Here is a 50,448-nt window from a genome sequence, read left to right as displayed (position 1 = left end):
TGGCAGTTTTGCGGATACAGGAAAAAAAAACACCGCAGGGACTGATAGCCCTGAGCATATCGGAACTGCGTAACCTGCTGTCAAAACTGATGAAAAAGACCAGAGAAACCGTCGAACAGATTTTATTTTGGTCAAACTGGCGACGACGACATCAGTACCGCGCACAACAATGTCATTATCGGCGCCGGGATACCCCTCTTATTCCACAGCCATTACGGCTGTAGTACTAAGCGCCTAAGGCGTGTTTTGATACACTTTGAAATCGATTGAGTATACATCTTATGAATAGAAATGCATCGAGTATATATAATATTCTTTTATGCATGAAAGAGCAGATAAAAAGAAATGTGAATTGATGTAAGTCTCGTGAGATTATATCTTCCTATAAGGCTGTTTATTATGGCCTGTAAGAACGACCATCATGGAAAACGTTATGGAAAAAAAACATCTGCATATTGCGGCAGGCATTATTAAAAACAGCAATAATGAAATTTTTATTACCCAACGTCGCGCCGATTCACATATGGGCGGATTTTGGGAGTTTCCGGGAGGTAAGCTTGAACAGGGAGAAACACCAGAACAAGCTTTAATAAGAGAGCTAAAAGAAGAGGTTGGTATCACGGTAACTCATTGTGAACTGACGGAAACTATCACTCATGAATTTACGGATAGGAATATCACTCTTTACTTTTTTATGGTTGATCAATGGGAAGATGAACCATTTGGAAAAGAAGGGCAGCCTTCCCGCTGGCTCCTGCAAACTGAATTAGTTGCTGATGAATTCCCGCCAGCAAACCGTAGTATCGTTGGTTTATTGACTAAATCTGCGGGCTAACTCGAGCAAAGATAGCGTCGAACTTATCCGACGCTATCTACACTTCGTCTTACAAGTTGCCTCTTTGCTGGCTACACTCGCTCACCCTAGTCACCGTTTTTATAAAAAGACGGTTATCTATACCTCTGGGGATTACTGAGAAGCTCCTGCCTTTCACCGGAGGCCAGCCTTTGGCTGGGCAAATTCGTTCCCGACGAATTTGTTACTCCCTTGCCGCCGCGAAGCATCTTGAAATCCATCAAGTGATTTTACTGTTCAGGCAGTTCACTCCATTCATCGTTTTCTGTGCTGTCGCCCTGACTTGGTATTTTCTTTTCTTCATTAGCCCATTCACCTAAGTCGATTAATTGACAACGCTTACTGCAAAACGGTCGGTGTGGGCTAATTTCTCCCCAGATTACGGCCTGACTACATGTAGGACATGCGACAGTCAATATTTCAGACATGCTGTTTTCTCCTGCTTAGTTTGAGGGTATGTTAACAGCAGGCCAATTCAAATGACAAATGTGCAGGTACCGTACCATTTTCACTGTCCATTGGCAGAAACCGGATAGCAAAGCGGGTTTTGTGACCAGAAACTTGCGGATAAATTAATTGGTTTTCCGAAATATCTAGTTTTAACCTTAGCAGATCGGCATCACCAGCATTCCCCTGAAAAAAACCGTTATGGCTTACCTGAGAAGAGAACATTGTTGACTGTCGTATCAGCTCCAGAATGCTTTCTAATGCCTGCTTTAGTGGTAGGAGGCTGTTTAGCCAAGAGCTGACGGTTTCATCCCGGGTAGACTGTGGCAGATGAAGCCACAGATACAATGTCGGCAGATCAAAACTACAACATCCGCCCGGAATACTGAGCCGTTGGCGAACCATGCTGATGATTCGATCTTCTTTAATCTGTTGGCTAAGGCGGGGAGCATGGTGTAATGCAAGGCTCCGTTCTTTCAGTTGCTCTACCAGACTGTGAACCATAGTCGTATCTACATTGGGAGCATTGAGCCATTGCCTTAATTTTATTTGTTGGCGTTCCAGTTCCTTTAATAACTCAGAACGTACTTCACCACGTTCCAGTATCTCAATTAACTCGGCGATTGTGCGAAAAAATGCCAAGCTGTTTGCTTGTGAATCCAGATGAGACTGTGTTTCGAGTTGTTGCAGTGAAGATTCAATCCTCAACCATGAACGCATCTTTTCATTTAGCGGGTGTTCAAAAATAATAGTAGAGGTTGCATCATTCATTGCGTTCTTCCTGTCTGACTGATTCTGCTTGTTTCAAATATTGTTGATGTAATTCGGCTATACGTACAGTGAGATCTTGCTCTTTTTGATCGTTTAATATGACATCATCTGCTTTTTCCAGACGTTCATTGCGGTCAGCCTGTGCAGCCAGAATATTTTCAACCTGTTCCCGACTAACGCCATCACGCGTGATTGTCCGGCTGATTTGTACTTCAGGGGAGACATCAACTACTAAGATTCGGTCAGCTAAATGCATTAAATTATTTTCTATTAGCAGAGGTACGACCCAAATAGCATAAGGGGCGTTGATTTGGTTCAGTTGTCGTTGTGTTTCTGTGTGTATTAGTGGATGAAGAAGTGAGTTGAGCCACTGTTTTTCTTCTGGCGCAGCAAAAATTTTCTGGCGTAGCACGGCGCGGTTTAAACTACCATCCGATAATAGGATATCCGAACCAAAGTGTTCAGCGATTGTCTGTAATGCGGGAGAACCAGAGGCAACAACTTCTCTGGCAATAATATCTGCATCAACAAGCGGGACACCAAGGGATGAAAATACATTAGAGATAGTTGTTTTACCACTACCAATTCCACCTGTGAGTGCAACAATATAAGTCATTCTATCCTTCAAATATTCTGATAGCCTATATAAATAAATTGTAACTCAAGGGAGGCATATGGGCTATAAACAAACATATATAAATCTTGTTATTACAATCATGTTCCACTTACATAGTTATCGCTCCCTTGGATGGTTCGTATCAGTGCCGCCGCTACATAACTTAGAAATTCAGTGTATATAATACGTTACGTCAAAATAGTACCCAATTGAAAAATTGGCAAATACATAGCGAGTAGTAACAGGCCTACAATTATTGCAATGAACAGCATTAATACAGGTTCAAGTAAGTTAGCTAAATTATCAGCACAGTTTATAAATTGCTCTTGATACCATATTGCTAGATTACCTAAAAATAACTCAAGTTCACCTGATTCTTCACCAATTATGACAAATTGTTTACATAATGGGGGGAAACAATACTCTTTTTTCAAGGCATGACTCATTGGTACACCTTGCTGTATTTTTCGATGGAGGTTTTTGATTCCAGCTATAAATAAAGGATGATGGGTTGCATTCATTGCACATTCCAAACCAATGGTCAACGTTAATCCTGCTTTTTGAGTCATAAATAGAATATGAAATATCTGGCTGGTATGCCGATATGTTATGAGTTTTTTGAAAAGTGGTAGTCGGGTGAAAAGTATTTTTTCTTTTTCGTGTAATGTAGGAAATCTAGAGCGTAATCCTAAATAACTAGTTGTCATTGTTAATGTTGTTATAAAAATAAAAAAACCATGATTAATAAAAAAGTTAGAGGCAGATAAGAGTAGCTGCGTTAATAAAGGTAGTGAGGCCCCAAATGCAGAATAAACCTGTTTGAATTCAGGTAGAACGAAAATCAGCATTAATAAGATAACGATTATAGCAACAAGAGAAATTATTAATGGATAACGATACGCTTTTTGGAACTTTTTATGCAATATATTTTGCTGCTCTAGTCTATTAATAAGTAACTGACAGCAAGATTCAAGTTGGCCGGTTTGTTCTCCTACTGCAATAAACTGGCAGAATAAAGGAGAAAACAGTTGTGGATAATTCTGTAAAGCGGTAGAGAATGATTCTCCCTGACTAATCTTATGAATAATATCAGCTAATATGCATCTCCAGATAACATTTTTACATTCTGGTAAGAGAATGTTAAGAGCTTGTAATAGGGGAATACCTGATGTCAGCAATGTATTTAGTTGTTGGGTGAAATGTAGCCGATAAGCCATTTCTTTTTCACTGTAATAAATAATCTGTCGGCGTTTAATGGTGTAGGGTTGTAGATCAAGCTGACTCAGATGGTTGAAAATCACTTGTCTGTTCTGACCTATATTTTCTCCTGTTATAATATTTCCTTTTTTATTCACAGCTTTCCAGTGATAAATAAATTCTATTTTCATTTTTTGCCTTCTATATGGATATTTATTGATTATGCTTCCTGGCCTAGAGTCTGATAAATCTCTTCCAGCGTTGTTATACCTTGCCCGACCAATGTTAATCCGGCAGATAAAAGCGTGGATTTTTGTTGCTGGATTGGTAAACAGGGTATCTTGTCAGAAGGTTGTGCTGATAAAATCTGTTGAAGTTCAGGTTTTATTTCGAGAAATTCATAGATGGCTGTTCTGCCATAATAGCCAGAAAAGCAGTGCTCACAACCAACAGCTACCCATGTTTTTACTGCTATATTTTGTTTTGTATCGTTATTTTCAGTATGTATGAATTCAGACTTTTCTGCGGGTTGACGACAATGGGGGCAAAGCTTGCGGACTAATCTCTGAGCAATAATTAACTTAACACATGAAGCAGTGGTATAACCTGAAATCCCCAGATGTTGCAGGCGTGATAAGGTATCTATCGTCGAGTTGGTATGTAGGGTGGATAAAACCAAGTGGCCCGTTTGAGCAGACTTCATCGATATTTCAGCAGTTTCGTTATCACGAATCTCACCAACCATGATGATATCGGGATCCTGTCTGAGTAATGCCCGCAAAACTTTGGCAAAATCTAGCCCGATTTTATTATTTACTTGTGTTTGATTAATTCCCTGTAAGGGGATTTCTATAGGATCCTCAACGCTACAGATGTTTTTCTGAGTTTGATTTAAATATTTCAGGCAACTGTATAATGTGACGGTTTTCCCGCTTCCTGTCGGGCCGGTTACTACAATCATTCCTTGCGGTACATGAAGTTTCTGAATTAAAAGTTGTAGCTGAGATTCAGACAGGCCAAGTTGTTCTAATGATAGTTGTTGTATTGTACTGAGAATACGTAGAACAATTTTTTCTCCATACAGGGTGGGTAATGTTGAGATACGTATTGCATAACGGTTCTTATTATCATTCCAGTCAAATTGCCCATCTTGTGGCTGACGTTTTTCCGCAATATTGAGTTTCGCCATAATTTTTAAGCGGGCAGGGATGCCAGTATTCATTTGAGGAGGAGGTGGTGGCATAAAATGTAATGAACCATCAACCCGAATACGTATTTGATAGCTATTTTGTAATGGCTCAAAGTGAATATCTGATGCTCTTTTTTGTATAGAAATAGATATTGTTTGATTAATTAACTGAATAACAGGAGTGTCAATATCTTCATGACTGCTTTCAATCAGTTTTTTTTCATTATAATTGTTATTTGGAGTGGTTAAATTTTCTATCCGATAGGTTTCTGCTTCACCATTTTCTGAGCAATAGTTTTCTGTGTAAGAAGGTAGTATGTGCTTTTGTGTCAACATGGATTCTATTTTGGCTTTTGGCCAAATATTAAAATCAATTATTGCACCAGAAATAAAACGTAATGCAGTAATAAACTCTTCATTGGGTGATTGGCTACAGGCAATAGTGATGGAATAACTATTTCTTTTTATAATGATTGCCTGATGTTTCTGGCATAATTCGTCAATTTCTTTTTCCATTAAATTGCTTTCCATATTTCTCATTTAACGTATTCCTTGGTTTTAAAAATGAATGGCTGTTTTTGTAAATATAAGGCTGTTTACACTTTCAGTGGAGGGCTATATTTACGCTATTTTTAAATGCTAATTTGTTTTTACTTGTTTTTTTAAAGTTTAAATGTTTCCTGACATTTTGTTTTTAACGATTCACTTTCAGAATTGCACATAACTTGCCAATGAGTCATACCATTTTTAGTATCTTGATCTGGTTTTAAGGTGATATTCAGTCCACTGAGGTTTTTCTGGCCAATAATATTTACTTCTCCTTCTTTTACTGTAATTGTATTGATGTAACGGCTATTAAACCCTGATGGAATTGATTTATGCCCAGAGCTGCATTCTTTGTAATTTCCGGTTTCAAAATGACAAATATCAATGCCAGATTTATAAGGAACAATAGCTTGTAGCATATCAGTCAGTGCTGCCTTTTGAATATATCCCTGATAGCTAGGAATACCAATCGCACCGAGGATAGATACTATTGCCATTACCACCATAACTTCCATTAATGTAAATCCTTGTTGATTCATATTATTGCTTCCTCATTTTGTATTTTTTATTCGATCTCTACATGGCTTCGTTATTTTTTAAAATAAAAGCATGATATTTATTATTTGCTGATGCCAGTTAGCATGAATGTTTTCTTAAAAAAGAAAATAAGATAAATGAAATTTATGGAAGCGATTCAAAGAAAAGAATTATTAATTACATTTTATACTGGGAAGTTTTTGAGCTTGCTCGCAAATGAAAACATGAACAACAATACTCCTCGATTGAAAAATCTAACCTGTTACACTTTGGCTGCATCTTGAAATTCATAGGGTATATACTCAATAGGTTTTGAAAGATGGAGGAATCGAGGGTATGAGGTTACATGAAGGGTGGATTGCTGATACCAGAAAGGTGATTTCACCGCATTATGATCTGCGTCCAGCAGGGGAAATCCCATCATTATTGGTTATACATAACATTAGTTTACCGCCCGGTAAGTTTGGCGGGCCGTATATTGATCAGCTATTTATGGGGACGTTGGATCCGAATGAAGACCCTTTCTTTCAGGAAATAAAAGGATTAAGGGTTTCTGCGCATTGTTTGATTCGTCGTGATGGTGAAGTTGTGCAATATGTTCCTTTCGATAAAAGAGCCTGGCATGCAGGGGTTTCCTGTTATTGTGATCGGGAAACGTGCAATGATTTTTCAATAGGTATTGAGTTAGAAGGTACCGATTACGAGCCATTTACTGAAATTCAGTACACTAAGCTGGCGGAATTGACTGAGTTACTTATCAGTCATTATCCTGATATCCGTAATAATATTACAGGTCACAGTGATATCGCTCCGGGCAGGAAAACTGACCCAGGGCCTTATTTTTACTGGGAACAGTATCGGCAGTTATTAAAGGAGCGAGTTGGATGACTCTCTTTATTCTATTGTTAATACTGGCATGGGAACGCATTTTCAAGATGGGAGAGCATTGGCAGTTAGAACATTATCTGTCTCCTTTTTTTGCCAGAGTAAAAGTATATTCATTGTGGGTCAGTTTAGTGATGGCATTTGTAGTTGCTTTTTTGACCTGGAAAATTATTGATGTACTGAGTGTTATTGCTTTTGGTATCCCTGCGATCCTGTTATGCATCATGATTAGCTTGTTATGTATTGGTGCCGGCTCTTTGCGCCATAGTTATCGTGAATATCTCCGTTCTGTACGCACTGGTGATTTAGAGCAACAGAATATTCATCTTACAAATTTACTTATAGGGCAACAGAATCCGCCTGAGATGACAAAAGATGATCGCTTGCGTGAAATACAGAACGCATTGATCTGGATAAATTTCCGCTATTATCTTGCCCCGATTTTCTGGTTAGTTGTTATGGGTGAGTTTGGTCCGTCCATTTTAATGGGATACTGTTTCCTGAGAGCTTATCAGAGATGGTTGGCGCAATGCAGAACTTCTGTGCAGCGAGCGCAATCCGGGGTTGATGCGCTATTAAATTGTTTGGATTGGATACCAGCACGTTTGGCGGGTATTGCTTATGCTTTGCTAGGGCATGGGGAAAAAGCGTTACCAGCCTGGATTGCATCACTTAGTGATTTGCGGACATCACAATATAAGGTGGTCAGTCAATTGGCTCAATTTGCATTGAGCAAGGAACCTCATTTAGATCTTTTGAATAGCCCCCTTGCTGCGGTAAAAATTGCGAAAAAAGCAACATTTACCATTGTGATTATTGTCGCACTGTTGACGATTTATGGGGCGTTAGCATAAAAAACTCCCGCCTGTGTCTATATGTGACATCTGGCGGGAATTACTTTAAAAGGATTTTTATACCGTTCATTTTTTCAGGTTGTAGCTTCCGGCTAGTGATATTGCTAATGGGCATCATTGACCCCAGTTAGACAACTTGAAATATGTTGGTATATATCAAATTAGCCTGAGTATACCCTTAATCTTTAGAGTAGCTTCTGTGTTGGCTGGTTTTTCAGTTACATATATATAGTTCTCTATGTTACTGATAACCCACTCTATTTGCATTTGCCGACGTGACTCAACTCGAAATCTATTGGGTATATATTCATCCTGAAACGTTAGAATATTCCCTGAGTTGGCACTTAAATTAACCACTTAAGAAATGTCCATAACATTTTTGTTATTCCTGAGGGGAGGGGTATTGTATTTAACGTGTTTTATATGTGTTTTTGACTACTTATTGCTGCCACTGCATTGGTTTGCCACTGCTGTCTTGTCTGCAACTGTAATAAAATGATTCAGTATGAAATCTGCACGGTAGATTGGCTATGTGGTAAAACACTTAAATTATTTTTGTGATTAACTATTTTAAATTAAGCTCTGTTAATAATTTAATAATGATGCTGTCATGATAAGTAATAAGCACTATGGCCCTTAATTTGCTCACTATATTGTGTAAGTTAAATAGTAATGTATAAATTTAAATAACAAATAAACAAAAGAATCAATATATTAAATAAATTATAACAATAGATAATGAATTTAATCTGTATCTTTACCACTCCTACCTGTTTTACTATCTGAAAATCCCTTTTGGTTATAATTTTCTGATAAAAATTAAAATAATTTGTTAAAATTTGCAGGTTTTTATGATTTAGCCCAAGGTCTTTATAGACAGCTAGTGAATACTTTGTTACTTTATGGCCTGTATTCTAAATTGGTATTACCAATTGACTAAATCCCGGCTAAACGAGGTTAATTGAATGAGGTCGATCAACTAAAGGTTAGTCTGAATACTCTGTTAAACAGGGTAGAGGGGTATAGTTCACCATAAATTGTTCAAAGTAACACTTACTTACTGAATGGCTTACAGCAGATATGGCTTATAGCAAAATTCGCCAACCAAAATTATCAGATGTGATTGAGCAGCGTCTGGAAAACCTCATTCTCGAAGGCTCGTTGCGCCCCGGGGAAAAGCTGCCGCCTGAGCGTGAGCTGGCAAAGCAGTTCGAGGTATCACGTCCTTCATTGCGCGAAGCCATTCAAAAACTAGAAGCCAAAGGGTTTCTTTTCCGTCGTCAGGGTGGAGGAACTTTTGTACAGAATAATCTCTGGCAAAGTTTCAGTGACCCGCTCGCCCAACTTATTGCAGAGAATCAGGAATCACAGTTTGATCTCCTCGAAGCACGTCATGCGCTGGAAGGTATCGCAGCTTATTATGCGGCGCTCAGAGGAACAGATGAAGATTTTAAACGCATTAAGGAAAGCCATCTCGCGATTCAGGAAGCACAGCAAAGCGGGGATATTGGTGCGGAATCTGATGCAGTTCTGCAATATCAACTTATTGTCACAGAAGCAGCACATAATGTGGTTTTGCTGCATTTACTGCGTTGTATGATCCCGATGCTGGAACAAAATATCCGGCGCAATTTCGAGTTCATTTATACCCGTAAAGAAATGCTGGCGGCAGTGAGTGACCATAGGGCAGCGATTTTTCACGCAATAATGGCGAAAGAACCGGAAAAAGCCCGTGAAGCTTCACATCGTCATTTGTCTTTCATTGAAGAAGTTTTATTGGATCTGACTCGTGAGCATACCCGTCGTGAACGCTCACTGAGACGGCTCCAACAACATCAGGAATAAGAGCCTATCCTCCGGGGCGTCATGGATTAAAACAACTCCCAAATGGGGTAGGTCCTAAATTGACTGTGCAGATCCTGGCTGCTGCGTCTGTACAGTCGTTATGCTCTTTTTGAAGAGTTTTAGCGGCAACATATAGCAGGGCCTATCTTCCGGTCATGACTGACTGAATGTCAAAGGGTATGACCAGAAGATAGGCTCCAAAACAACCATTAGAAATAGATAACAGATAAGGAACACACCATGTCAGATATTTTGAAAAATGACGTGGATCCGATCGAAACTCGCGACTGGTTACAGGCGATCGAATCGGTCATCCGTGAAGAAGGTGTTGAACGCGCTCAATTCCTGATTGATCAGGTTTTGAACGAAGCACGTAAAGGTGGTGTTAGTGTAGCAGCTGGTACTGCAAGCCGTGATTACATCAACACTATTCCGGTTGAGGATGAGCCGGCTTACCCTGGTAATCTGGATTTGGAACGCCGCATTCGTTCCGCAATTCGCTGGAATGCCATCATGACTGTTCTGCGTGCATCCAAGAAAGATTTGGAGCTGGGCGGTCACATGGCTTCATTCCAGTCTTCCGCTACTGTTTATGAAGTTTGCTTTAACCATTTCTTCCGCGCTCGTAATGATAATGATGGCGGCGACTTGGTTTACTTCCAGGGCCATATTTCTCCGGGCGTTTATGCTCGTGCATTCCTTGAAGGTCGTCTGACTGAAGAGCAGATGAACAACTTCCGTCAGGAAATCGGCGGTAACGGTCTGTCTTCTTATCCGCATCCTAAACTGATGCCTGACTTCTGGCAGTTCCCGACTGTTTCAATGGGTCTGGGCCCAATCTCTGCCATTTATCAGGCTAAGTTCCTGAAATATCTGGAAAACCGTGGTCTGAAAGATACGTCTAAACAAACCGTTTATGCTTTCCTGGGCGACGGTGAGATGGATGAGCCAGAATCCAAAGGTGCGATCACTATCGCAACTCGTGAAAAACTGGACAATCTGGTATTTATCATCAACTGTAACTTACAGCGTCTGGATGGCCCAGTAACCGGTAACGGTAAAATTGTTAATGAACTGGAAGGCATTTTCGCAGGCGCTGGCTGGCAGGTACTGAAAGTCCTGTGGGGCGAGCGTTGGGATGCACTGCTGCGTAAAGATACCAGCGGTAAACTGGTTCAGCTGATGAACGAAACTCTGGACGGCGACTATCAGACATTCAAGTCTAAAGATGGTGCTTATGTCCGTAAACACTTCTTCGGTCGTTACCCAGAAACTGTGGAATTGGTCAAAGATATGACTGATGACGAGATTTGGGCTCTGAACCGTGGTGGTCATGATCCTAAGAAAGTTTACGCTGCACTGAATAAAGCGCAGGAAACTAAAGACCAACCAACTGTAATCCTGGCTCAGACCGTTAAAGGTTACGGCATGGGTGATACCGCTGAAGGTAAAAACATTGCTCACCAGGTTAAGAAAATGAACATGGAAGGCGTTCGCCAGTTCCGTGATCGTTTCAATGTGCCTGCATCTGATGAGCAAGTTGAAAACCTGCAATACGTGACTTTCGACAAAGACTCAGAAGAAGCTAAATATCTGCATGAGCGTCGTAATGCACTGGGTGGTTACCTGCCAAGCCGTCGTGTTAACTTCGACGACAAACTGGAAATCCCAGCACTGGAAGAGTTCAACTCTCTGCTGGAAGAACAATCCAAAGAAATTTCTACCACTATCGCTTTCGTTCGTGCCCTGAACGTAATGCTGAAGAACAAGTCTATCAAAGATCGTCTGGTTCCAATCATTGCTGACGAAGCACGTACTTTCGGTATGGAAGGTCTGTTCCGTCAGATCGGTATCTATAGCCCGAATGGTCAGCAGTATACTCCGCAGGACCGTGAGCAGGTTGCATACTATAAAGAAGACGCTAAAGGTCAGATCCTGCAGGAAGGTATCAACGAACTGGGTGCAGCATCATCTTGGCTGGCGGCTGCAACTTCTTACAGCACCAATAACCTGCCGATGATCCCGTTCTACATCTACTACTCCATGTTCGGATTCCAGCGTATCGGTGATCTGTGCTGGGCTGCTGGCGATCAGCAGGCTCGTGGCTTCCTGGTTGGTGGTACTTCCGGTCGTACGACTCTGAATGGTGAAGGTCTGCAACACGAAGATGGTCACAGCCATATTCAGTCTCTGACTATTCCTAACTGTATCTCTTATGATCCAGCGTTTGCTTATGAAGTAGCTGTTATCATGCATGATGGTCTGGAGCGTATGTATGGTGAGAAGCAAGAGAATATCTACTACTACATCACCACTCTGAACGAAAACTACCATATGCCAGCAATGCCGGAAGGTGCTGAAGAAGGTATCCGTAAAGGTATCTATAAACTGGAAAGCATGGAAGGCGCGAAAGGTAAAGTTCAGTTGCTGGGCTCTGGTTCTATCCTGCGTCACGTTCGTGAAGCAGCTAAGATCCTGTCTGACGAGTACGGTGTTGCTTCTGACGTTTATAGCGTAACTTCCTTCACTGAACTGGCTCGTGATGGTCAGGATTGTGAGCGTTGGAACATGCTGCACCCATCAGAAGAACCACGCGTTCCTTATATCGCTCAGATCATGAACGAAGCACCAGCAGTTGCTTCTACCGATTACATGAAGCTGTTTGCTGAGCAGGTTCGTAACTTTGTACCAGCAAGCGAATTCCGCGTACTGGGTACTGACGGCTTCGGTCGTTCTGACAGCCGTGAAAACCTGCGCCACCACTTTGAAGTTGATGCTTCTTACGTGGTTGTTGCTGCTCTGGGTGAATTGGCTAAACGTGGCGAAGTTGATGTGAAAGTGGTTGAAGAAGCCATCAAGAAATACAGCATCAACCCAGAAAAAGTTAACCCACGTCTGGCATAAGAGGTAAAGATTAATGTCTATCGAAATTAACGTGCCTGATATTGGTGCAGATGAAGTTGAAGTTACCGAGATTCTGGTGAAAGTTGGTGACACAGTAGAAGTAGAACAGTCACTGATCACTGTTGAAGGTGACAAGGCTTCTATGGAAGTTCCTTCTCCACAGGCGGGTGTGGTTAAAGAGATCAAAGTTACAGTTGGTGACAAAGTTGAAACCGGCAAACTGATTATGATCTTTGAATCCGCAACTGGTGCAGCAGAAGCAGCACCTGTACAGCAGGAAGCGGCTCCGGCAGCAGCGCCTGTTGCAGCTGAAAGCAAAGAAGTTGCTGTACCGGATATCGGTGGTGATGAAGTTGAAGTTACCGAAATCATGGTAAAAGTGGGTGATACCATCACTGAAGAGCAATCGCTGCTGACTGTTGAGGGTGACAAGGCTTCCATGGAAGTGCCTGCGCCATTCTCAGGTACTGTGAAAGAGATCAAAATCGCGGTTGGCGATAAAGTAAAAACTGGTTCTCTGATCATGGTATTTGAAGTTGCAGGTTCTGGTGCAGCGCCAGCTCCGGCAGCAGCTTCTGCTCCGGCCGCAGCGCCTGCGGCATCTGCGGCAAAAGAAGTTAATGTACCGGATATCGGTGGTGATGAAGTTGAAGTTACCGAAATCATGGTAAAAGTGGGTGACACCATTGCTGAAGAGCAGTCACTGATCACTGTTGAAGGTGACAAGGCTTCCATGGAAGTCCCTGCGCCATTTGCAGGTACTGTGAAAGAGATCAAAATCGCGGTTGGCGATAAAGTAAAAACCGGCTCTCTGATCATGGTATTTGAAGTTGCAGGCTCAGCACCTGTGGCAGCACCTGCAGCGGCTCCGGCTCCTGCGGCTGCACCAGCGAAAGCAGCACCAGCTCCGGCCGCGGCTAAGCCAGCAGAAGGCAAAAATGAGTTTGCAGAAAATGACGCTTACGTTCATGCAACTCCGGTTATCCGCCGTCTGGCTCGTGAATTCGGTGTAAACCTGGCTAAAGTTAAAGGTACTGGTCGTAAAGGTCGTATCCTGCGCGAAGACGTTCAGGCTTACGTGAAAGATGCGATCAAGCGTGCTGAAGCTGCACCTGCGGCTGCGGGTGGTGGCTTGCCTGGTATGCTGCCTTGGCCGAAAGTTGATTTCAGCAAGTTTGGTGAAATCGAAGAAGTTGAAATGAGCCGTATCCAGAAAATCTCCGGTGCAAACCTGAGCCGTAACTGGGTAATGATCCCTCATGTTAACCTGTTCGATGAAGCGGATATAACTGAAGTTGAAGAATTCCGTAAACAGCAAAACAAAGAAGCAGAGAAGAAACAGCTGGGCGTGAAAATCACTCCGCTGGTATTCGTCATGAAAGCGGCTGCAAAAGCACTGGAAGCAATGCCTCGCTTTAACAGCTCTATCTCTGAAGATGGCCAAAAGCTGATCCTGAAAAAATACGTCAACATCGGTATTGCGGTTGATACGCCTAACGGCCTGGTTGTTCCTGTATTCAAAGATGTTAACAAAAAAGGCATCATGGAACTGTCAAGAGAACTGGCTGAAGTATCCAAGAAAGCTCGTGCTGGTAAGCTGACTGCTTCCGACATGCAGGGCGGCTGCTTCACGATCTCCAGCTTGGGTGGTATCGGTACAACCGGCTTTGCACCAATCGTGAACGCGCCAGAAGTGGCTATTATGGGTCTGTCCCGTTCTTCTATGAAGCCGGTCTGGAATGGCAAGGAATTCGTTCCTCGTCTGATCCTGCCAATGTCTCTGTCTTTCGACCACCGTGTGATCGATGGAGCTGATGGTGCTCGTTTCATCACTTATATTAATCAGTTGATGAGCGACATTCGCCGTCTGGTGATGTAATGCAAAGGCCGGTGAATAGCCGGCCTAATAATTACGACAGTGATGGAAATTTTAGACTTGTATCTGACAGGTTGAGATTTCCGTCACGTTAACGCGCTTTTCAGGTTATTTACAATTCTGTAAACTGCTCGCGGTGTGTACGTCCCGGTGGAATATGGTTTTTTTTCGTCTGACCCGCCGGACAAACAATTAAGAGGTCATGATGAGTACTGAAATTAAAGCCCAGGTAGTGGTGCTTGGAGCAGGCCCAGCAGGGTATTCTGCTGCTTTTCGTTGTGCAGACTTAGGTTTGGATACCGTTCTGGTTGAGCGCTACTCTACTCTGGGTGGTGTTTGTCTTAACGTTGGTTGTATCCCATCTAAAGCATTGCTTCACGTTGCTAAAGTCATTGAAGAAGCAAAAGCGCTGGCACAACACGGTATCGTGTTTGGTGAGCCACAAACTGATATCGATAAAATCCGTCTCTGGAAAGAAAAAGTTATTTCCCAGTTGACAGGTGGTCTGGGTGGCATGGCTAAGGGCCGTAAAGTTAACGTTGTTAACGGTGTTGGTAAATTCACAGGTGCTAACACTCTGGTAGTTGAAGGCGAAAATGGCGCAACAACGATTAATTTTGATAATGCCATTATTGCAGCGGGTTCACGCCCAATTCAGCTGCCATTCATTCCGCATGATGACCCTCGCGTATGGGATTCTACTGATGCACTGGAGCTGAAAACAGTTCCGGGACGCATGCTGGTTATGGGCGGCGGTATCATCGGTCTGGAAATGGGCACTGTTTATCACGCTCTGGGTTCTCAGATTGACGTGGTTGAAATGTTCGATCAGGTTATCCCTGCTGCGGACAAAGACGTTGTTAAAGTATTCACTAAACGTGTCAGCAAGAAATTCAACCTGATGCTGGAAACCAAAGTGACTGCTGTAGAAGCCAAAGAAGATGGTATCTACGTGACAATGGAAGGTAAAAAAGCACCGGCAGAACCTCAGCGCTATGACGCGGTTCTGGTTGCTATCGGCCGTGTACCAAACGGTAAACTGATCGATGCTGGTCAGGCAGGTGTTGCTGTTGATGAGCGTGGCTTTATCAATGTTGATAAGCAAATGCGTACTAACGTACCTCATATCTTCGCTATTGGTGATATCGTTGGTCAACCAATGCTGGCACACAAAGGTGTTCATGAAGGCCATGTTGCTGCCGAAGTTATTTCCGGTAAGAAACATTATTTCGATCCAAAAGTGATCCCATCCATTGCTTATACTGAGCCAGAAGTTGCGTGGGTTGGTCTGACTGAGAAAGAAGCGAAAGAGAAAGGCATCAGTTACGAAACTGCAACTTTCCCATGGGCTGCTTCCGGTCGTGCAATTGCATCTGATTGTTCAGATGGTATGACTAAACTGATTTTCGATAAAGAAAGCAACCGTATTATCGGTGGTGCTATTGTTGGTACTAACGGTGGCGAACTGCTGGGTGAAATCGGTCTGGCTATCGAGATGGGTTGTGATGCAGAAGATATCGCTCTGACTGTTCACGCTCACCCGACTCTGTACGAATCAATCGGTATGGCTGCTGAAATGTACGAAGGCAGCATCACTGACTTGCCAAACCCTAAGGCAAAGAAAAAGAAATAATGCATTAGATTTTGCGTTATTTTTGCAGTGAATATAGGCGGCTTCTATTGTAGAAGCCGTTTGTTATTTATTTTTTCGCTAATTGGCTCTTGCATGGAGAGTCTTGCCGTTTTCTCACTTAATTATTTTCATAAATAAAGATAAGAGGTTTTCAGGACAAAACATCAACAAATAGTATTTAAATCCTAAATACACACTTTATGCACCTCTATCCAGAACTTTACTGCACTCCAATGTTGATTTTATGTGAATGAATTAACATGCCATTCAAATTTTGGTATTCTAATTGCCCGAAGCTCGGCATAATTTTGATGTTATGTGAGCAAATCCTCTGACCTGGCATCCCTAATGGTCATTTCATGGTGATCGTTACCGGGTGCAGACAGCCGGGCATATAAAAGACAATGAGAGCGAGGAGTTAGTCGTGCTAGAAGAATACCGCAGGCACGTAGCCGAACGTGCAGAGCAAGGCATCGTCCCTAAGCCATTAGACGCAGCTCAAGCAGCCGCGCTGGTCGAATTACTGAAGAACCCACCTCAAGGTGAAGAAGATTTCCTGCTAGATCTGTTGACTAACCGAGTTCCCCCCGGTGTTGATGAAGCTGCTTATGTAAAAGCTGGCTTTCTTGCTGCAATCTCGAAGAGTGAAACCACTTCACCACTTATTACACCGGAAAAAGCGATTGAATTATTGGGAACCATGCAGGGTGGGTACAATATCCATGCTCTGATTGACGCTCTCGATAATGAAAAACTGGCACCTATTGCCGCTAAGGCTCTGTCTCACACTTTACTGATGTTCGACAGTTTCTATGATGTGGAAGAAAAAGCGAAAGCAGGTAATCCACATGCCAAACAAATTATCCAGTCATGGGCTGATGCAGAATGGTTCCTGCAACGCCCGGCACTGGCTGAAAAAATTACTGTTACGGTCTTCAAAGTCACTGGTGAAACTAATACAGATGACCTTTCCCCTGCACCAGATGCGTGGTCACGCCCCGACATTCCATTACATGCGTTAGCTATGCTGAAAAATGCCCGTGAAGGTATCGTGCCTGATCAGGCTGGCGTTGTTGGTCCAATCAAGCAAATTGAAGCACTCAATGAAAAAGGCCATCCTCTGGCTTATGTAGGGGATGTTGTGGGAACCGGTTCTTCCCGTAAATCTGCTACAAACTCCGTTTTGTGGTTTATGGGGGAAGATATCCCGTTTGTGCCTAATAAACGTGGTGGCGGTGTTGTATTGGGTGGGAAAATTGCTCCAATATTCTTCAACACAATGGAAGATGCTGGTGCATTGCCGGTTGAAGTTGATGTATCCCGACTGAATATGGGGGATGTGATTGACATCTATCCATATAAAGGTGAGATCCGCCTTCATGATACCAATGAAGTATTGTCAACTTTTGAACTGAAAACAGATGTACTGATTGATGAAGTACGTGCCGGAGGCCGAATTCCATTAATTATCGGTCGTGGCCTGACAACCAAAGCCCGTGAATCTTTAGGGTTGCCATACAGTGATGTTTTCCGTCAGGCGAAAGCGATTGAGAAAAGTAACCGGGGTTTCACACTGGCACAGAAAATGGTTGGCCGTGCCTGTGGTACTAGCGGGATCCGTCCGGGAGAATATTGTGAACCGAAGATGACCTCTGTTGGTTCACAGGATACAACCGGGCCAATGACCCGTGATGAGTTGAAAGATTTGGCCTGTCTGGGCTTCTCAGCGGATCTGGTCATGCAGTCGTTCTGCCATACTGCGGCTTATCCAAAACCTGTGGATGTGACGACCCATCATACATTACCTGACTTCATCATGAACCGTGGTGGCGTATCTCTGCGCCCGGGTGATGGCATTATTCACTCATGGCTGAACCGTATGTTACTGCCGGATACCGTAGGTACAGGCGGTGACTCTCACACCCGTTTCCCTATTGGTATTTCTTTCCCAGCGGGTTCTGGTTTGGTCGCATTTGCGGCGGCAACGGGAGTTATGCCGTTGGACATGCCGGAATCTGTATTAGTGCGTTTTAAAGGGAAAATGCAACCGGGTATCACTTTGCGTGATCTGGTTCATGCCATTCCTTACTATGCGATTCAGCAAGGTTTATTAACCGTAGAGAAAAAAGGTAAGAAAAATATTTTCTCCGGTCGTATTCTGGAAATTGAAGGTTTGCCAGAACTCAAAGTTGAGCAGGCATTTGAACTGGCAGATGCATCTGCCGAACGTTCTGCGGCGGGCTGTACGATAAAACTGGATAAGTCACCGATTATTGAATACCTGCAATCCAACATTGTTCTGTTGAAATGGATGATTGCAGAAGGTTACGGCGATCGCCGGACGCTGGAACGCCGTATTATTGGTATGGAAAACTGGTTGAAAGATCCTCAGTTACTGGAGGCGGATGCAGATGCAGAATATGCCGCAGTAATTGAAATTGATCTGGCTGAGATCAAAGAACCTATTTTGTGTGCACCTAATGATCCGGATGATGCCCGCCTGTTATCTGATGTTGCTAACAGCAAAATTGATGAAGTGTTTATCGGCTCCTGTATGACAAACATTGGTCACTTCCGTGCTGCCGGTAAGTTACTCGATCAGCATAAAGGCCAGTTACCTACTCGTCTTTGGGTTGCTCCTCCAACTAAAATGGATGCTGCTCAGTTGACCGAAGAAGGTTATTACAGTGTCTTTGGTAAGAGTGGGGCACGCATCGAAATTCCGGGCTGTTCATTGTGTATGGGTAATCAGGCTCGGGTTGCTGATGGTGCTACGGTGGTTTCTACTTCCACACGTAACTTCCCGAACCGTTTAGGTGCAGGAGCTAATGTTTATCTTGCATCGGCGGAACTGGCGGCTGTGGCTTCATTACTAGGCCGTCTGCCAACGCCGGAAGAGTATCTGCAATTCATGGAGAAAGTTGATGAAACCGCGGCAGATACTTATCGCTACCTCAATTTTGATCAGTTGAACGAGTATACTGAAAAAGCGGATGATGTTATCTTCCAAACTGCCGTGTAAAAAAGTATATTGCTGAATGAATAAGGGAGGCGCATGCCTCCCTTTTTTGTGCCTGATTTTTGCGGCAGATTTTGTGTCAGTTTGTGGGCTGGCTCTGAGGTGGGAGCATCGGAAATGTTTAAAATCCGGATGTGATTGAGATAAGTAAAATGTGGAGGTATGTGATGGAATATGAATTTATGCAGGATATCACTGGTCAGGTTACAGCGCGCTTTTCAATGGATCATGAAGCTATTGGTCATTGGCTTAATGAGGAGGTGAAAGACGATTTGAGCATATTAGATAAGATAACCTCAGCGCTGATAGAAATAAAAGGCAGTGTACGCCAGTGGCAGTTGAACGGTCATGAATACACACTGTTAATGAATGAAGAAGAAATCATGATAAGAGCCAATCAACTCCAGTTTGATACTGAAGAGATGGAAGAGGGAATGAGTTACTACGATAACGAAAGTCTGGCATTTTGCGGTACAGATGATTTTATCGATATGCTGGCAAATTATAGAGACTTTGTTTTGCAAAAAAATAAAGGGTAAGTGGTTATGTTCAATCCATGGCCGCTTTCTGCCATAATTTCTATTCCATCGCTTTCGTGTTCATGTAGATAGGTTCCAACAAAAAAAGGTAGGCTTTTATGGAAGAGATCAATCTGTCCGGTGAGATAGATAAAGCAACACATTGGCTGGTCAATAATCAAGAAATACTGATCCAGTATGCAATGAATATCGTATTTGCCATTTTAATTCTGATAGTCGGTTTGTCCATTGCCAAGCTGGCATGTAAGGCAGTGAAACGCGTTATGTCGTTACGTGGTGTTGATACGACTATTTCTGACTTTTTATCAGCCATAATTCGTTATGCCATTATCGCGTTTACTATCATTGCCGTTCTCGGAAGGTTAGGGATCCAGACTGCATCTGTCATTGCGGTTATTGGTGCTGCCGGTTTAGCTGTTGGTCTGGCATTACAGGGTTCATTATCAAATTTTGCCGCAGGTGTGTTGCTGGTTGTTTTCCGCCCGCTTCGTGTTGGTGAGTATGTCATCATTGGGTCAGTGGAAGGGACTGTTGTACAGGTGCAGATTTTCTCCACAACATTGCGTACGGCGGATGATCGCATCATTGTTATCCCTAATGGAAAGATTATTACAAATAATATAATCAATACCAGCCGTGAACCAAACCGCCGTACTCAGATTATGGTCGGTGTGGCATATGACGCAGATATTGATGAAGTTAAGAAAGTATTGGGTGATGTTATTCAAGCGGATAACCGTATCCAGCATGACAAAGGTGTAACTATTCGTCTACATGAAATGGCACCTTCATCACTTAATTTTATTGTACGTGTATGGACAACCAATGGTGATGCCTGGAGTGTTTATTGGGATCTGATGGAAAACTTCAAGCGAGCTTTAGATAAACATAAGATTGGTATTCCTTTCCCACAAATGGATGTTTATCTTCATCAGCAGCAGATTGCTTTGCAGAAGAATACGGACAATTAACTAAAACTTTTTATGTAAGAAATAATTGATGGGAGAAATACTTGGTGTGAGAAACAGATATACTCACACCAAGTCAGAATTTGCTTAAACGGTATTTAAATTTTTAATCAGAGAAGTCGGTGTTGTTTACTTCATAGGTACGGCTTCAAATACAAGCATTTCCAGCGGTTTTAGTGTCACGGTGACAGCTTTGGTATAGTTTTCCGGTACAGTGGAGTTGTTGCCGTATACGGGGATTAGTCTGAAATGCGAGGTTTCTCCTCGCGGGATTTCGAAGTCTTTTGCCATATCCAGATAATATGTCTGTGCTTTATCTGACGGATTACGGAGACCGAGAATTGCTTTACGTTTATTCCATGATGCCCAGCCGTAAATTTTCAGCGCATGGGGATCGCCGCCTATCCAGTGGCTATCTATCAGTACATCTGAATTGCTCCGTGACCACTTAGCCGCTTTCGCCAGCGTATCCCATTTGGCCTTATTCAGCATAGACGGTGTAATATATAGCTCTTGTAGCTGTGAGCCGGTGGCGAAGTAGCTCCAGACCTGATCGGCGAAATCGCCATCCGTTTGTACCTTCTCCAGCCCATCATAGGCGTTTTTCGCGCTGACGATGCCGTGGTACATCAGTGAATTAAGCGGTAATAACGGACTCTTTTTCACAATCGAGCGATAAGTTTCTGCATCACGATAAGTGACCCACTTCTGAGCTGGTGAACCTTTACCGTCTAAATTGATATCAGAACCCTGACGCCAGATAGAATCAGCGTAGAACAGCCAGGAAGGGCTGGCAGTGGTGCCGGTTGTCAGGTTGATAAACAGATCCTTGTTAGCTGCTCGCATATTATTAATGAGGGCAATTGAAGCATCGAAATCGGAAGCAAACGGGCTACCCTCAATATGAGAATTGGCGTTACCCATACCGTCCAGCTTGAAGGAAGTAATGTGTTCATTTTTGATGAGGTTGAGAACTTGGGCGTTAAAGCTTTTGAAATAATTTGGACCGGAGAGAGCGAGCATTCCATTAGCTGTTTCAAAACCATACTCTTTGGCATGTGAGACGCGGATTTGGCCTGATTCACCATAGCCGCCCCAAGGGGAAAGCCACAAACCTATTGAACTGTGCAGGCTGGTTGCCTTGTTTCTAACGGTATCGAAATGACTGAAAGCTGGGCTAAACAGCCATCTGCCAGTGAGGTCATCCCAGCCATCATCCAGTAGAAAGGCATCAAGCTTCACTCCACGTCCGGTAATGAATTCTTTATTCCACTCATCTATCCGTTTCAATACATCTTGTTCGGTGTAGGCGGAGCCAAAACCTATATCCATCCAGCTATTGTAGTGTAGATAGGGTTTATATGGACGTGGGCGCAGTGTGTTGATCAGTTGGTTAACACTGCGGCGAAGTTGATTGGTTTCCGAAAAGGTGCCAAGGAAGATAGTGTAGCTGAGCGGAATTTTAGGCTGGATAGCCATTTTCAGCTCGACGTTCAGGCTACTGCTTGCTTTATGGACATTGGTGTTAACAAAAGGTTTTTTGGGCAGAATAACAAATGGGTTGGCAATGATTGGTGAACTGTTGATTTCGCCATCAATATAAGGTGTCGGAGATTGCTGCTTAGTTGTCGGGAAGAAGGTGATGTTAGTAATTTCTCTGGGTTTACCTACCGCAGTGATAGTGTAATTAATGCTGGCATATTTCTTTTTCAGCATGCTCAGTACGACGGTGACGTTAAAATCCTTGTGGGAATAATCAATCTTAATTGCGTTATCCAGTTGCTCTATATGTTTAATTTTAAAATCAGAGGTATGAATCACATCTTGATTTGGCAGCGTTAGAAAAAAGAGTTCCTGTGATGTGATCTGGCGGTGGAACGGTTTATCCTGAATCGTAACTACAGACTTCGGTTCTTCAAACGAGATCTTAATATTATCGTTAGTCAGGACATAATTTGCGGCAAAAGCGCTATTCGAAATAAGCAGACTAATTAATGAAACTTTTGTGATATTTTTCATAGGAAGGCTCTTTATTTTTATTTAGAAAAGGAAAACATTTCGGTAATTAAAATAAGAATAAAAAGTGAAAAAATATTTTTTAGCTTGGTAGCTGTGTTCATGTTCAAATAAAAATAAACTGGGAGGAGCAAGTGTCTCTATCCCTCTTTATCAAGGGCTATATGTAGCATGGTGTACTTCAACCGCCCGTCACATGCGGAAGGAAATAATCAGGCGGACTGCTTACTTGCTTAGTGCTTTATTAATTTTATTAATGATGAATAAGAATAATTAATTTTTACTAATGAATGTGTTTGCTTAATATGCAGATAGACCTTATTTTATTGAATAATTATTAGGAATTTCTGCATGTTTTCGACGTTAATTCAGGGCTTTTTTCTTAGTGCTGCAATGATCATCCCACTTGGGCCACAAAATGTTTTTGTGATGCAGCAAGGCAGTAAAAAACAATTTCATCTGATGAGTGCCGCATTATGTGCCATCAGTGACATTATTCTGATTATGGCTGGGATCTTTGGAGGAAGTGCTCTACTTGGTCAATCTACTTTTTTGTTACAGGCGGTGACATGGGGAGGCGTTGCATTCCTCTTATGGTATGGATGGGGGGCTTTTCGGGCCGCATTATCTGCGGATTTTTCACTGTCCAATAAAGATGTGGTTGTTCAAAGCCGCTGGCGGATTATTGTGACATTATTTGCAGTAACTTGGCTGAATCCTCATGTTTATCTGGATACCTTTATTGTATTAGGTAGCATTGGAGGTGGATTATCAACTGAGTTGAGACCGTGGTTTACCATCGGTGCAGTGACTGCCTCTATCAGTTGGTTTTTCGCATTGGCGATACTCGCCGCGTGGTTTTCTCCAATCCTTAATCAACCTCGTTCTCAACGCATCATTAATCTGTTTGTGGGATGCGTAATGTGGTATATCGCATGGAATTTATTGAAGCAGGGATTACAGATTTTTAATTAACTGAAACAATTCTTTATAATTTAAACAATTCTTTATAAATAGTGTGCTAATGTTTCTGAAAATTGCTTGTCTTACTGTCTATTAGGATCTTCTAGCCTATTAGACTGTTACAGGTTATTAGAGTCTGACCAAAATGCTTATTTATTTGCTGTATATCCAGTTTTTTTCGAGTTAACAGTGGCTTGAAAGAGGGTGGGTATATCCGAAAGGAGGTTTTAGTGAAACGTAACTCACTGATATTTGCTGTTATGCTGGCTGTAGGCAGTATGTCAGTTTCAGCGGCGGAATTACCATCTGTCCCACATATATCTACTTCTGGTAGTGCGACAATCAAAGCAGCTCCGGATATGGCAACTCTGATGATTCATGTCAAAGTGAGCCAGAAAAGCGCGACCGAGGCCAAGCATAAAGTTGATGCACGTGTCGCCAAGTATTTTGATTTTTTGAAGGCGAGTGGTATCGATAAAAAGGATATTAATGCGGCCAATATCCGGACCCAGCCAGAATATCAATATGATCAGAAAAATGGTAAATCAACCATTATAGGGTATAGCGCATCTCGCTCAGTTGAAGTCAAAGTACACAAATTGGATCAACTGAATCCGCTGCTGGATGGTGCTTTGAAAGCAGGACTGAATGAAATTAATTCAGTGCAATTCAGTGTTGCTGATCCTCAGCTATATCGTAATGAAGCTAGACAGAAAGCGATCACAAATGCGATTCAACAGGCAACTGAACTGGCAAAAGGCTTTAACAGTAAGTTAGGTGCTGTATATAGTGTCACTTATCGTCCCCCTGAAGCTGTACCTTATCCAATGAACAGACTGCAATTAAGGACGACTCAGATGGCAGCTGCGCCAGCAGGGGATTCAGCAGATGAAACTTATGAACCACAAAGCATCGAGTTTTCTGATCACGTTGATGCAGTTTTTGAATTACAGCGTTAATTAATTTCATCTTCCTGACGTAACATCTGGCGCCCAAGTTTTAACAGGGCGTCAGTAACTTTTCTCATTGCACTGCTTTCTGGGGCAAACCGGTGCCAGTAAAGCATACGGCGCTGGTACAGCCCGGGTGTTAAATCAACTAATTCACCTGCTTTTAGTTCTCTGTCAATTTGTAAATGAGGGATCATACAGCATGTCGTGCCTTGTTTTGCTAATTGAACAAAGGCTTCAGATGAGTTAACGATATGGCAGGGCACACTACCCGGCGATAAATCAAAATACTGTTGTAAAAAGGCCTGATGCATATCATCCAGATGATCAAATGCAACCGCTGGTGCTTTCAATAATGCAGAGCGTGTCACTCCATTAGGGAAAAAGCTATCGGCAAATTTAGGAGAAGCGACGAAGAGATAATCGAGAGCGCCTAATTTATCCACCAGACAGCTTGGCAGTGGTTGTGACTGAATACTTATGGCACCGACAACTTCCCCGCGTCTCAGGCTTTCCTGTGTCCGGGTTTCATCTTCTACCTGAATATTGAGTCTGATGGGTAAATCAGAAAGCACCGGATGGAGTGCGGGTAAAAGCCAGGTAGCCAGACTATCTGCATTGACAGCAAGAGAAAGTAGCAGGGGAGTTTCATTGCCATTCTCATCACCGAGCCATTGTGCTTCGAGCAATTCCACTTGATGTAATAACGCCAGCAATTTTTGTCCCTGCTCTGTAGGACGGGGCGGAACAGTACGCACTAAGAGTGGTTGTCCAAATAAATTTTCTAATTGCTTGATGCGCTGGGATACGGCGGATTGAGTAATACAAAGCTTTTGGGCTGCACGTTCGAAGCCGCGTTCGCGGATCACGGCGTCTAACGCCTGTAAGGATCGGTAATCAGGACGTTTCATTGAAAATCAGGCTCTCCGTTTGTCATTAACTCTTCGATTATTCTGGAATGGTATTTATTCTAGAATGATATTGTGTGCCCAAAATATTTTTCGGTCTAGGTAGCACTATGCCATATTTTTTCACAGGGTAAGATAAAATATTGTTTATACTGGCGGCTGGATTTTTCTTGTAATTGATTATAGGCATTGATTGATATGACACAGGATGAACTGAAAAAAGCGGTAGGCTGGGCAGCGCTGGAATATGTTAAACCGGGAACAGTTGTGGGAGTAGGCACCGGTTCAACGGCATCTCATTTTATTGATGCTCTGGGAACAATGAAAGATCAAATCGAAGGTGCGGTATCCAGCTCGGAAGCATCAACTGAGAAATTGAAAAGTCTTGGTATCCCTGTGTTTGACTGTAATGAAGTTGACTCTCTAGACATTTATGTTGACGGAGCTGACGAAATTAATGCTCAAATGCAGATGATTAAAGGTGGTGGTGCGGCACTGACCAGAGAGAAGATCATTGCTGCGGTAGCAAAAAAATTCATTTGTATTATTGATGAATCCAAACAGGTTGACGTGTTGGGTAAATTCCCGTTACCTGTGGAAGTTATTCCAATGGCTCGTTCTTATGTTGCCCGTGAGCTGGTAAAACTCGGAGGAACGCCGGTTTATCGTCAGAATGTTATCACTGATAATGGTAACGTTATTTTAGATGTTCACAATCTTACCATTCTGAATCCTATCGAGTTAGAAAATAAAATTAATGCTATTGCAGGAGTAGTAACGGTAGGCCTGTTTGCGAATCGTGGCGCAAATGTCGTGCTGGTTGGCAGTTCCAACGGAGTGAAAACGATTACAGAGTAACCGCTTGCGAAGGGCAGAATATTCTGCCCTTAAAAAATTTTCTGACTTTTTCAAAAAATAAAATTCAGATATATATATTGTATTATTGATTAAATCTTCCTCAAAATTCTAATTTTACCTTGTAACGAAACCCTTTACTTTGTGTAACAACTTTTTTACTGTTTCTTATGCTGTTTTACAGGCAAACGATTATATTGCTGTTGACGTTTTTTTTGTTATTTTAGTGAAATCTATCGGCATTATGAAAGTTAGTACAACTAGGGCGGGTAAATGGTTAAGGTATCTTTAGAAAAGGAAAAAATTAAGTTTCTGCTGCTGGAAGGTGTTCATCAAAGCACAGTCGACAATCTGCGGGCAGCAGGGTACAGCAATATTGAATATCATAAAGGGGCATTAGAGCCGGAAGAGCTGAAAGAAGCTATCCGTGATGCCAAATTTGTTGGGATCCGTTCCCGTACTCAGTTAACTGAAGAAATTTTTGCGGCGGCGGAAAAACTGGTGGCAGTCGGATGTTTCTGCATCGGTACTAATCAGGTTGATCTGAACGCCGCAGCAAAACGCGGTATTCCCGTATTCAACGCCCCATTCTCTAATACGCGCTCAGTGGCTGAAATGGTATTAGGGCAGCTGTTGCTGCTGTTACGCCGGGTTCCTGAAGCTAATGCAAAGGCTCACAAAGGCATATGGAATAAACAGGCTGCGGGCTGCTATGAAGCACGTGGTAAAAAACTGGGCATTATTGGTTACGGTCATATCGGCTCACAGCTAAGTGTTTTGGCTGAAAGTATCGGCCTGAATGTTTATTTCTATGATTTGGAACACAAACTACCACTGGGCAACGCTCAGCAGGTTCATCACTTATCTGAATTGCTAAATATGAGTGATGTTATCAGTCTGCATGTTCCTGAAACTCATTCAACTAAAAACATGATTGGCGCGGCAGAATTAGAACTGATGAAACCGGGTTCGATTTTGATCAATGCATCACGTGGTACTGTGATCGATATTCCTGCACTGACTGAAGCGTTGGAAATCGGGCATCTTTCTGGTGCTGCGATTGATGTCTTCCCTGAAGAGCCAGCAACAAACAGCGAACCTTTTGTCTCACCGCTAATCAAATTTGACAACGTATTGCTGACACCTCATATCGGTGGTTCTACGCAAGAAGCACAACAGAACATCGGTTATGAAGTTGCAGGTAAACTGGTTAAATATTCTGATAATGGTTCTACATTATCCGCAGTAAACTTTCCGGAAGTTTCATTGCCTCTGCATGCGAAGGATACCAATCGATTATTGCATATCCACGAAAATCGCCCGGGTATCTTAACCAGCATTAACCAGGTTTTCACCGATCAGGAAATCAATATCGAGGCACAATATCTGCGTACTGAAGGCGATATGGGTTATGTTGTTATCGATATTATGACGCAAAATCCGGCTCAGGCGGAATTAGTCCTGCAACAGCTAAAAGCTTTGCCTGGTACTATTCGCTCTCGTATGCTTTACTAACTTAAATGATATAAGGGCTATAATAATAGCCCTTATGCATTGAAATTTAATAATAAATAATTTTCAGCGGTTATACCCAGCGCCATGTTTTTTCTGGAGTGATTATTTCGGGTAAAGGAATATCCCAACTTGCGCTGGGTAATGAGTCAACCAGTTGAAAATTATGTGCTAACCCAATCGGATAAAAGTTTTGCTGTTGCCATTTAGCAAGCGTCCTGTCGTAGAACCCTCCGCCCATCCCTAAGCGCTGCCCGCTACGATCAAAAGCAACGAGCGGAATAAACATAATATCCAGCTCAGAAACAGGTAAAACCTGCCGGATATCCAGTGGTGGTTCTTCTATCCTGAATTGATTCCGGATGAGAGGAGTGTCAGGCTGATAACGAAGAAACAGCAAATGATTCCGACTGAAAGGGTGTAATACTGGCAAATAGACCTGTTTGTTTTGTTGCCAGAGTTGCTGAATCAACGGGCGTGTATCGAGTTCACCGTCAAAAGAGAGATACAAGGCAATTTTTTTTGCTTGCAGGATTTTAGGGTGTTCCATAACCCGTTCAGCTGCCTGTAGGGCGAATCGCAATTGTTGTTCAGGGGAGAGATTTTTACGTAGTTGACGAATGTCTTGTCTGATGCTTTTTCGAAGAGAGAAAAAGGAATCTGATTGCATAGTACCTGCCTATTAAAGTAGTGCAGAAAAGGATACAAAACAGATAGATAGGGTTCTCCAAGATGCCGCTGCAGGTGGTAACCCTTGAACCCTTGGTTCAAGGTGAACATGGTGTCGCCCCTATTAGGCTTCTTGGACTAGCCAAGCATGCTCACAAGAAACGGAGCACCACATTCTATCAGATATGAAATATCGGCTCAGGGGACATCCCCGCTCACGAACACCTCAGAGAAATTTTTTATTACTTTAAACTAATTAGCCAGGAATCTTCAATCAGAACCTACCCATTTAGTCTTAAGTAATATCATGTGGCCTATTGTATGGAACTAAATGGAGAAAGCAACTGCTTATGTTCATCTATCGTAACTACTGCCTGATTTCTAAACAAGGATAAGCCTACTGACGATATAAAGCTGGCTAATTTCGGACTTTTGTTACTTTGCCCTAACTTTTGTTACTTTGCCCTAACTTTTGTTACTTTGCCCTAACTTTTGTTACTTTGCCCTAACTTTTGTTACCTTGCTCTAACAGTGCCTGCTCAATCGTCTGCTGAAGCATTTTAATTTTTTGTTCCATATTATAGGCGTAATCACGGGTTTTCATTTTCTCCTGTGCCAACTCGTGACAGATATTCAGCGCCACAATAAAAACCAGTTGCTCAGTGTTAGTCACTCTGGTGCGTTCTTTGAGGTTATGCAAACGCTGATCAAGTTCATCCGCAGCAGCCTGCAATGCTTCTATCTGCTCTGGTGGACAATTGACACGTAATGACCGCCCAAAAATCTGAATATCTACTGGTTGTGCAGACATGACACCTTCCTGATTTATTACTGTGCCGATACCTTAATTTTGACATACACCCTTTATACCCTTCGTCTTTCAAGTTGCCTCTTTGTTGGCTGTGCTCACTCACTCCGGTCACCGTTTTTATAAACATACGGTTAGCTATGCTCCCGGGGATGAGTTCCCTTGCCGCCGCGATGCAACTCGAAATCCATTGGGTATATCTTTCTAGATTCCAGAGCGGTAGTAATCTGGAAAAATAAAGGGTGTAAAAACATATTCTGGTATAAAAGTAAGGCCGACACCAATCATTACCGTGCAATACCAAAAAACAACCTGATTATGTTGTCTGGTATAGCGACTCCCCTTGATGGTAGCATAGCATGAACTTATATCGCCAACGATGATCAATATACATGTCTATACAAAACTCATTACCTAATTATCAGTCATTTGATGAAATTTTGCATCAACAGTCCGTCGCTTTAACCGCCGCGGAAATGCACGGTTTAATCAGCGGGTTACTGTGTGGTGGAAATCACGACAGTAGCTGGCAGGCTCTTGTTCATGATCTTGCCAATGACGGTCTGGCATTTTCACAGATCCTCGCGCAGCCAATCAGAGAATTGTATGAAACAACCTTCGAGTTATTGGATGACAGTAATTTTCACTTTAATTTACTGCTTCCTGATGATGAAGAGGGTGTTTTTGCATGTGCCGATGCGTTGGCAGGTTGGGTAAACCACTTCTTGTTAGGGTTAGGCGTAGCTGATCCTAAGCTAACAGAAAGAAAAGAAATTCAGGAAGTTATTACGGATTTACGTAATATAGGGATGCTAGGATACGATGAAAGCGAAGATCAGGAAGAGTTAGCACAGGCACTGGAAGAAGTACTGGAATATGTTCGTGTTGCAGTGCAACTCTGCTACATCGCACTGGCGACACCTAAAAAAGCAGGCAATACCAAAAACGAAAAACCAACGCTGCATTGATTGGTGATTAATTAATAATAATGAGATTGCAGGAGAGGGTATGACCAAACAAGAATATTTGTCCCGTCGTCAGGTATTATTGTCGAAAATGGCACCGGCCAGTGCGGCCATTATTTTTGCAGCCCCGCATGCGACACGCAGTTCAGATAGTGAATATCCTTATCGTCAACATAGTGATTTTCTTTATTTGACTGGATTTAATGAACCAGAGTCGGTTCTTATTCTGATCAAAAGTGATGAAACTCATAATCACAGTGTGTTGTTTAACCGAGTGCGTGATTTGACGGCGGAAATCTGGTTTGGTCGCCGGCTCGGGCAAGAAGCTGCGCCGGAAAAACTGGGCGTTGATCGCGCTTTACCTTTTGATGCTCTTGACGAGCAACTTTACCTACTGCTGAACGGGCTGGACGTGGTTTACCATGCGCAGGGCGAATTTGAATATGCGGACGAGATAGTATTCAGTGCTCTGGATAAATTACGCAAAAACAGCCGTCGTAATCTCACTGTGCCATCAATCATAGCTGACTGGCGCCCGTGGCTACATGAAATGCGTCTGTTTAAATCAGAAGCTGAATTGGAAATCATGCGTAAAGCGGGGAAAATCAGTGCGCAGGCTCATACCAGAGCGATGCAGCATTGCCGCCCGGATATGTTTGAATATCAGCTTGAAGCTGAAATTCACCATGAGTTTACCTATCATGGCGCACGTTATCCCGCTTATAACACCATTGTCGGTTCCGGCGAAAATGCCTGCATTCTGCATTACACAGAAAATGATCGCTGTATGAAATCTGGTGATTTGGTGCTTATCGATGCAGGTTGTGAGTATCAAGGTTATGCGGGCGACATTACGCGAACATTTCCGGTCAATGGTAAATTTACCCGCCCTCAGCGAGAAATTTATGACATTGTGCTGAAATCCATCAATGTCTCTCTGGAACTTTATAAACCGGGTACCTGCATAAGAGAAGTGACGGGGCAGATTGTGCGTATCATGGTTGAAGAGCTGGTTAAGCTGGGTATTCTGCATGGCGAAGTCGAATATTTGATCGAGACCAATGCTTATCGTCAATTTTTCATGCATGGTTTAAGCCACTGGCTGGGTCTGGATGTTCACGATGTAGGGCATTATGGTGTTGATCGTGATCGTATTCTGGAACCGGGCATGGTACTGACTGTTGAGCCGGGGCTGTATATCGCACCGGATGCTGATGTACCGCCGGAATATCGAGGAATTGGGATCCGTATTGAAGACGATATTTTGATTACAGAATCAGGTAATGAAAATTTAACCGAATATGTCGTCAAAGATCCTGATGAAATTGAAGCACTGATGTCACAGGCAAAATAGAGTTAGAGTCATACACCCGATGGATTTCAAACTGTATCGCAGTCAGCAGGCAGTTTGAAAAACGAAGGGGAAAGTAATCAGGAAGTGATAATGAGCGTGATTATCGTAGGAGGAGGAATGGCCGGTGCAACACTGGCGCTTGCCATTTCTGCTTTAAGTCGGGGGCAGTTGCAGGTTTCTTTAATTGAAGCAGCAGAGCCGGCACAGGAACATCCGGGTTTTGATGCAAGGGCAATTGCCTTAGCTTATGGCACATGTCAGCGTTTAAACCAGATAGGCATCTGGTCTGCCCTGAAAGATTGTGTGACGCCAATTACTCACGTTCATGTCAGTGATCGCGGCCATAGCGGTTTTGTGAATATCCGAGCCGATGACTATAACATTCCGGCATTGGGCAATGTGATTGAATTGCACAATGCCGGAAGTCGTTTATTTGGTTTATTAAAACAGGCACCGAATATCCGGCTTTACTGTCCGGCGAAAGTGAGTTCTGTTGAGCGTTTCGACTCTTCTGTCTCCATTACTTTGGATAACGGTGAAAAACTGACGGGAAAACTGCTGGTAGCCGCAGACGGAAGCCAGTCCGCTGTGGCCAGTGCCTGTCATATTCCGTGGCAACGACAAGATTATGGTCAGGCGGCCATTATTGCCAATGTTCTGACATCTGAAAATCCTCAGGGACGGGCGTTTGAGCGGTTTACCAAGCATGGCCCGTTAGCATTGCTGCCAATGTCTGAAGGGCGCAGTTCACTGGTTTGGTGCCATCCATCGGAAAAACTATCGGAAATCAGTCAGTGGGAAGATAGCGAATTTCTTCAACAATTACAGAAAGCGTTTGGCTGGCGACTGGGTAAAATGTTGGCAACAGGCCAGCGACACAGTTATCCGTTGGCTTTATCCACTGCCGGGCAGCAGATTAGTCATCGTCTGGCACTGGTAGGTAACTCATCGCAAACGCTGCATCCGATTGCAGGGCAAGGTTTTAACCTAGGTATGCGTGATGTTATGGCGCTGGCTCAGGTGATTTCTGAAGCTGCGATTGAAGGGCTAGATATTGGTTCTTATAACGTTCTGGCTCGTTATCGGCAGCAACGGGATGTTGATCGAGAAGTAACAATTGGTATTACTGATGGATTGGTCAGGTTGTTTGCCAATGATTATTTTCCGTTGAAGGCCGGGAGAAATCTCGGACTGATGGCGATGGAAATGTTGCCATTGACGAAAGGAACACTGGCTCGCCAGACACTCGGGTGGGTCAACCATCATTCAACGGCAGAGTAAGTCAGATTAAGAGGAAATAAAAACATGCAGTCATTTGATGTGGTGATCGCAGGAGGCGGAATGGTTGGCCTTGCGCTGGCCTGTGGTTTACAGGGTAGCGGCTTGCGTATCGCGATTGTTGAAGAACACCCGCCAACCGGTAAATTTCATACCAATGATGAGCATACGCTGCGTGTTTCTGCCATCAATGCTGCCAGTGAAAGATTATTAACTCATCTTGGCGTCTGGCAGAGGATACTGGCAATGCGCGCCAGCCCTTATCAGGGAATGGAAGTCTGGGATCTGGATAGTTTTGGGCGTATTCAGTTCAGTGCAGCAGAAAATGGTCTGAGTCACCTTGGGCATATCATCGAAAACCGAGTGATCAGGCAAGCGTTGTGGGAACAGGCTGAAAGTTTATCTGACATCACAGTGTACTCTCTTGTTTCGCTGAAAAATGTTGCATGGGGAGAAAATGAAGCCTTTATTACTCTGTCTGATGAAAGCATGCTGACTTCACGGTTGGTGGTTGGTGCAGATGGTGCTCACTCATGGTTGCGTCAGCATGCGGATATTCCACTGACGTTCTGGGATTATGAACATCATGCACTGGTCGCTACCATTCATACAGCGGAACCCCATCAAGGCGTTGCCCGTCAGGTCTTCCACGGGGATGGCATTCTTGCTTTTCTGCCACTGTCTGATCCACATTTATGCTCTATTGTCTGGTCGCTACCCGCTGAAGCAGCAAAACAGCGCAAGGCAATGGATACTGAGTTATTCAACCGACAGTTGAGTGCTACCTTTGATATGCGTCTGGGGCAATGCGAGCTGGTTAGTGAGCGGCAAACCATTCCTTTGATGGGGCGTTATGCGCGTAATTTTGCGGCCCATCGGTTAGCTTTATTAGGGGATGCAGCACATACGATCCATCCGTTAGCCGGTCAGGGAGTCAATTTGGGGTTTATGGATGTAGCAGAGCTGATTGGTGAACTTAACCGACTGAATCAGGAGGGCAAAGATATCGGGCAATATCTCTATCTTGGCCGTTATGAGCGTCGTCGTAAACACAGTGCGGCTGTTATGTTGGCTGGTATGCAGGGTTTTCGCCAACTTTTTGATGGAAATAACCCTGTCAAAAAGCTGGTTCGTGATGTAGGGCTGGCTATGGCTGACCGTTTACCCGGAGTAAAACCACAGTTACTCCGTCATGCAATGGGCCTTCATGATCTACCGGATTGGTTGATGACTCAGCCCCATTCAGTTGAAAAATTCTAATGCCGACTTCGATTTGGGATTAGTTTTTTTTATATCAGGCTAAAGTGTATTCAGTCAAATTGCTTTGCGCTTTAGTCTGTTTCTAATAAAAAAAGTATATATTTTGTATTTTACTGCCAGTTTTTAGCGTCCTTCCACAATAAATTAGAAAAAAATCCTGCATGATAGTGAAGCATTTTTGAAGCTATCACTACAGTGTTAATAATTTATCCTATGGTTCATTTCCCTTTTCAGTGATAACTTCTAGTCCAAGGTATCGTTTGCGCTGTTAACCGTTTCTCTGCTTCATGATCCAATATTTGTCGGTTAATACGCCGTATTTACTCAGATCAAGAACATCTTCATGTCAAGAATGGAAAGAGGGAAATAATGTCAAAACACACCCCATTGTATGAGCAGCATCTGGCATGCGGAGCGCGCATGGTCGATTTTCATGGCTGGATGATGCCCCTTCACTACGGCTCACAAATCGACGAGCATCACTCGGTGCGTACTGACGCTGGTATGTTCGATGTTTCCCATATGACCATCGTGGACTTACACGGTACTGGATGCCGTGATTTTCTCCGCTATCTTCTGGCAAATGATGTTGCCAAACTGACTGAAAAAGGCAAGGCACTCTATACCGGTATGCTGAATGCTTCCGGCGGCGTTATTGATGACCTGATTGTCTATTTTTTCACAAACGATTTTTATCGCATGGTTGTTAACTCAGCAACACGCGAGAAAGACTTAGCATGGATAAAACAGCATGCTGAAAAATATCCTGTTGAGATCACCGTGCGTGATGATTTGGCGCTCATTGCGGTGCAGGGCCCGAACGCACAATCTAAAGTTCAATCTTTGTTCAGTGATGAACAAAAACAAGCCATTACAGGTATGAAGCCATTTTTTGGTGTGCAGACCGGTGATTTATTTATTGCAACTACCGGTTATACCGGTGAGGCCGGATATGAAATAGCCATGCCTCAGGAACAGGCTGCTGATTTTTGGCAACAATTACTGAAAGAAGGCGTCAAACCGGCAGGATTGGGCGCGCGGGATACACTGCGTCTTGAAGCCGGAATGAACCTTTATGGTCAGGAAATGGATGAATCCATCTCTCCATTGGCAGCTAACATGGGATGGACAATCGCATGGGAGCCGGAATATCGCCAGTTTATTGGCCGCGAAGCCCTGTTAAAACAACGTGAAATCGGAACAGAACAACTAGTCGGATTAATCATGCGTGAGAAAGGTGTATTGCGCAGTGGGTTAACGGTTGGTTTTACAGATGAAACGGGTGCAACACATTTTGGTGCTATTACCAGTGGAACATTCTCCCCTACATTAGGATTCAGTATTGCCCTTGCACGGATACCGCGAGGGGTTGGAAAGCAGGCGGTTGTCCAGATCCGTAATCGTGAGATGCCAGTTCAGGTTGTGAAACCGGGCTTTGTACGGATGGGTAAATCGCTTGTAGGATAATTTTGGTCGCAACATTTTAATTAATAAAAAAATAAGGAGATGGAACCGATGAGTCATGTACCCGTTGAATTAAAATATACCGAGTCACACGAGTGGGTTCGTTCTGAAGGAAATGGCGAATACACCGTGGGTATTACCGAACATGCCCAGCAGTTGTTGGGCGATATGGTGTTCATTGACTTACCTGAAATCGGAACGCAGGTAAATGTTGGTGATGATTGTGCTGTGGTTGAATCAGTTAAAGCTGCTTCTGATATTTACGCACCACTGAGTGGTGAAGTCATTGCTGTTAACCCGGCTCTGGAAGGTTCGCCAGAATTAGTAAACAGCGAGCCTTATTATGATGGCTGGTTGTTCCGCATCAAGGTGGCTGATGAAAGTAAATTGTCCGACCTGCTTGATGCAGACGGTTATCGGGCATTACTGGAAGAAGAAGAGTAAGCATTTATCGCCCCGCACCACTGGAACTATACCGTGAGCGGGGCGTTTTTCATATGTGCCGTTTTTAGCTAGTTTCAGGAAATTATTATCAATGACCCAGACTCTAATCCAACTTGAAAATCAAGGTGAATTCATTCGTCGCCACATTGGTTCTTCTGCCGGACAGCAAAAAGAAATGTTGGCAATGGTAGATGCAAACTCCCTTGACGATCTCACTAATAAAATTGTTCCCCGTGATATCGCACTGGCAGAACCACCAGCAGTAGGAGATGGTGCGACAGAACAACAGGCACTGGCTGAACTGAAGGCAATTGCAGGTCAGAACAAGCGTTACCAGTCTTATATTGGTATGGGATATGCTCCTTCAATTCTCCCACCAGTCATCTTGCGTAACCTGCTGGAAAACCCGGGTTGGTATACTGCATATACACCATACCAGCCGGAAGTTTCTCAGGGGAGACTGGAAGCCTTGCTGAATTTTCAGCAAGTCACCATCGATCTAACCGGATTAGATCTCGCTTCAGCATCACTATTGGATGAAGCTACTGCGGCGGCGGAATCAATGGCAATGGCAAAACGTGTCAGCAAACTGAAAAATGCTGAGCGTTTCTTTGTTGCTGATGATATTCACCCGCAGACACTGGATGTGGTTCGTACACGAGCGGCGACATTTGGATTTGATGTCATTGTTGATAAAGCAGAAAAAGTCCTGGAACTGGAAGGCATCTTTGGTGTTCTGCTGCAACAGGTAGGTACTACCGGTGAAGTCCATGATTACAGTGATCTCATTACAAAACTGAAACAGCAAAAAATTATTGTCAGCGTTGCTGCTGATATCATGGCATTGGTCATGCTGACAGCACCGGGTAAGCAGGGTGCTGATATTGTCTTTGGATCAGCGCAGCGTTTTGGTGTTCCGATGGGTTACGGTGGCCCATATGCCGCGTTCTTTGCCTGCCGTGATGAATACAAACGTTCAATGCCTGGCCGAATTATTGGCGTTTCCCGTGATGCTGCCGGAAACCGGGCATTACGTATGGCGATGCAGACACGTGAGCAACATATTCGTCGTGAAAAGGCGAACTCCAATATTTGTACATCGCAGGTATTACTGGCAAATATTGCTGGTATGTATGCGGTTTATCATGGTGCCGAAGGTCTGAAAAGAATAGCAGAGCGTATTCACCGACTGACTGATATTTTAGCATCAGCTCTGCAAAAAGCGGGTTTAACCCTGCGCCACAATACGTGGTTCGATACATTGACGGTAGAAGTCACCGATAAGACACCAGTATTGACACGTGCTGAAAAAGCACACATCAATTTGCGTACAGATATTCTTGGTGCAATTGGTGTGTCATTAAGTGAAAAAACCAGTCGTGAAGATTTGATAACCTTGTTTCAGGTTTTAACTGGCACTGAAACGGTATTAGATGTTGATGCAATTGATCTTGAAATTTCAGAAGGCAGCCAGTCTGTTCCGGTTTCAATGTTGCGTAATGATGAAATTCTGATCCATGATAACTTCCGCCGTTATCACAGTGAAACAGATATGATGCGCTATCTGCACAGTCTGGAACGTAAAGATCTGGCATTGAACCAAGCAATGATCCCGTTGGGTTCATGCACAATGAAATTGAACGCAGCCGCCGAAATTATGCCAATCACATGGCCTGAATTTACGGATCTGCACCCTTTCTGCCCTCCAGAACAGGCACAGGGCTATCAGCAATTAATTAACCAGCTCTCCAACTGGCTGGTATTGCTGACGGGTTATGATGCCGTATCTATGCAGCCAAACTCAGGTGCTCAGGGAGAATATGCCGGTCTACTGGCTATTCGCCATTACTATGCCAGCCGTGGCGAGCAACACCGTCATATCTGCCTGATCCCAAGCTCTGCACATGGTACAAACCCGGCATCCGCACACATGGCTGGCATGACCGTGGTTGTGGTCGATTGTGATAAAGATGGCAATATCGATCTGACTGACCTGCGGGAAAAAGCCGAAAAACATCGTGATGAACTAGCTTGTATCATGGTGACATACCCATCAACCCACGGTGTATACGAAGAAACAATTCGCCAAGTTTGTGACATCATTCACCAAAATGGCGGGCAGGTTTACCTTGATGGCGCAAATATGAACGCTCAGGTAGGGATCACTACGCCGGGCTTTATCGGTGCTGATGTCTCACACCTTAACCTGCATAAAACCTTCTGCATTCCACACGGTGGTGGCGGGCCGGGCATGGGGCCAATTGGTGTGAAAAAACATCTTGCACCGTTCCTTCCGGGGCACTCAGTGGTGGAAATGGATTCATTAACCTCGCAGGGAGCAGTATCCGCAGCGCCATTTGGTAGTGCGTCTATTCTGCCGATTAGCTGGATGTACATTCGTATGATGGGTGCAAAAGGTCTGAAACAGGCCAGTCAGGTTGCGATCCTGAATGCAAATTATATTGCTGCTCGTCTGAAAGGGGCTTATGACATCCTCTATACCGGTCGTGATGGTTATGTTGCTCACGAATGTATTCTGGATATTCGCCCATTGAAAGAAGAGTTCGGTATCAGTGAAATGGACATCGCCAAGCGCTTGATTGACTATGGTTTCCATGCACCAACTATGTCATTCCCTGTTGCGGGAACTCTGATGGTTGAGCCAACTGAATCTGAAAGCAAAATGGAAATTGATCGCTTCATTAATGCCATGCTGGCAATTCGTGAAGAAATCAACAAAGTAGCAAAAGGTGATTGGCCACTGGAAGATAACCCGCTGGTGAATGCACCGCACGTTCAGGCTGAGCTGGTTTCTGACTGGGAGCACGCGTATAGCCGTGAAGTTGCCGTTTTCCCAACCATAGAGACAAAAGAAAATAAATACTGGCCGACAGTAAAACGTCTGGACGATGTTTATGGTGATCGCAATCTGTATTGTTCCTGCGCCCCCATCGAAGATTATCGTTAATATCGATATAACTTTATTAAGTTAAAAAGATAAAAGCAGTATTGAGAGGAGTCTCATACTGCTTTTTTAGATTTACCTGATTTTAGATTTACAAGAAATAGTTTCACTCTTTTTCTAAGGCAATAACGTAATGCGAATTCATTTTGTTGTACATGAGTATTTTGAAGCACCGGGAGCATATGAAGACTGGGCTAAGGCGAGGGGATACCAAACCACATTTTCACGGGTTTATCTTGGGGAAAAGTTACCGGATTCACTGGATGATATTGATTTTCTGATAGTGATGGGTGGACCACAAAGCCCGGCAACTACACTCGCTGAGTGTCCACATTTTGATACGGCATCAGAGAAACAGCTTATTTTAAAAGCCATTTCATCAAATAAAGCTGTTATTGGTGTTTGTCTTGGTGCGCAATTAATCGGCGCAGCACTGGGCGCAGGTTTTGAAAATAGCCCTGAAAAAGAAATTGGTAAGTATCCAATTATGCTCACTGAAGAGGGTTTGAAAAATAACAAATTTAGCCATTTTGGTGAAATGCTTGAAGTAGGGCATTGGCATGGTGATATGCCGGGTTTAACACCAGATGCAAAAGTTATCGCTTTTAGTGAAGGTTGCCCCAGACAGATTATTGAATATCAACATCTGGTTTATGCTTTCCAGTGCCATATGGAGCTGACCACAGAGGTGGTTGAGCTACTTATCCAAAACTCAGAAAAAGAACTGAGTAAAGCGAATGAATATAAATTTGTTCAGACACCAGAAGTATTATGCACCCATGATTATAGTGAAATGAATAATAAATTATTTGTTTTTCTCGATAAGCTGACTGAACAATATCTAATGATGAATTCATACAGATAAAAAGCATCGCTTATAAAATTGCACCGCATATTACGGTGCAATTGAAGCATTTAATTATTTGTTATTATAAACAATTACTCTTTTAACCAGCCTTTCTCTCTTGCTGCTTCTAACTGTGGCAGTAAATATTTCCAGAATTCAGGATAACTCTCAGAAATGAAACTGAGTAAATTAAAGGCTTGCTCAAAACGAATACCGTTTTCCACCCAGCTTTGACCGTTGTTATGCAGGTTCATCAACACCGGCATAACTCTGTCGAGCATTTTAGCAAAGCATGCTTCCGGTGTTTCTCCGTCTTCGTATTCGTGCCAGAGTGCCAGAAAATGCTCTCTTTGCGATTCAGGCAGTAAACCGAAAATACGTTTAGCAGCCTGTACTTCTTGCTCGTGAATGGCTTCACGGGCCGCCAGGTCAAACGCGATAACATCCCCTGCATCGATTTCGACAATATCGTGGATCAGTGCCATCTGAATGACACGGCTGATATTTACATTGCCGGCATAGGGAGCAAAACTGATAACTGCCAGTGCAAAGTGCCAGCTATGCTCCGCAGAGTTTTCATGACGTTCATTATTCAGGATCTTTGTTTTGCGGTATACATTTTTTAACTTGTCCAGTTCCATGATAAAGGAAATGACATCGGTAAATGGCCCAAAATCAACAGCGGTTACAGTTTTTGACATAAAAGACCTCAATTATTATTTTTCTTCCAATGAATAGGGTAATGCCTGTATAGAAAGGGAGGAGTGTTCATCCTCACGGACGCGGAATACGCTACCTGCCTCCATATCATTATTCATGACGACTTGTATCCAGACTGAATCATCGACCAATCTGGCTGAAGCGAGAACTGTACCGGTCCTGCGCCATGTATCACCTAACTGCCACTCCAAATCATCACCAGCCAGAGGCAGGCAAGAAGCGTTACCAGCCAGCCAGTACATGGCTCGCTTATTAGCTCCGCGATATTTAGCCCGGGCTACCATTTCCTGACCGGTATAACACCCTTTCTGGAAATTGATACTGCCTTCAAGAGCCTGAAGATTGGTGGCCTGCGGAATAAATTGCGCACTGTTAGTTTCATCAATAACAGGGAACCCCGCTTCAATTTCCAGCGCCAGCCATTGTGGGCTATTGTTCATCTGTGCCTGAAATTTCTCTACTAACGTTTCGGTTAATTGAGTTGCGGTTGCACTATCTGTTATGAGAAGAAAGCGTTCTGTTGGAAGAGAGAAGTGGAGAAGGGTTGTGGTTTCATGCTGGATAACGGCTGTTTCTGTATCAGGCAGTACTGGAAAAAATGCCGCCAGTGTTTCCCTGCTTCCTGAACCTGCGATACCAAGTAAGATACTTTCTTCATCTTTGGCGAAGGTGACTTTAGAAAATACAGCATATTTCTTCAATTCAGCCAGTTGAGTATCCAATATGGAACGACGTCCGATATAGGCAAAACCTTCTCCGCGATGAAACAGCCGCAGATTACTCCACATCTTACCTTTGGCATCACAGTGTGCGCATAACACATGCTGATTTGCATCCAGAGAATGAATATCCGCAGTTACCTGACCTTGCAGATATTTTTCGGCATCAGCTCCGATTGCGGTCACTATTGCCCAATCATCAAGGGAAATTAACGTGAGTGGGAGCGTTGCGGAAGGTGATGGGGATTGTGCAGAAAACGGAATTTGGTAAGCCATAACAGCTCCTGCCATAAGCTATCTGAGAAATAACGTTAATGGTAAAAGAGATGAAGCCCAATGCAAAGGGGTTATTCCGGTTATTTTTCTGTTGAATGTTTATTGTTAACCTGTTGCGAAGCTTCTCGCATATTGTAGATATAAAACAGAATCCAGGGCTGTAAATAGTGAAAAACAGTATGGAATCGCTGATAATTATGCCTGAATGTGAAATTTTGCAATCGTGATCATTTTTGTAATAGCGGTAAACTTGTTAACCTTTCACTCTATTCTTACAACCGTTGTTTTTACAGAGGCAACAGTAATTTCTTGTGGTAGAGGTTCTTTGCAGCAATCGAGTAAAAGCTTTACCGCACCAATGGCACGAATGAAAATAATCAAGAGGCTTTTTAAACATGGATATTAACAATAAAGCGCGTATTCACTGGGCATGTCGTCGTGGAATGCGTGAGCTGGATATTTCTATCATGCCATTTTTTGAATATGAATATGATTCTTTAAGTGACGATGAAAAGCATATTTTTGTTCGTTTGCTGGAATGTCCGGATCCTGATCTGTTCAACTGGCTGATGAATCATGGTCGTCCGGAAGATGAAGCGCTTTTCGGTATGGTGCAATTGATCCAAAGCAGAAATCAGGCTCGTGGCCCTGTGGAACAGTAAACTGAGGTTATCCCGCCAGACGCGATGGTTCTCTTCCTGTGTACATGGAATGATTGTGCTGGCTGCTTTATTCGCACAGTGGCCTGCTAAAAACCCTTATTTCGGGTTCTCAGTGTTTATTATCCCAATCCTTGCCATGATTATGGTGAGTTGGGTACGAAGCCAGAAAAATATTCAACAGTGTCAGGGGCAATTGATACTGTTGAAGGGCAATAAAGTACATTGGCAAAATGCAAGGTGGGAAATGACTCAGCCGCCGTGGTTTAGCCGTTATGGAATGATGCTTTCACTGCGCGCGCTTGAGCAACCGAAAGGCTTTCATCATAAGCCCGCAATTCGTCTATGGGTGGCATCAGACAGTATGCCACCGCAAATGTGGCGCTATCTCAACCAGCTGATGCGTCAATATCCCGATACATAACCAATAAAGAATAACTAATCTTATGTCCGGTGGACTTCGTATATTAAAATAGCGCTTCCATCTCTGCTAATATCTGCATACACCACTGACTCAGACGTTCATCGGTTTCTTCAAACTGGTTCACATCATCCAGAGCAAGGCCGACAAACTGTTTGCCATCATCAGTCAGTGGTTTTGGGCTGGTGAATTCATAGCCTTCAGTTGGCCAGAAACCAATAAACTGTGCGCCAGTAGGCAGCAGATGGTGATACAGCATTCCCAGCGCATCCAGAAACCATTCACTGTAATCAATTTGATCACCCATACCATACATAGCAACAATTTTGCCTGATAAATCCAGTGATGGAAGTTGATCCCAAATAGCCAGCCAGTCTTCCTGTATTTCACCGAAATCCCATGTAGGCATACCGAGAATTAAGACGGAATACTCTTCCATCAATTGAGGGTCACAATCTTTGACGTTATGCAGATCAATCAGATCTTCACCAAGAATATCGCGTATTTTTTCTGCTACCATTTCAGTGTAGCAAGTGGTAGAACCGTAAAATAGACCAATTTTCATCATTAATTATCAGTGAATTTTTAATATCAGAAGAGGCATTGTAACAGAAGAATTGCTTTTTCAGGCATAATAGCTGACCGGAAAGCACGGATACAAAGGAGGGCTTGTGCCAAAAAAACATGACTTATCAAAAAATGATGTACCGGAACAAAGCCCGTTACCTGATCCTCTGATAGAGCAATTTTTGGATGCGATCTGGCTGGAAAAGGATCTGGCAGAGAATACACTTGCTTCTTATCGGCTGGATTTACAGTGCCTGAATAACTGGTTAGTTCATGGGGGCTATGATTTACTTTCTGTTCAGTCTATTGAATTACAATCATTTTTGGCTGAGCGGGTAGATGGCGGTTATAAAGCCAGTAGTTCAGCGCGTTTGTTAAGTGCAATGCGCAGATTATTTCAGTATCTTTATCGTGAAACAATTCGGGCGGATGATCCTACTGTACTTTTATCTGCCCCTAAATTACCTAAGCGCTTACCGAAAGATTTAAGCGAAAAACAGGTTGAAAATTTGTTGAATACGCCTTCGAGTGACCAACCGATAGAGTTACGGGATAAGGCAATGCTTGAAGTGCTTTATGCTTGTGGTTTACGGGTATCCGAATTAGTCGGGCTGACATTATCAGATGTGAGTTTGCGTCAGGGAGTTGTCAGAATAGTGGGGAAAGGGAACAAAGAAAGGTTAGTTCCTTTGGGGGAAGAAGCACTGTACTGGCTGGAACAATATCTTGAATATGGACGTCCGTGGCTGCTGAATGGCATAGTATCCGATGTATTTTTTCCCAGTAAACGTGGGACACAGATGACGCGCCAGACCTTCTGGCACCGGATCAAGCATTATGCAGTATTGGCTGGCATTGATTCGGAACGTTTATCTCCCCACGTTTTACGTCATGCTTTTGCAACACATTTAATTAATCATGGCGCTGACTTACGGGTTGTGCAGATGTTACTGGGTCACAGTGATCTCTCCACAACGCAAATTTATACTCATGTGGCAACTGAGCGTCTCAAAGTGCTGCACCAACAACATCATCCTCGCGGATAACTCATTTATAAATAGCGGTTCAACGGACGTTATTTATGGAGAAATTGCGAGGCAGGATGAAAAAGGAACAAAAAATGAAAAAGATTGCGTTTTGTCTTTCCTTAATACTTACTGCTTTTACCGGTAATGCATTTGCTGATAATAGTATGATTAATCAGTCATTATCAAATATGGGCCTCAAAGCAGAAAGTATTAGCCCATCAGGGATTGCTGGTGTAAGTAGTGTTTTAACTCAGCATGGAACGATTTATCTATCCAACGATGGCCATTATATGTTTCAGGGCCCGCTTTACGACATCAGCAGCAAAATTCCAAAGCAAATTGTCAATAAATCACTGGTGGAAAAACTGGAAGCCCTGAAAGGTCAGATGATTATTTATAAAGCACCGAAAGAAAAATATGTCGTCACGGTGTTTACAGATATCACTTGTGGTTACTGCCGTAAGCTGCATGAAAACATGAAGGAATATAACGACGAAGGAATTACGGTCCGTTATCTGGCATTCCCGCGTCACGGTCTGGAACACCAGTCAGCTAAAGATATGCAATCAATCTGGTGCAGTGCGAAAGCTAACAAAGCACTGGATGCTGCTTTCAAAGGGGATAAAATTTCACCTATTGAGAGCTGTAAAAAGGATATCGCCAAGCATTACGAGCTGGGTTTACAGTTTGGCATCAATGGAACACCGGCAATTGTACTCAAAGACGGTACTCTGATTAGTGGTTTTTTACCGCCAAAAGATTTAGCTAAGGCATTGGCACAGCATGGTGAATAATCACCAGAGTATCTTGCTGTAAGCAAATAATACGCGGTGAATTAAACTCAGTAATCATTAAAATCCAGTGATGAATTAATCCAGTGAATAGAAAAACACAGCTCCGCCGCCGTCCAGCGGCGGATGATAGTCTCCTTCCTGATAGTATCCATCCACTATTACGCCGTCTTTATGTCACACGAGGCATACGTCAGGCTGATGAGTTAGAACGCGGTGCTAAAGGATTACTCAATTATCAGTCCCTCAGTGGTATAGACAGGGCTGTTTCTCTGCTTGTTGAAGCATTACAGCAACGTTGGCGCATTGTTATTGTTGGTGATTTTGATGCTGACGGCGCGACCAGTACCGCATTAAGCATTCGGGCGTTACGTGCAATGGGGTATCGGGATCTGGATTACTTTGTGCCTAATCGCTTTGAAGATGGCTATGGCTTGAGTGTGCAGGTTGTAAACGATGTTGTGAAAAGAGGCGCAGATCTGATCATCACCGTGGATAATGGGATCTCTTCCCATGATGGTGTCATGGTTGCCCATCAGCACGGGCTTAAAGTGATCGTTACAGATCACCATTTGCCGGGAGAAACGTTGCCAACCGCAGATGCCATTGTTAACCCGAATCTGACGGATTGCTCCTTCCCTTCAAAAGCGCTGGCAGGTATCGGTGTCGCTTTTTATCTGATGTCAGCTCTCAGGGCCGAATTACGTAAAATATCGTGGTTTGAGCAACAGGGTATTCCTTTGCCCAATCTGGCGGAACTGCTTGATCTGGTTGCTCTGGGAACAGTAGCTGATGTGGTTCCGCTTGATACCAATAATCGCATTTTGGTGTATCAGGGATTGAATCGGATCCGTGCCGGGCGCTGTTGTGCCGGTATCCGGGCATTGCTGGAAATTTCTAAACGGGAAGCAGCAAAATTATCAGCCAGTGATTTGGGATTTTCCCTTGGGCCACGGTTAAATGCCGCAGGACGGCTGGATGATATGTCCGTTGGGGTCACGCTGTTATTAACTGACGATATGGCTCAGGCCCGGCAGATTGCCTGTGAACTGGATGGCCTGAACCAGACACGGCGCGAAATCGAGCAAGGAATGCAGCAGGAAGCCTTGCAAATTTGTGACCAGATTGAGCGCACTCATACCGAATTGCCTTATGGGCTGGCTATTTATCATCCAGAGTGGCATCAGGGAGTCGTCGGCATTCTGGCATCTCGCATCAAAGAACGCTTTCATCGGCCAGTGATTGCTTTTGCTCCGGCGGGTGATGGCACACTGAAAGGTTCAGGCCGTTCCATCAACGGGCTGCATATGCGCGATGCTCTTGAGCGCCTTGATACTTTATATCCCGGATTAATGCTGAAATTTGGTGGTCATGCAATGGCTGCCGGATTATCGTTAGAGCAGGATAAATTTGAATTGTTTCAGCGCCATTTCTCTGCCTTGGTCGCTGAGTGGCTGGATATAGCACAGCTAGAAGGCGTTGTCTGGAGCGATGGTGAGCTGACGCTGGGAGAACTATCACTGGAGATCGCAGAGGTTCTTCGGGATGGTGGCCCTTGGGGGCAGGCATTTTCTGAGCCGGTATTTGACGGAAAATTCAGGCTGTTGCAACAGCGGATTGTGGGTGAAAAGCATCTGAAAGTCATGATTGAGCCATTAAACGGAGGGCCAATGCTGGATGGTATTGCTTTTAACATTGACACCAAGTACTGGCCTGATAATAGCGTCAAAACGGTCGAATTGGCTTATAAACTGGATATTAATGAGTTTCGTGGTAATCGTGATGTTCAGCTTTTGATCCAGCACATCTGGCCCTGTTAAATAAGCCAGAGTGATTGCTCGGATTACATCGCCGAAATGATAAGACAAAACCTGAATCCATTGCCACATAATCAGGTTTGATTATGTGGCAAATCAATTGAAATGCTATAAACCCTGTGTCAGATCCGTTACAATGCACGGTTCGACAATCTCTATGGTCATCTTTCTATAAAAACCATCGTTTTTATAAACCACAACGTATAAGACACGAAATATGTTTGAAATTAATCCGGTAAAAAACCAGATTCAGAACCTGTCTGAGCGGACAGCAGTTCTGAGGGGGTATCTTTGACTATGATGCCAAGAAAGAACGTTTAGAAGAAGTTAATGCTGAATTAGAGCAGCCTGATGTCTGGAATGAGCCGGAGCGGGCACAGGCGTTAGGCAAAGAACGTTCATCATTGGAAGGCATCGTTGAAACGATTGATCAGCTTGAACAGGGACTGGAAGATGTGAGCGGCTTGCTGGAGCTGGCCGTTGAAGCTGATGATGAAGAGACTTTCAATGAAGCAATAGCTGAATTGGAACAACTGGAAGAAAAACTGGGTCAGCTTGAATTCCGCCGTATGTTCTCAGGCGAGTATGACAACGCGAACTGTTATCTGGATCTACAGGCTGGCTCTGGTGGTACAGAAGCACAGGACTGGGCTAGCATGCTGATGCGTATGTATCTGCGCTGGGCCGATTCCAAGGGTTTCAAGACTGAAATTATCGAAGAATCTGATGGTGATGTAGCCGGTTTGAAATCCGCTACCATCAAAATCATCGGTGAGTATGCTTACGGCTGGCTGCGTACTGAAACAGGTGTACATCGCTTGGTACGTAAAAGCCCGTTTGATTCCGGCGGTCGTCGCCATACATCATTCAGCTCTGCCTTTATTTACCCTGAAGTTGATGATGACATTGATATTGAAATCAATCCTGCTGATTTGCGTATTGATGTATATCGTGCTTCTGGTGCTGGTGGTCAGCATGTCAATAAAACCGAATCTGCGGTGCGCATTACCCACGAACCGACAGGCATTGTCACTCAGTGTCAGAATGATCGTTCTCAGCATAAAAACAAAGATCAGGCGATGAAACAGTTGAAAGCCAAACTGTATGAGCTGGAAATGCAAAAGAAAAATGCTGATAAACAGGTAATGGAAGAGAACAAATCGGATATCGGCTGGGGTAGCCAAATCCGCTCTTACGTTTTAGATGATTCCCGCATTAAAGACCTGCGTACAGGTGTTGAAACCCGTAATACGCAATCGGTGCTGGATGGTGATTTGGACAAATTCATTGAAGCAAGCTTAAAAGCTGGCCTATGAGGAACTAAAATGTCGCAACAACAGCAGGGGGCTGAGCAGGCTCCTGACTTAAATAACGAACTGAAAACACGCCGTGAGAAACTGGTTACACTGCGTAGTAACGGTATCGCATTCCCGAATGATTTTCGTCGTGAAAATATTTCTGAAGATCTGCATGCAAAATACGATGATAAGACGCAGGAAGAGCTGGAAGCACTGAATGTTGAAGTCACTGTTGCTGGTCGTATGATGACCCGCCGTATCATGGGCAAGGCCTCTTTTGCGACCTTGCAGGATATGGGCGGTCGTATTCAGATCTACGTTTCTCGTGATGATCTGCCGGAAGGCATCTATAACGAGCAGTTCAAAAAATGGGATTTGGGTGACATTTTAGGCGCACGCGGTAAGTTGTTTAAAACCAAAACGGGTGAGCTTTCTATCCACTGTAGTGAGTTGCGTCTGCTGACTAAAGCACTGCGTCCATTGCCGGATAAATTCCACGGCCTAGCGGATCAGGAAACGCGTTATCGTCAGCGTTATCTGGATCTGATCTCCAATGATGAATCGCGCAAGACATTCCAGATCCGTTCCCGCGTTATGGCTGCACTGCGTAATTTCATGGTCAGTAAAGACTTCATGGAAGTCGAAACGCCAATGATGCAGGCTATCCCGGGTGGGGCGAGTGCACGTCCATTCACTACTCACCACAATGCGCTGGATATCGACATGTATCTGCGTATTGCACCAGAGCTTTATCTGAAACGTCTGGTGGTTGGTGGTTTTGAACGCGTGTTTGAAATCAACCGCAACTTCCGTAACGAAGGTATTTCTCCGCGTCATAACCCAGAGTTCACCATGATGGAACTCTACATGGCTTATGCGGATTATCAGGATCTGATTGTTCTGACTGAAGAACTGTTCCGTACCTTGACTCAGGATGTACTGGGAACGACTTTGGTCAAATACGGCGAACAAGAGTTCGATTTTGGCAAACCTTTCGTCAAAATGACCATGAAAGAAGCAATCTGCAAATATCGCCCGGAAACCAACATGGCAGATCTGGATGATATGGATAAAGCAGTGGTTATCGCTGAATCTATTGGTATTGAAGTTGATAAAAGCTGGGGATTGGGTCGTATTCAGTGCGAAATTTTTGAAGAGACCGCAGAAAGCCACTTAATCCAGCCAACATTCATTACTGAATATCCGGCAGAAGTTTCTCCGTTGGCACGCCGTAATGATGATAATCCATTCATTACTGATCGTTTTGAATTCTTCATTGGCGGACGTGAAATTGGTAACGGTTTCTCCGAGCTGAACGATGCAGAAGATCAGGCTGAACGTTTTGCTGAGCAGGTTCGTCAGAAAGACGAAGGTGACGACGAAGCGATGTTCTACGATGATGACTACGTCACTGCATTGGAACACGGCATGCCACCAACAGCAGGTCTGGGCATCGGTATCGATCGTATGGTGATGCTGTTCACTGACAGCCATACCATCCGTGACGTGATCCTGTTCCCGGCTATGCGTCCGAATAAATAATCATTTTTGATTAAAACCTATAATACGCCCTGCACATATAACTGAGTAGGGCGTATTTTTATCCAATAAGATAAATTGATGTAGTTGAATGAAAAATTGAACCGCCTTTAATTGATAAGCAGTTGCTGATATTCGGTAAGAGGTATATATTTGGCTGCGTCATATCGCTAATGCGGGTGTAGCTCAATGGTAGAGCAGAGGCTTCCCAAGCCTACGACGAGGGTTCGATTCCCTTCACCCGCTCCACATAAACATCTCCCTCAGTCAATTAAAGTCCATTAATCCCATTAAAATCAATGGATAATTCAAAATCACACTCTATTATCGTCTACTGTTATCTATTGAAGTGTACCCAATTAGGGGATATGGTTTTTTTGTTTTCTGGTACCCACTAATAACTGAATTAACCTCAGCTTCGCTTAAAAATAGCGATCTCATTATCCCGTAGATTCAAGCTCGGTTTTTTAGGTTGGAATGTATAAGCAATAAGGCCGGCAGTAACTTCCAATAAAAAACCGAGTTGACTGCGATGCCTTGAATGCTCTATCTGAGAAATATTCTTGAGCTGATCGATGACGGTTTCTATCAAAAACCGCCGCCTTAACATCAATCTATCCCAGAGAGATAATGCCTTGGCTTTCATGTTACTCCGGACATTCGTGATTAACGTGAC

General features: G+C 43.5%; 43 protein-coding genes, 1 tRNA gene, 1 other RNA gene and 1 pseudogene. 31 read left to right on the top strand and 15 right to left on the bottom strand.

Annotated elements, in window-relative coordinates; all coding sequences use genetic code 11:
* Both AACS92_RS13115 and mutT read left to right on the top strand, forming a co-directional pair.
* Window positions 1-224: pseudogene (locus AACS92_RS13115) on the top strand (hypothetical protein); the annotation flags it as partial.
* A 209-nt stretch (window positions 225-433) separates the two neighbouring features.
* Window positions 434-835 carry an 8-oxo-dGTP diphosphatase MutT gene (gene mutT / locus AACS92_RS13110; RefSeq protein WP_099111411.1) on the top strand — a complete coding sequence of 134 codons (402 nt, stop codon included), beginning with the start codon at window positions 434-436 and terminating at the stop codon, window positions 833-835.
* Window positions 836-1,083: 248 nt separating this feature from the next.
* On the opposite strand, the gene yacG is transcribed toward mutT, so the two are convergent.
* The 6 genes from yacG to ppdD all read right to left on the bottom strand — a co-directional run bounded on the left by yacG (window position 1,084) and on the right by ppdD (window position 6,158).
* Window positions 1,084-1,281, bottom strand: coding sequence for a DNA gyrase inhibitor YacG (gene yacG, locus AACS92_RS13105; RefSeq protein WP_099111410.1), 198 nt, complete (start codon window positions 1,279-1,281; stop codon window positions 1,084-1,086).
* A gap of 31 nt (window positions 1,282-1,312) precedes the next feature.
* Window positions 1,313-2,071: a cell division protein ZapD gene (gene zapD / locus AACS92_RS13100; RefSeq protein WP_099111409.1), complete on the bottom strand. Its 759-nt coding sequence runs from the start codon at window positions 2,069-2,071 to the stop codon at window positions 1,313-1,315.
* Window positions 2,064-2,687 (bottom strand): dephospho-CoA kinase, encoded by a 624-nt coding sequence (gene coaE, locus AACS92_RS13095; RefSeq protein WP_099111408.1) that lies wholly within the window; start codon window positions 2,685-2,687, stop codon window positions 2,064-2,066. The genes zapD and coaE overlap by 8 nt, the downstream gene beginning before the upstream one ends.
* A gap of 188 nt (window positions 2,688-2,875) precedes the next feature.
* On the bottom strand, window positions 2,876-4,075 hold the full coding sequence (hofC, locus tag AACS92_RS13090) for a protein transport protein HofC (protein WP_099111407.1): 1,200 nt from the start codon (window positions 4,073-4,075) through the stop codon (window positions 2,876-2,878).
* A 29-nt stretch (window positions 4,076-4,104) separates the two neighbouring features.
* Complete coding sequence (gene gspE, locus AACS92_RS13085; protein WP_099111406.1) at window positions 4,105-5,613, bottom strand: type II secretion system protein GspE; 1,509 nt, start codon at window positions 5,611-5,613, stop codon at window positions 4,105-4,107.
* 122 nt (window positions 5,614-5,735) lie between these two features.
* Window positions 5,736-6,158, bottom strand: a complete 423-nt coding sequence (gene ppdD, locus AACS92_RS13080; protein ID WP_099111405.1) for a prepilin peptidase-dependent pilin — start codon at window positions 6,156-6,158, stop codon at window positions 5,736-5,738.
* 334 nt (window positions 6,159-6,492) lie between these two features.
* Between ppdD and ampD the strand changes: the two genes are divergently transcribed.
* From ampD to mscS, 9 genes are all read left to right on the top strand, one after another.
* Window positions 6,493-7,044 (top strand): 1,6-anhydro-N-acetylmuramyl-L-alanine amidase AmpD, encoded by a 552-nt coding sequence (ampD, locus tag AACS92_RS13075; protein ID WP_099111404.1) that lies wholly within the window; start codon window positions 6,493-6,495, stop codon window positions 7,042-7,044.
* Window positions 7,041-7,895: a beta-lactamase regulator AmpE gene (gene ampE / locus AACS92_RS13070; protein ID WP_099111403.1), complete on the top strand. Its 855-nt coding sequence runs from the start codon at window positions 7,041-7,043 to the stop codon at window positions 7,893-7,895. The genes ampD and ampE overlap by 4 nt, the downstream gene beginning before the upstream one ends.
* Window positions 7,896-8,975: 1,080 nt before the next feature.
* Complete coding sequence (gene pdhR / locus AACS92_RS13065) at window positions 8,976-9,740, top strand: pyruvate dehydrogenase complex transcriptional repressor PdhR (RefSeq protein ID WP_099111401.1); 765 nt, start codon at window positions 8,976-8,978, stop codon at window positions 9,738-9,740.
* A gap of 240 nt (window positions 9,741-9,980) precedes the next feature.
* On the top strand, window positions 9,981-12,644 hold the full coding sequence (gene aceE / locus AACS92_RS13060; RefSeq protein WP_099111400.1) for a pyruvate dehydrogenase (acetyl-transferring), homodimeric type: 2,664 nt from the start codon (window positions 9,981-9,983) through the stop codon (window positions 12,642-12,644).
* Window positions 12,645-12,657: 13 nt separating this feature from the next.
* Window positions 12,658-14,523, top strand: a complete 1,866-nt coding sequence (gene aceF, locus AACS92_RS13055; RefSeq protein ID WP_099111399.1) for a pyruvate dehydrogenase complex dihydrolipoyllysine-residue acetyltransferase — start codon at window positions 12,658-12,660, stop codon at window positions 14,521-14,523.
* A 202-nt stretch (window positions 14,524-14,725) separates the two neighbouring features.
* A complete protein-coding gene (gene lpdA / locus AACS92_RS13050) occupies window positions 14,726-16,153 on the top strand; it encodes a dihydrolipoyl dehydrogenase (protein ID WP_086955916.1) in 1,428 nt (475 codons plus the stop codon).
* A 424-nt stretch (window positions 16,154-16,577) separates the two neighbouring features.
* Window positions 16,578-19,175 carry a bifunctional aconitate hydratase 2/2-methylisocitrate dehydratase gene (gene acnB / locus AACS92_RS13045; RefSeq protein WP_099111398.1) on the top strand — a complete coding sequence of 866 codons (2,598 nt, stop codon included), beginning with the start codon at window positions 16,578-16,580 and terminating at the stop codon, window positions 19,173-19,175.
* A 164-nt stretch (window positions 19,176-19,339) separates the two neighbouring features.
* Window positions 19,340-19,711: a YacL family protein gene (locus AACS92_RS13040; RefSeq protein ID WP_099111397.1), complete on the top strand. Its 372-nt coding sequence runs from the start codon at window positions 19,340-19,342 to the stop codon at window positions 19,709-19,711.
* Window positions 19,712-19,809: 98 nt separating this feature from the next.
* Entirely contained in the window at window positions 19,810-20,682 is an 873-nt protein-coding gene (gene mscS / locus AACS92_RS13035) for a small-conductance mechanosensitive channel MscS (protein WP_099111396.1), read from the top strand.
* 126 nt (window positions 20,683-20,808) lie between these two features.
* Here mscS and AACS92_RS13030 read toward each other — a convergent pair whose 3' ends face one another.
* On the bottom strand, window positions 20,809-22,698 hold the full coding sequence (locus tag AACS92_RS13030) for an enterotoxin (protein ID WP_099111395.1): 1,890 nt from the start codon (window positions 22,696-22,698) through the stop codon (window positions 20,809-20,811).
* 348 nt (window positions 22,699-23,046) lie between these two features.
* Here AACS92_RS13030 and argO point away from each other — a divergent pair, with 348 nt between their 5' ends.
* Both argO and AACS92_RS13020 read left to right on the top strand, forming a co-directional pair.
* A complete protein-coding gene (argO, locus tag AACS92_RS13025) occupies window positions 23,047-23,670 on the top strand; it encodes an arginine exporter ArgO (protein WP_099111394.1) in 624 nt (207 codons plus the stop codon).
* Window positions 23,671-23,888: 218 nt separating this feature from the next.
* Window positions 23,889-24,617 (top strand): oxidative stress defense protein, encoded by a 729-nt coding sequence (locus AACS92_RS13020; RefSeq protein WP_099111393.1) that lies wholly within the window; start codon window positions 23,889-23,891, stop codon window positions 24,615-24,617.
* Here AACS92_RS13020 and AACS92_RS13015 read toward each other — a convergent pair.
* Window positions 24,614-25,519, bottom strand: a complete 906-nt coding sequence (locus tag AACS92_RS13015; RefSeq protein WP_099111392.1) for a LysR family transcriptional regulator ArgP — start codon at window positions 25,517-25,519, stop codon at window positions 24,614-24,616. The genes AACS92_RS13020 and AACS92_RS13015 overlap by 4 nt on opposite strands.
* A 195-nt stretch (window positions 25,520-25,714) precedes the next feature.
* Here AACS92_RS13015 and rpiA point away from each other — a divergent pair, with 195 nt between their 5' ends.
* On the top strand, window positions 25,715-26,374 hold the full coding sequence (gene rpiA, locus AACS92_RS13010; RefSeq protein WP_099111391.1) for a ribose-5-phosphate isomerase RpiA: 660 nt from the start codon (window positions 25,715-25,717) through the stop codon (window positions 26,372-26,374).
* 270 nt (window positions 26,375-26,644) lie between these two features.
* Window positions 26,645-27,886 (top strand): phosphoglycerate dehydrogenase, encoded by a 1,242-nt coding sequence (gene serA, locus AACS92_RS13005; protein ID WP_099111390.1) that lies wholly within the window; start codon window positions 26,645-26,647, stop codon window positions 27,884-27,886.
* 70 nt (window positions 27,887-27,956) lie between these two features.
* Here serA and AACS92_RS13000 read toward each other — a convergent pair whose 3' ends face one another.
* The 3 genes from AACS92_RS13000 to zapA form a co-directional block, all read right to left on the bottom strand.
* On the bottom strand, window positions 27,957-28,553 hold the full coding sequence (locus AACS92_RS13000; RefSeq protein ID WP_099111389.1) for a 5-formyltetrahydrofolate cyclo-ligase: 597 nt from the start codon (window positions 28,551-28,553) through the stop codon (window positions 27,957-27,959).
* Window positions 28,554-28,603: 50 nt separating this feature from the next.
* Window positions 28,604-28,788: non-coding RNA, 6S RNA (gene ssrS, locus AACS92_RS12995), on the bottom strand.
* Window positions 28,789-29,057: 269 nt separating this feature from the next.
* The gene (zapA, locus tag AACS92_RS12990; RefSeq protein WP_086955933.1) at window positions 29,058-29,363 is read right to left on the bottom strand and encodes a cell division protein ZapA; all 306 of its coding nucleotides are present in this window, start codon (window positions 29,361-29,363) and stop codon (window positions 29,058-29,060) included.
* Between the two features lie 389 nt (window positions 29,364-29,752).
* On the opposite strand from zapA, the gene AACS92_RS12985 reads away from it, so the two are divergent.
* The 8 genes from AACS92_RS12985 to AACS92_RS12950 all read left to right on the top strand — a co-directional run bounded on the left by AACS92_RS12985 (window position 29,753) and on the right by AACS92_RS12950 (window position 39,955).
* Window positions 29,753-30,328 (top strand): YecA/YgfB family protein, encoded by a 576-nt coding sequence (locus tag AACS92_RS12985; RefSeq protein ID WP_099111388.1) that lies wholly within the window; start codon window positions 29,753-29,755, stop codon window positions 30,326-30,328.
* Between the two features lie 40 nt (window positions 30,329-30,368).
* Window positions 30,369-31,679, top strand: a complete 1,311-nt coding sequence (gene pepP / locus AACS92_RS12980) for a Xaa-Pro aminopeptidase (RefSeq protein ID WP_099111387.1) — start codon at window positions 30,369-30,371, stop codon at window positions 31,677-31,679.
* A 90-nt stretch (window positions 31,680-31,769) separates the two neighbouring features.
* Window positions 31,770-32,960, top strand: coding sequence for a 2-octaprenyl-6-methoxyphenyl hydroxylase (ubiH, locus tag AACS92_RS12975; protein ID WP_099111386.1), 1,191 nt, complete (start codon window positions 31,770-31,772; stop codon window positions 32,958-32,960).
* Window positions 32,961-32,984: 24 nt separating this feature from the next.
* Window positions 32,985-34,217 (top strand): FAD-dependent 2-octaprenylphenol hydroxylase, encoded by a 1,233-nt coding sequence (gene ubiI, locus AACS92_RS12970; RefSeq protein ID WP_099111385.1) that lies wholly within the window; start codon window positions 32,985-32,987, stop codon window positions 34,215-34,217.
* Between the two features lie 369 nt (window positions 34,218-34,586).
* Complete coding sequence (gene gcvT, locus AACS92_RS12965; protein ID WP_099111384.1) at window positions 34,587-35,684, top strand: glycine cleavage system aminomethyltransferase GcvT; 1,098 nt, start codon at window positions 34,587-34,589, stop codon at window positions 35,682-35,684.
* Window positions 35,685-35,732: 48 nt separating this feature from the next.
* A complete protein-coding gene (gene gcvH / locus AACS92_RS12960; protein WP_099111383.1) occupies window positions 35,733-36,125 on the top strand; it encodes a glycine cleavage system protein GcvH in 393 nt (130 codons plus the stop codon).
* A gap of 91 nt (window positions 36,126-36,216) precedes the next feature.
* Window positions 36,217-39,093, top strand: a complete 2,877-nt coding sequence (gene gcvP, locus AACS92_RS12955) for an aminomethyl-transferring glycine dehydrogenase (RefSeq protein ID WP_099111382.1) — start codon at window positions 36,217-36,219, stop codon at window positions 39,091-39,093.
* 130 nt (window positions 39,094-39,223) lie between these two features.
* Window positions 39,224-39,955 (top strand): type 1 glutamine amidotransferase, encoded by a 732-nt coding sequence (locus AACS92_RS12950; RefSeq protein WP_099111381.1) that lies wholly within the window; start codon window positions 39,224-39,226, stop codon window positions 39,953-39,955.
* 74 nt (window positions 39,956-40,029) lie between these two features.
* Here the strand turns inward: AACS92_RS12950 and AACS92_RS12945 are convergent, their stop codons facing one another.
* Window positions 40,030-40,638, bottom strand: a complete 609-nt coding sequence (locus AACS92_RS12945) for an HD domain-containing protein (RefSeq protein ID WP_099111380.1) — start codon at window positions 40,636-40,638, stop codon at window positions 40,030-40,032.
* 15 nt (window positions 40,639-40,653) lie between these two features.
* Window positions 40,654-41,652 (bottom strand): tRNA-modifying protein YgfZ, encoded by a 999-nt coding sequence (gene ygfZ / locus AACS92_RS12940; protein WP_099111379.1) that lies wholly within the window; start codon window positions 41,650-41,652, stop codon window positions 40,654-40,656.
* 395 nt (window positions 41,653-42,047) lie between these two features.
* Here ygfZ and sdhE point away from each other — a divergent pair, with 395 nt between their 5' ends.
* Both sdhE and AACS92_RS12930 read left to right on the top strand, forming a co-directional pair.
* Window positions 42,048-42,314: an FAD assembly factor SdhE gene (gene sdhE, locus AACS92_RS12935; protein WP_099111378.1), complete on the top strand. Its 267-nt coding sequence runs from the start codon at window positions 42,048-42,050 to the stop codon at window positions 42,312-42,314.
* Window positions 42,295-42,735, top strand: a complete 441-nt coding sequence (locus AACS92_RS12930; RefSeq protein ID WP_241538004.1) for a protein YgfX — start codon at window positions 42,295-42,297, stop codon at window positions 42,733-42,735. Before sdhE ends, AACS92_RS12930 begins: the two co-directional genes overlap by 20 nt.
* Window positions 42,736-42,778: 43 nt before the next feature.
* Here the strand turns inward: AACS92_RS12930 and fldB are convergent, their stop codons facing one another.
* Window positions 42,779-43,297: a flavodoxin FldB gene (fldB, locus tag AACS92_RS12925; protein ID WP_099111413.1), complete on the bottom strand. Its 519-nt coding sequence runs from the start codon at window positions 43,295-43,297 to the stop codon at window positions 42,779-42,781.
* A 169-nt stretch (window positions 43,298-43,466) separates the two neighbouring features.
* On the opposite strand from fldB, the gene xerD reads away from it, so the two are divergent.
* From xerD to AACS92_RS12895, 6 genes are all read left to right on the top strand, one after another.
* The gene (xerD, locus tag AACS92_RS12920; protein ID WP_099111412.1) at window positions 43,467-44,345 is read left to right on the top strand and encodes a site-specific tyrosine recombinase XerD; all 879 of its coding nucleotides are present in this window, start codon (window positions 43,467-43,469) and stop codon (window positions 44,343-44,345) included.
* 74 nt (window positions 44,346-44,419) lie between these two features.
* On the top strand, window positions 44,420-45,121 hold the full coding sequence (gene dsbC / locus AACS92_RS12915; protein WP_099111377.1) for a bifunctional protein-disulfide isomerase/oxidoreductase DsbC: 702 nt from the start codon (window positions 44,420-44,422) through the stop codon (window positions 45,119-45,121).
* A gap of 83 nt (window positions 45,122-45,204) precedes the next feature.
* A complete protein-coding gene (gene recJ, locus AACS92_RS12910; RefSeq protein WP_099111376.1) occupies window positions 45,205-46,938 on the top strand; it encodes a single-stranded-DNA-specific exonuclease RecJ in 1,734 nt (577 codons plus the stop codon).
* 214 nt (window positions 46,939-47,152) lie between these two features.
* Window positions 47,153-48,251, top strand: a protein-coding gene (gene prfB, locus AACS92_RS12905) for a peptide chain release factor 2 (RefSeq protein WP_099111375.1) whose coding sequence is annotated in 2 segments (ribosomal slippage) — window positions 47,153-47,227 and window positions 47,229-48,251 — 1,098 coding nt in all. Because the reading frame shifts where the segments join, the coding sequence is not laid out codon by codon here.
* A 9-nt stretch (window positions 48,252-48,260) separates the two neighbouring features.
* Window positions 48,261-49,775 (top strand): lysine--tRNA ligase, encoded by a 1,515-nt coding sequence (gene lysS / locus AACS92_RS12900; protein WP_099111374.1) that lies wholly within the window; start codon window positions 48,261-48,263, stop codon window positions 49,773-49,775.
* Between the two features lie 172 nt (window positions 49,776-49,947).
* Window positions 49,948-50,021 (top strand) — tRNA-Gly (locus tag AACS92_RS12895).
* A 163-nt stretch (window positions 50,022-50,184) separates the two neighbouring features.
* On the opposite strand, the gene AACS92_RS12890 is transcribed toward AACS92_RS12895, so the two are convergent.
* Window positions 50,185-50,448 (bottom strand): transposase (locus AACS92_RS12890; RefSeq protein WP_241538003.1); only part of this gene is annotated, 264 nt, incomplete at its 5' end.

It is taken from the genome of Xenorhabdus sp. KJ12.1 (assembly GCF_963876495.1).
Taxonomy (GTDB): Bacteria; Pseudomonadota; Gammaproteobacteria; order Enterobacterales; family Enterobacteriaceae; genus Xenorhabdus; species Xenorhabdus stockiae.
This window is presented reverse-complemented; position numbering and strand designations above follow the sequence as displayed.

Excerpts from the sequence above, each read along its gene's own strand:
- mutT (WP_099111411.1), top strand. The coding sequence starts at position 434 with ATGGAAAAAAAACATCTGCATATTGCGGCAGGCATTATTAAAAACAGC.
- yacG (WP_099111410.1), bottom strand. The coding sequence starts at position 1,281 with ATGTCTGAAATATTGACTGTCGCATGTCCTACATGTAGTCAGGCCGTA.
- zapD (WP_099111409.1), bottom strand. The coding sequence starts at position 2,071 with ATGAATGATGCAACCTCTACTATTATTTTTGAACACCCGCTAAATGAA.
- coaE (WP_099111408.1), bottom strand. The coding sequence starts at position 2,687 with ATGACTTATATTGTTGCACTCACAGGTGGAATTGGTAGTGGTAAAACA.
- hofC (WP_099111407.1), bottom strand. The coding sequence starts at position 4,075 with ATGAAAATAGAATTTATTTATCACTGGAAAGCTGTGAATAAAAAAGGA.
- gspE (WP_099111406.1), bottom strand. The coding sequence starts at position 5,613 with ATGAGAAATATGGAAAGCAATTTAATGGAAAAAGAAATTGACGAATTA.
- ppdD (WP_099111405.1), bottom strand. The coding sequence starts at position 6,158 with ATGAATCAACAAGGATTTACATTAATGGAAGTTATGGTGGTAATGGCA.
- ampD (WP_099111404.1), top strand. The coding sequence starts at position 6,493 with ATGAGGTTACATGAAGGGTGGATTGCTGATACCAGAAAGGTGATTTCA.
- ampE (WP_099111403.1), top strand. The coding sequence starts at position 7,041 with ATGACTCTCTTTATTCTATTGTTAATACTGGCATGGGAACGCATTTTC.
- pdhR (WP_099111401.1), top strand. The coding sequence starts at position 8,976 with ATGGCTTATAGCAAAATTCGCCAACCAAAATTATCAGATGTGATTGAG.
- aceE (WP_099111400.1), top strand. The coding sequence starts at position 9,981 with ATGTCAGATATTTTGAAAAATGACGTGGATCCGATCGAAACTCGCGAC.
- aceF (WP_099111399.1), top strand. The coding sequence starts at position 12,658 with ATGTCTATCGAAATTAACGTGCCTGATATTGGTGCAGATGAAGTTGAA.
- lpdA (WP_086955916.1), top strand. The coding sequence starts at position 14,726 with ATGAGTACTGAAATTAAAGCCCAGGTAGTGGTGCTTGGAGCAGGCCCA.
- AACS92_RS13040 (WP_099111397.1), top strand. The coding sequence starts at position 19,340 with ATGGAATATGAATTTATGCAGGATATCACTGGTCAGGTTACAGCGCGC.
- mscS (WP_099111396.1), top strand. The coding sequence starts at position 19,810 with ATGGAAGAGATCAATCTGTCCGGTGAGATAGATAAAGCAACACATTGG.
- AACS92_RS13030 (WP_099111395.1), bottom strand. The coding sequence starts at position 22,698 with ATGAAAAATATCACAAAAGTTTCATTAATTAGTCTGCTTATTTCGAAT.
- argO (WP_099111394.1), top strand. The coding sequence starts at position 23,047 with ATGTTTTCGACGTTAATTCAGGGCTTTTTTCTTAGTGCTGCAATGATC.
- AACS92_RS13015 (WP_099111392.1), bottom strand. The coding sequence starts at position 25,519 with ATGAAACGTCCTGATTACCGATCCTTACAGGCGTTAGACGCCGTGATC.
- rpiA (WP_099111391.1), top strand. The coding sequence starts at position 25,715 with ATGACACAGGATGAACTGAAAAAAGCGGTAGGCTGGGCAGCGCTGGAA.
- serA (WP_099111390.1), top strand. The coding sequence starts at position 26,645 with ATGGTTAAGGTATCTTTAGAAAAGGAAAAAATTAAGTTTCTGCTGCTG.
- AACS92_RS13000 (WP_099111389.1), bottom strand. The coding sequence starts at position 28,553 with ATGCAATCAGATTCCTTTTTCTCTCTTCGAAAAAGCATCAGACAAGAC.
- zapA (WP_086955933.1), bottom strand. The coding sequence starts at position 29,363 with ATGTCTGCACAACCAGTAGATATTCAGATTTTTGGGCGGTCATTACGT.
- AACS92_RS12985 (WP_099111388.1), top strand. The coding sequence starts at position 29,753 with ATGTCTATACAAAACTCATTACCTAATTATCAGTCATTTGATGAAATT.
- pepP (WP_099111387.1), top strand. The coding sequence starts at position 30,369 with ATGACCAAACAAGAATATTTGTCCCGTCGTCAGGTATTATTGTCGAAA.
- ubiH (WP_099111386.1), top strand. The coding sequence starts at position 31,770 with ATGAGCGTGATTATCGTAGGAGGAGGAATGGCCGGTGCAACACTGGCG.
- ubiI (WP_099111385.1), top strand. The coding sequence starts at position 32,985 with ATGCAGTCATTTGATGTGGTGATCGCAGGAGGCGGAATGGTTGGCCTT.
- gcvT (WP_099111384.1), top strand. The coding sequence starts at position 34,587 with ATGTCAAAACACACCCCATTGTATGAGCAGCATCTGGCATGCGGAGCG.
- gcvH (WP_099111383.1), top strand. The coding sequence starts at position 35,733 with ATGAGTCATGTACCCGTTGAATTAAAATATACCGAGTCACACGAGTGG.
- gcvP (WP_099111382.1), top strand. The coding sequence starts at position 36,217 with ATGACCCAGACTCTAATCCAACTTGAAAATCAAGGTGAATTCATTCGT.
- AACS92_RS12950 (WP_099111381.1), top strand. The coding sequence starts at position 39,224 with ATGCGAATTCATTTTGTTGTACATGAGTATTTTGAAGCACCGGGAGCA.
- AACS92_RS12945 (WP_099111380.1), bottom strand. The coding sequence starts at position 40,638 with ATGTCAAAAACTGTAACCGCTGTTGATTTTGGGCCATTTACCGATGTC.
- ygfZ (WP_099111379.1), bottom strand. The coding sequence starts at position 41,652 with ATGGCTTACCAAATTCCGTTTTCTGCACAATCCCCATCACCTTCCGCA.
- sdhE (WP_099111378.1), top strand. The coding sequence starts at position 42,048 with ATGGATATTAACAATAAAGCGCGTATTCACTGGGCATGTCGTCGTGGA.
- fldB (WP_099111413.1), bottom strand. The coding sequence starts at position 43,297 with ATGAAAATTGGTCTATTTTACGGTTCTACCACTTGCTACACTGAAATG.
- dsbC (WP_099111377.1), top strand. The coding sequence starts at position 44,420 with ATGAAAAAGATTGCGTTTTGTCTTTCCTTAATACTTACTGCTTTTACC.
- lysS (WP_099111374.1), top strand. The coding sequence starts at position 48,261 with ATGTCGCAACAACAGCAGGGGGCTGAGCAGGCTCCTGACTTAAATAAC.